Here is a 57671-nt window from a genome sequence, read left to right on the forward strand (position 1 = left end):
AGGTTGGGCTTCCAATAACAAATATTCATTATTAGGTGCTATCCGTGCTTCTTCGCAGATGATCTCTTACGAATTGGCGATGGGATTAGCATTGCTTTCTATCATTATGATGACGGGAAGTTTAGATTTAAAAGAAATTACAGAAAGTCAGACAGGCGGGAAATTATGGGGAGTTATTCCTTGGGTTTCCGGTATGAACTGGAATATTTTCTACCAGCCGATAGCGTTCCTTGTCTTCTTCGTAGCTGCTTTGGCAGAAACCAACAGACACCCTTTCGATTTACCGGAATGTGAATCTGAATTGGTAACAGGATATTCTACGGAATATTCTTCGATGAAATTAGGATTGTATATGTTCGGTGAATATGTGAACATGTTTATCTCCAATGCTTTCATGGTCGTTCTTTTCTTCGGTGGTTACAACTATCCGGGAATTGAATGGGTCACTCAGAACTGGGGTGAAAACGCTGCAGGAATTTTGAGCGTTGTAGCATTTTTAACGAAAACGGTAATCGGAATTCTGATCTTTATGTGGATCAGATGGACGCTTCCAAGATTTAGATATGACCAATTGATGCACTTAGGATGGAAAACGCTTATCCCAATGGCATTAGTAAACCTATTGATTACAGGTGCTGTAATTTTAGCATTTGCCAACTAGAATAATTTGAAAATGAGATGATGTGATGATGTGATAATATGGTGATGCGGGAAATAAAACCCACTTCCATCTTCTAACATCTAACGTCTAACATCTAACATCTATAATTAAATGAAACTTACAAACAGATCAAAAGTTGTTTCCAACAAAGAAATGACCCTTGCTGAAAAAATCTACCTTCCTGCTATTTTTACCGGGATGGGGATTACCTTTAAGCATGCTGTAAGAACCGTGATAAAAGGTGCTCCGGCAGTATATTCATATCCGGAAGTACAGAAACCCAGAACTACTATCTGGAGAGGTCAGCACGTTCTGAAAAGAGACGAAGAAGGCAGAGAAAGATGTACAGCCTGTGGACTTTGTGCCGTAGCCTGTCCTGCAGAAGCCATCACCATGACGGCTTCAGAGAGAACGAAGGAGGAAAAAGGTCTTTACAGAGAAGAAAAATATGCATCAGTATACGAAATCAATATGCTGAGATGTATTTTCTGCGGGATGTGTGAAGAAGCCTGTCCTAAATCTGCGATCTATCTTACAGACAGATTGGTAGATGTAGAAACCAACAGAGGATCTTTCATCTATGGAAAAGACAAATTGGTTGAAAAAATAAATGAAAGGATTGACATTACGACAAGACAATCCGAGAAACAAAAAAATGCGGTAAAATAATGGATCAGTTTTTATTTTTCTTGGTGGCGTTTTTAGCAGTAGCTAGTGCAGTGTATTTTGTATTTGCAAGAAATCCGCTCTATGCTATTTTGTCATTAATTGTTACGATGTTTTCAATTGCGGGAATGTACATTCTTCTGAATGCCCAGTTCCTGGCAATCATTCAGATTATAGTGTACGCAGGAGCCATCATGGTATTATTCCTTTATATCCTGATGATGCTTAACCTTAATAAACAAGACGAAAGTAAAAAGAACAATACTTTAAAGTTTGTTGGAGTTTTTACAGCCGGTCTTTTATTAATTGGAGTTTTAGGCGTATTCAGAGGCGTTCAGGACAATCACATTGTTGTTGAAAATGTAGACAAGGGTGTAGGTCTTACGAAAAATCTGGGCAGACTTTTGTTTAATCAATATGTTTTACCGTTTGAGCTTGCATCCATCCTTATTTTGGCAGGTATTGTAGGTGCGGTATTAATCGGTAAAAAAGATTTATAAAATTATGGGAGAAGTAAATACATTTATACAAAGCGTCCCTCTTAACTATTTCATCATGCTTTCTTCAGTATTGTTCTGTCTGGGAGTATTGGGAGTATTGTTGAGAAAAAACGCTATTGTTATTTTGGGCTGTGTAGAGCTTATGCTGAATTCTGTAAACCTTTTATTGGCTGCTTTTTCAGCATATAAAGGAAACGGAGACGGACAGCTTTTAGTTTTCTTCATTATGGTGGTGGCCGCCGCTGAAGTTGCGGTAGGTCTGGCAATTATTGCTATGCTATATAGAAATACCCGTTCTGTGGATGTAAGTATATTTAATAAATTAAGAGGATAAGGAATGGAAAATTTAGTATATGCAATAGTACTTTTACCACTATTAGGGTTTCTTATTAACGGTTTATTCGGGAAAAATCTTCCAAAAATATTTGTAGGCTCTCTGGCTACAGCAATGGTTTTCGGGTCATTCTGTATCGCGGTAAGTCTTTTCTTGAAATTTGATTCTGAAAGTCAGCCTGTCATTGTAAAAGCTTTTGAGTGGTTTACAGTAAACGGGGTTCAGATCAATTTCGGATTCCAGATTGATCAGCTTTCATTAATGATGGTGATGATCATCACAGGTATCGGATCCCTGATCCATTTATATTCTATCGGATATATGAGCCACGACAAAGGTTTCTATAAGTTTTTTACTTATCTGAATCTTTTCATCTTCTCGATGCTGCTTTTAGTAATGGGAAGCAACTACCTGATCCTGTTCATCGGATGGGAAGGTGTAGGTCTTTGTTCTTACCTGTTGATCGGGTTCTGGTATACCAATGAAGAATACGGTAAAGCGGCAAGAAAAGCGTTCATCATGAACAGAATTGGTGACCTTGCCTTACTGATCGGGATCTTCATGATTGCTTCTCAGACCAATGCGGTGGATTTCCTTACCGTAGCACAGAACTCTTCAAAATTTGAATTAGATGGAACCGTAATTATCTTTATTACAGCCAGTTTATTTATCGGAGCTACCGGTAAATCTGCTCAGGTTCCTTTATATACATGGTTACCGGATGCGATGGCCGGTCCTACTCCAGTATCAGCGTTGATCCACGCGGCAACGATGGTAACGGCAGGTATCTATTTAGTGGTAAGATCAAACTTCTTATTTACTTTGGCACCTACGGTTCAGGGAGGAATTTTATTCATCGGATTTTTAACAGCTGCTTTGGCAGGATTCTATGCACTTCGTCAGAACGACATCAAAAAAGTATTGGCCTACTCTACCGTTTCACAGCTTGGATTTATGTTCATAGCTTTAGGATTGGGAGCTTATACTACAGCGATGTTCCACGTAATGACGCACGCATTCTTCAAAGCACTATTATTCCTGGGAGCAGGTTCTGTAATCCACGCCATGAGCAACGAGCAGGATATGCGTTTTATGGGAGGTCTGAAAAAATACATTCCTATCACCCACGCTACTTTCCTTATCGGGACACTGGCGATCTCAGGTTTCCCTTTATTATCAGGGATGATCTCAAAAGACGAAATTTTAGTAGCAGCATTCGCTAAAAACCCAATGTACTGGGTGATCTTATTTGTTTTAGCGGCAATAACTGCAACCTATATGTTCAGACTGTACTATCTGACGTTCCATGGAGAATTCAGAGGTACGGAAGATCAAAAACATCACTTACACGAAAGCCCGTCTAATATGACCCTTCCGTTGATCGTTCTGGCTATCCTTTCTGTGCTTGGAGGTTTTATTAATCTTCCTCACTTCATTGGACACGGTCATTATGCTAAATTAATGGAATGGCTGAAGCCTGTTCTTACCGAGCAAAGCTACAACCAGATGGAAGCTACTCTTTCGGGAGTTCCGTTTGGAACTGAAATGATCTTATTAGGTGCTACAGTGCTGATGTTCTTCTCCGTATGGTTTATCGTAAAAAATACCTACGTGAAAAAGAAAAAAATGGCTCTGGCAGAAGAAAGCTATACCGGATGGGAGAAACTTTCTGCTAAGAAATTATATATAGACGAACTTTACAATGCATTGATTGTAAAAACTGTTGAAGGATTAGGACGCGGAGGAAAGATGTTTGATAAAGGGATCTTAGACCGTTTTGTAGACTTTGTAGGCGAAGGCGCTGAAGACAGCGGAAAAGCGATGAAGCGTATCCAAAACGGAAATGTAGAGACTTATATTCTTATCATGTCTTTAGCAGTGGGAATTATACTGATTGTTAACTTTATATTACAATAATGTCTGGTTTATTATTAACATTATTACTATTACCTCTAGTAGGTTCGGGATTAGTTTTTGCATGGAAAAATAAATCCAGCAAATATTTGGCGCTAGGAATAGCTTTGATCCAAATGCTTATTACATTCTACATCGCAGCGGATTTTGATTTTAATCCAACGGTGGACAGTGTACTGCAGCACGAGATCAACTACCCTTGGTCACAATTTATTAAAAGCTCACTTCATTTCGGGATTGACGGAATGAGTCTGCTGCTTTTACTGTTGACCAATATCTTAACGCCGATCATTATTTTATCTTCGTTTAACGAAAATTTAAACTACAGAAATACATTCTACGGTCTGATTCTGCTGATGCAGTTCGGTCTTGTTGGCGTGTTCACTTCTTTAGACGGGCTGTTGTTCTACATTTTCTGGGAAGTAACCTTGATTCCGATCTGGTTCATTGCCGGACTTTGGGGCCAGGAAAATAAAAGATTCGAATTCACAACGAAATTCTTCGTTTATACATTCGTTGGGTCGTTATTTATGTTAGCCGGATTGATCTATGTGTACAACCACTCTGCATCATTCGCGTTAACAGATTTATACAATGCTCAGCTTAAGGAAACACAGCAGACGGTGGTATTCTGGTTTATTTTCTTTGCATTTGCAGTGAAATTACCGGTATTTCCTTTCCATACGTGGCAGCCGGACACCTATACCTACTCTCCTACTCAGGGATCCATGCTTTTATCAGGGATCATGCTGAAAATGGCGGTCTATGGGGTTATCCGTTATCTTCTTCCGATCACTCCGCTTCCTATTGCAGGAATTTCAGGACAGATCGTTATCATTCTGGCTATTGTAGGAATTGTTCACGGTGCACTCATCGCGATCATTCAGACCGATATGAAGAGAATCATTGCGTATTCTTCTTTCTCTCACGTAGGATTAATGGTAGCAGGGATTTTCTCTTCCGCAGTGATCACTTTAAGAGGAACATTCAATATTGAAGGAGCTGAAGGGGCGTTGGTACAGACTTTTGCTCACGGTATCAACGTAGTGGGATTATTCTACTGCTGTGATATTTTATACAAGAGATTTAAATCAAGAGACATCAGACAAATGGGAGGTTTAGCGAAAGTGGCTCCTAAATTTGCCGTATTGTTCCTGATCATTATATTAGGTTCAATGGGAGTTCCATTAACCAATGGATTCATCGGAGAATTTATTTTGCTGAAATCGGTATATGATTTCAACGGACTGGCAGCAGTGATTGCAGGTCTTACTGTAATTCTTTGCGCGGTTTACCTGTTGAGATTCTACGGAAAAGCAATGTTCGGTGAAGGAGACGAAGCCGTTCTAAGTACAGCTAAAGATTTATCCGCTGTTGAATTTTCTGTATTGGCAAGTTTAGCAGTTTTCGTGATCCTGTTGGGGATTTTCCCACAGCCGGTGATCGATATGGTGAGCAGTTCGCTGAAGTTTATCTACACAGCAATGGCTAATTAGAAGATTAAAAGATTTAAAAATTAAAAAATTAAGAGATTAGGAAATGAGGAATCAGAAATTGTGTCTCAGCTCTCATGTCTCACATCTCAAATCTATATTATGAGTGTTTTAATTATTGTTTTCCTAACGGCAGTTATTGCGTTATTTTCAGGAGTTTTTGAACAAGGAAAATTCGCAAGATACATTGGGATTTTAGGATTGATCATCGCATTATATGTAAGCTTCTTACCTGAATGTGCTTTCTTTGAAAAGTACAGACACATGTATGAGTATACTGCTAATACGGCGTTATTCACCAAAATTTCTATTGTAACAACCTTATTGTTATTCTTCCTGGGAGGTTTTGCGTTCAGCAATCACAGAAGCCACCAGTCGGAATTATATGCACTGATGCTTTTTGCATTATGCGGAGGGATCGTCCTTTTCGGATTCCAGAATCTGGTTACTCTTTTCTTAGGAGTAGAAATTCTTTCCATTCCGTTATATGTAATGGCCGGTGCCAACAAAACTGATTTAAGATCAAACGAAGCTTCGATCAAATATTTCTTAATGGGTGCATTCGCTACAGGTTTCTTACTGTTTGGGATCGCATTTATCTACGGAAGTACCGGAAGCTTTGACTTGTATAAAATACAGGATTTCGGAGTTAAAAATCCGCAGGACGGTATGTTCATTTTAGGTGTTCTGCTTATTCTTTGTGCTCTGGCATTCAAGGTAGCACTAGCGCCTTTCCACATGTGGAGCCCGGATGTATATGCAGGTTCGCCTTCACTTATCACAGCATTCATGGCGAGTGTGGTAAAGATCTCAGGATTCTTTGCTTTATTCAGACTGATGACCATCGGATTTGGAGGAGTTACTGAACATTGGATTAATGTCTTCGGAGTATTCTTAATTATTACATTACTGTTAGCGAACGTTATGGGTCTTGCCCAAACCAACGCCAAGAGAATGTTAGCTTACTCTTCCGTATCACACGCAGGATACATCGGATTGGTTTTCTTTGGAATGACAAGCCTTTCTACTTATAATCTGGCATTTTATTTATTCGCTTACGCATTATCTACAGTAGGGGTTTTTATGTGCTTGATTTATGTAGAGAAATTAAAGAGAGAAACTTCTTTCGGAGCTTTCAAAGGATTGGCTAAAACCGAACCTTTACTGGCTACAGTAGCAGCGATCTCAATGCTTTCAATGGCGGGAGTTCCATTAACTGCAGGTTTCATGGGGAAATTTGCTTTATTCTCCCAGGCAATGAATTCTAAACACGGAGTTTTCTTAGTATTGGTAGCCGTACTGGGTTCTGCAGTATCTATTGCTTATTATCTGAGACTGATTATTTCAATGTTCTTCTTTAAAGATTCTACATTTAAATCTTCAGAAAAAGTAACCCTTACCTATAATATCGTAGCCATATTTATTATCGCATCTATTATTGCATTGGGTGTTTTCCCTGACCTGTTCGCAAGACAGTTCGGATTGTAAAATTCCAATATAAAAATATACGAAGCACAACTTTTCAGTTGTGCTTTTTTTGTCACAGATCATGGAGAGAACTTATAAATAAAACTTTTATCAACATAAGATGATTCCGAAATACAGAATTATTATTTTAAATCTCCCTGAAAACAGTTAAATTTGAATACCTATTAATCACCATGAAAAAAATCCTTATCACCATATTCACTGCTCTGGCCATTGCTGCTCTGGTTTTTTATGTCAGCAAAGACAGAACAGATCTGAAGAATTACAGTATGCTTATCGCAGCTTTAGCCGTTATATTCACAGTTCCGCTTATGAAATTTCTATTTCCGGTGACCAAAAAATTAAAGATCGGAACATCGGAATTTTATCCAAATCTTTTTCACAAATCTGTAGAATTTTTCAAAAAGAAAAGCGGCAACAGATAATGTTTTATCTATTTCTGTCTATTGTTTAAGAAAAACAAACAAAATACTTACAAAAGATCATTTTCACCAATCCGAAGCCCATTCGGAAGTTGTGTTTTTTTCATAACTTTACTTTAAATTTCAGCTCTTGGCCAATCTTTACAAAAAAGACGCTCCATTTCAGGTTCTTATATCATTCAAAAAATACTTGGATGTGCTTGAATATATACGCTACAATGACCGTTTGGAGTACAGGGTCAATTATGCTGAATCTTTAATTGAAAAGACAAAAAAATTTCCTGAGCTAAGGGACGGATTCCTGGACGAAGCACTTCTCGAAAAACATGAAGACCTCATCACGCTGCTGCTTGCAGACCTCTTTCCTACCGGTCTTACACGCAATGAGATCAAGGCGGCCAGTTTTCCGCTTTCCAAAACCACTTTCAACTATACCGAAAGGTTTAAAGATATCCTTAAAGACGCCGGAAAGGACTTTGAAATAGAACTGAGGAATATCGGGGACGATGAATTTTATGTCTTCTGCTGCTGCCTCATTCTTCAGAGTTATTTCAAAAGAGATATCAAAAGTACCATGCCTCTTTATTATGATATTCCCAACAGACTGGGAATCATGAAACATTATAAAATTACGGTCAATTCAGATTTCACAGAGATTTATCCTACCGAAGAGGCCAAAATCCCGACGGATGATGTGCTGGATATGCTATTGGAAAATCTGGATGATTTCAAGCTGTGGAAAAAATATTTCCCATCAAAATCATGGGTTCTGAAAGGTTTCACCATCATTTCTCTGGTAGATTGTACATCGGAGGTCGCCTTGTCTGATCTTAAATCGAGTATGATAGAAATTGATCCGGAAGATCTGAGCCCGGATGAAAATCTGGTTGAAATTTTTAAGTCTTATTTTGATGTCGCGGAACTCAATTTCGGATTGATGCTGTTCGATAAAAAAGACCAGAAACTGGGCAGATTGCCGATTTACGAAAATGTGTTCACCCATCACGTTCTGGATTTCTGGATCAATGCATTTGATGAAGAAACGCGAAAGAATACATTCACTAATTTAAACCACAACTCCAAACCGATTGTCATTTCCAATGTCAGCAATCTGGATGATGAAATCAAATCACTTCCCTCTTTCAGCATTTTAAGGGATAACAATATCAACAGCTTTATGGTGATTCCCATCATGAAGGATAATGAATTGTTGGCTATCATGGAATTCACCTCTCCGCAAGCCAATAGTTTCAACGGATTAAAGCTAAAAAAAATGGAGTTTTTCACCGATATGATTCTGTTCTCCCTGAACAGGTTCAGTTTTGAGAAAAACTATCAGATAGAAGCGATTATCCAGCGTGAATACACTTCTATCCACGACAGTGTGGTATGGAAATTCAGGAATGAGGCTGAGAAATATTTCAATGCTTCGCTCGGAAAGAAAATGTACACGCTGAAGCAAATTTCTTTTAAAAATCTGACACCATTATTTGGATTTTCTGACATCCGTTCTTCTTCTGAAAAACGTTTCAATCTGATGTTGGAAGACCTCAACCAGCAGCTGGAGAGCCTTCATGATATTTTCACGATGATCAATTCTGATTCGGAGAAGTATCTTTTGGCACTGGATGTTTTCGAGAATGAGCTGAACAACGAAATCAAAGCTGATACGGAACAACGCTTTCAAAGATTTTTAAGAGAAGAGGTTCACCTTTATCTGCAGGGAAAACTGGAACTGAAAACAGATGCAGAAATTAAGAATAAGATCAAAGATTATTTTGTGCAGATTTTCACTCAAACTGATCTGTTTTATGCCAACAGAAAAAGTCTGGATGACTCAATTACCCTGGTGAACAGAAAGCTTGCTGATATGCTGGATGAAGGTCAGGTAAAGGCGCAGCAGATCTTTCCACATTATTTTGAACGGTTTAAATCTGACGGTGTGGAGCATAATCTGTATATCGGACACAATATTGCCCCGGAACTTACTTATACCTCAAAAGAAGTCCATAAATTAAGATACTGGCAGCTGAAGACCATCTGCAATATGGAACGCGAATTCCACAACTTCAAGAGAGATCTTCCGATCCAGCTGGATATTGCGTCACTTATTTTTGTTTATAATGAAAAAATAGACATCCGTTTCAGAATGGATGAAAAACGTTTTGATGTAGACGGTGCTTATAATTCTTATTACGAAATTGTAAAAAAACGTCTGGACAAAGCTCATGTAAAAGATTCATCGGAAAGAATTACCTGTCCGGGAAAGATTACCATCGTGTATTTTGGTATGGAAAACCAGAAAGAATATCTGGACTACATCAACAAACTTCAGAAAAAAGGTATTCTGCAAAATGATGTAGAGTTTCTGAAGGTGGAAGATCTTCAGGGAATCACAGGATTATTAGCATTGAGAATTTCTCTGGATAATTCATCAGTAAATATTGAATAAAAATCAATAAAACCGGCTTAAGAACTTCCCTCATCCAGCCTCCATCTTCCCTTCTCAAATTTCACATCAGTCTATAAAGTAAGAATTCTGCTTTTTAAGCTCACCCTGTGGTATTCCGGCCTGCTCGAAAATAGAATATTCAATGGTTCTGCACATGCTGTTCAGGGCAAGGTCATTTTCCTCTTCTCCAAACGGCTCGCCAATCTCCTGAATAATGGCATCGAGTGCAATGAAAGTATAACTGATCAACAGAACGATCAGCGGCATCATCCATCCCAATGAATCCACCAATCCGAAAGGCAGCCAGAAACAGTACAGATAAACCGTACGGTGAAGCAGCACGCTATAAGCAAAAGGCAATGGGGTATTGAAAATCCTCTCGCAACCTCCGGAAATATTGGAAAACTGATTCAACTGGTGATCCATGGAAGTCATGACGATGGTGTCTATATTTCCCTTCCGTTGCTGCTCATTCAGCCAGTCTGCAATAAATCCGAGAATAATGCTTGGAATAAATTTCTTGTCCTTCACCTGTGCTGCCTGTTCCGGAGAAAGAAGTCTTGTCAGATGTTCCATCCCCGATTTCTCTCTTAGCTGATAATTTAAAGACCAACAGAATGCAGATATTAATTTGATGATTTTTTCTTTCTCTTCTTTTCCAGTAACAGAAGGATCATTCACCAGTGAAAGAATCTGTCGCGTAAAAGATCTGGTTTCTATCACGAGCGATCCCCAGAGTTTACGCCCTTCCCAGAAACGGTCGTAGCTCGCCGAATTACAGAAACCCATGAAAATAGCCAGTGAAAGACCAAGCAGTGTAAAAATGGTAGGGTTAAGGTGAATTTTATAATCAAAAACTTTCCCTTTTAAATAATATACAGAAAGTGAAAACAGCAAAATAATACTGAGCTGAACGATTATTTTCTTCAACACCGAACCTCTCCATATAAACAACATTTTCAGCCAATTGGTACGCTGTCTGACAATCATCTGTATTTATTTTTAATTATAGGCTAAGAAACGCATAAGCGAAAGAAAGCACGGAAATAATAATTCCGGCCATAAATATCTGATATGTAACCGATAAAAGTTTGTATTTTCTGTCAAGAACTTTTCCCAAGAAATAAAGGTCTTTTACCATAGAATCATAGATATAATCTCTGTCTTTGATGAGATCTTTCATCGCATCATGATAGTCGTTAAACATCATTTGCTGAAAGTTTCCAAAGAACAGAAGATTCACTTTTCTATCTGAGATATCCTGAGCCGTAAAACTGGTCTTTGTTACATTCGGTTTTGTAGATAAGATCGCAAATATAATGGTCAATACACTTGAAAGCAACAGGACAAAACTTGGAATGATCAAATGCGCATTCTTAGGAGTATCCAGCTTCGGAACCAATACAGAAAGACAAACTGAAATAATGATGGCATTAACGGAAAGAAGAATATTCGCCTTGCTGTCTGCAATATCACTCAGTCTTGTGTGGTTATTCAAAGTTACGCGGAATAGTGTATCTACGCTACGGTCAGATTTTGCTTCCTTAGACTCTTTTTTACTTTCCGAATTGTCTTTTTTGTCTTTGTCCTCCTTTTTATCCTCGTCTTTTTCCAGCTTCTTTTCTATCTTTTTGATATTTTTATTTTTTAGAGGATTCCAGTTTTCCATTGCATAGTCTGTGTAATAATGATGTCTGTTTTTCAGCATATCAAGATTTCCGGCATTCCATTCTTCATTTGAAAAACATCTTACGTTGGTAAGTTCCCATTCTTTTCTCAGTGCATCGGAAATATCATTATAATCGTGACTGGCAAAGTGGCTGCAATCCGCATCTTTTACGATTTTCTCCAAAAGATTCTGTGGTTCGTAAGTGATCTTTGTCGCCAGAATCAACTTAGAAACATCTTCAATATAGGTTTCAGGATAATTTTCCTCCTTTAGAAAATCGGTAAGGATCTGTACTCCTCTTTCCTCATGATTCTGGGCACATTCTATATAGCCTGTGTCATGGAACCATAGTGCCAGCAGAACCTTTTCCTGGTCTTCTTTGGATACAGGCGTATTTCGCAAGATCTCCTCGGCCTTATTGACGGTATAGGTCGTGTGAATAAAATTATGGTAAAAGTATACAGAAGATAACCTATCTTTGAATAAGATTTCGACATAATCTTTAGCTTTGTGTAAAATGCTCATTCCTGAATTTTTGTTAATGTAAATTTATGAATTTATCCTTTAAAAGTCATTTAAAAAATACTTCTATTGCCTTTCGAGCAGTATTGTCTGCAGGAGTTCTGTATTCCTGCGCAACATATAACGTAAAAAAGGGTAAAAACTTATTTGAAGTTAAAAATTCTGATATAAAATCTGAAAATGATTTTAAGGTTTTCCTGATCGGGGATGCCGGAAACTCAGATGAAACTCAGGCACAGAACACTTTAAATTTACTCAAAAACAAACTGGATTCCGCGGACAGCAATTCTATGCTGATCTTTCTTGGTGATAATATCTATCCCAACGGAATGCCGAAGGAATCTGACAAAGACTATGCACAGGCTAAACAGAAACTGGAAAACCAGCTTGCCATCACCAAAAATTTCAAAGGGAAAACACTCGTTATTCCCGGAAATCATGACTGGAACAGTGGCCTGGACGGATTAAAAGCTCAGGAAGATCTGGTGAAAGCCTATCTCAATGATAAAAAAGCGTTCCTTCCTAAAAATTCCTGTGGTATCGACGATATCAATTTATCCAAAGACATTAAACTAATCGTTATAGACACCGAATGGGCATTGATCAACTGGGATCAGTATCCAGGCGTCAATAAAAACTGCACGATCAAAACCCGCGAAGATTTCTTTACAGAGTTTAAAGATCTTGTAACTAAAAACCAGGATAAAAGAATCATTGTGGCCCTTCATCACCCGGTGATCAGCAGTGGCACACATGCAGGATTCAATTCTGCGAAATCACATCTCTATCCTTTGAAAAGCAAGATTCCGGTTCCGGTGGTTGCCAGTGTGATCAACGTTTTGAGAAGTTCTTCAGGAGCAAGTCTTGAAGATATCAACAATCAGCATTATGCAGATCTGGCCAACCGGTTGAAAAGTATCGTTCAGGATAAAGAAAACATTATTTTCGTTTCCGGACATGATCACAACTTACAGTATCATGAAGAAAGAAACATCAGACAAATCATCAGCGGTGCCGGTTCTAAAACAGATCCATCCACCATTGCTGAGAAGACCGATTTTTCTTACGGAGGCAGCGGTTTTGCCGTTCTTAACATCAGAAAAGATCAAAGTACAGATGTAGAGTATTTCTCTACAAAAGATAACAATCTGAAAAAGCTTACCCATATTTCGGTGATCTCAAAACCGGATGTATTTGTCAACAATTATCCAACATCATTTCCGGGAACAGTTCAATCCAGTGTTTATCCTGGAAAACTTACCCAAAAAGGAGGTGTTTACCGTTGGCTTTGGGGAGAACATTACAGAAAATATTATGGAATCCCTATAGATGCTCCTACGGGAGATCTTGCTTCATTGAACGGAGGATTTACGCCTTTCAGAGAAGGTGGCGGAAACCAGTCGAACAGTTTAAGGCTGAAAGCTGCAGACGGACAGGAATTTGTCATGCGTGGTGTAAAAAAGAGTGCCGTGCGTTTCCTGAATAATATGGCTTTCAAAAAAAGCACTTTCGGGAATGAGCTGAATAATACCTTTCCTGAAAAGTTCCTGCTTGATTTTTATACGACCAATCATCCATTCACCCCTTTTTCAGTGGGAAATATGGCGGATAAGCTGAATATTTTCCACAGCAATCCACGATTATATTATATTCCGAAGCAATATGCTTTAGGAGAATACAATGAAAATTACGGGGATGAAATGTATATGATCGAAGAACGTTTTTCTTCTGATCCTAAAACATTGGCTGCACTGGATAATGCCAAAGACATCGTTTCCACGGATGATGTTCTGAAAAATTTCACTAAAAATTATAAATATTCCGTAGACCGTGAATCGTATATCAGAGCAAGGCTTTTTGATATGCTGATCGGCGACTGGGACAGACATTCTGATCAGTGGAAATGGGCAGAGTATCAGGACGGCGATAAAGTGATTTACAAACCTATTCCTAAAGACAGAGACCAGGCTTTCAGTAGGTACGACGGTGCTGCTTTCAAACTTATCATGAATGTTCCGGCCATCCGTCACATGAAGACTTTTAAAGAAGAGATCAAAAATGTGAAGTGGATGAATATGGAGCCCTATCCGATGGATCTTATCTTTTTAAAGGGAGCTACTCAGGAGGAATGGACTGCACAAGCCAAATACATTCAGGAACATCTTACGGATGCTGATATTGACGATGCCTTCACCAATCTTCCGACAGAAGTAAAAGATGAAACCATTGCTGATATTCAGAGAAAATTAAAAATAAGAAAAACAAAATTGCAGGATTATGCGGCTCAGTATTACGATGTGCTGCAGGAAAAAGTTTCTCTGGCAGGAACGGTGAATCCTGATCAATTCGTTATTACCAAAGACCGCCATTCCGTTACGGTAAAACAATACAAATTAGACAAGAACAAAGAAAATCCTGAATTGGTTTTTGAGAAGACTTACGATGATTCGAAAACAAAAGAACTTTGGATCTACGGTCTTGAAGATGATGACATTTATGATGTTTCAGGAGAGGGAAGACCCAAAATGAATATCAGGCTTGTTGGTGGCTATAATCACGATGTATACAATATCGCTGACGGAAAAAGCGTGAAAATTTATGATTTTAAATCTCAGAAAAATACCTACAACGGTTCCGGGACGAAAAATATTTCTGATGATTACGATATCAACACGTACAATTACAAGCATCCGAAATACAATTTCTTTGCCGGCTATCCGAACCTAGATTACAACCCGGATGATGGAGTAATCATAGGGGTTCTGGCTAATTATACAGTGAATAATTTCATCCGCGATCCTTATACACAAAAACATAGTCTGCGGGCTAATTTTTATACATCAACCGGCGGATTTAACGTTGCTTATAAAGGAATTTTCAAAAAAGCGATATCGGGTTGGGATTTCAATCTTGATGCAGCATATACGACACCGAGATTTGCCGAAAACTTCTTCGGACTGTCTAATGAAAGTAAATACGACAAAGAAAATACGGAAAGGGAATACAACAGAGCGAGAATCTCTAAGTTTAATTTCGCGCCGTCTATCTCTAAAAAAAGCTGGATGAATCTTCAACACCAGTTCCAGCTGACGTTTGAGGATAATAAGGTTCAACAGAAAGGAAACCGTTTTGTAGATCAGTCTCCGGACGTACGACCTGAAGTTTTCAAAAGCCAGCAGTTTGCAGGAGCCAACTATACATTCAGCTTTAAAAATCTAGATAATAATGCTTTTCCTACTTTAGGCCTGGAATTCTTAGTGAATGCAGACTGGAGAACGAATCTTGCCCATACGGAAAAAAACTTCTTCACCCTGAATGGAACACTGACGCTGGATCACAGACTTGACAAAAGAGGAAATTTTGTTTTTGCGAACTCCAGCAATGCGATGTGGATCAGCAATAACAATTTTGAATTCTATCAGGCGGCAAGCATCGGTGGAAACAATGGAATGAGAGCTTTCAGAAATGACAGGTTCTCAGGGAAATCCTATTTCACCAACAATTCTGAGATCCGATGGGATTTCGGAAGGGTAAGAAACAATATTATCCCTGCCAATATGGGAATTCTTATCGGCTATGATATTGGCCGTGTATGGAATGACCATGAAGATTCTACGAAGTGGCATCAGTCTGTAGGAGCTGGTTTCTGGATGAGTGTTGTAGACATGTTTTCCGCGAGACTGAATTATTTTCACGGTTCGGATGGAGGCAGAATTTCTGCGGGTGTAGGGATGACTTTTTAAGTTGGTCTATTTTCCATTTTTTACTCCAAATTCTGCGTTTCATGATGCAGAACGATGTATTTCATTTATTAATTTTAAATTAAAAGAAATTTAAAAATCACCTCTATTCATTTGTAAATAACTACAAATAAATCAAATACGCTTAAGAAAGCCGGTTCATATTTTCTGGAGCTTTCAACAAACACACCGATAGCCCAATATGTTTGTGCATCTTTTAAAAATTCAATGTTTTAAAAAGAATCTATATTTGTTTTAAATTATTTCAACAAAAACAACTATTGGATGAAAAAAACGCTATTATACATGGCATTATTTGTCATGTCTTTAAATGTACACGCACAAGTGGGTATAGAAACCCCAACACCACAAAGTACCTTACACGTCAACGGAAGCCTTCAAGTGGTCAAAGACTTTAATGTAGGTGGAAATGGAAAGACAAGGGGAAACTCTGGAAACCGCGGTGAAGTCTTGATGTCAAACGGAGCCGGAACTGCACCCACCTGGGGCACTATTGAATCTCAAAATTTTTTAAAAGTAGTATTTGTCGGTAATAAGACCGATACCAACCCAAGTTCCGGAAGTTATACTGGAACGGGAAGTAACCCTATAAGCACACACGACAGCTATGCGAAAAGCTATGTTTATAATGTGAGCAATAAAGTAGACAACACCTACCTGAAGTACAATACCACTACAGGAATATTTACAGTGGTGAAGCCTGGATATTATAACATTGTGCCATATATTACGTATGATCTGAGCTTAAACGGAAACGGATATACAGCAGGAACGGCAAAATCGTCTATCCAGAAAGTTTCTCCAGCAACAGAAACACTGGCTTCCATCTCTACAGGACATGGCGAGCGTACCCTTGCGGTGAACCATAACCTGTCGTCTATCACGTATTTTAATAAGGATGATACCTTCAGAGTACGTTGTGTGTATACCCAGAGTTTCAGATTATCTGCCGGGAATATTCACATTTCTTATCTTACGCCGTAGGTAAAATTGAATGGTATAGCTTACAAATAAGAAGACTCAGGATATTTCCTGAGTCTTCTGTTTTATATAATCCTAATCATTTTTCATGATGTCATGGATCTTATTATTTTTTAATGAATTTAATACTCTCTGAGATTTTTTCATTATTAATTGTAATAACATAAGTTCCTTTTGCTAGATCAGCTACACGAACCTGATTATTATCGACATCACCTTTCTTAACAATCTGACCTACGGCGTTATGGATTTCAAAAGTTGTTTTTCCGGAAAGATTTGAAATATTCAGAACATCATTGGCAGGGTTAGGATATATCCCAAAATTATTTTTTTTGTTAACTTCGCTAGTTCCTAAAGTGTTTTGAGTAGTGAATAATTTGGATGCATAAAAGCCAAAATCATCACTTGCATGGTAGATCACCGTTCCTGTACTTGTAGATAGATCTACATATCCTCCGTCACTTAAGCCATCTCCATAATTATCAGAAATGGTAAATACGTAGCAGTCCGCAGGTAAAGTCCATGTCTGAGTAATTAGAGTTGGATCCGGTTGTCCGGTTTGTGTATTGCTATAAGCTCCTGATTTAACGATCTGTCCGGCACTGTTTTTCAGATTCCATCTTGTTTCTTCACCATAACGGTCTCTAAGCAGCTTAAACGTTACCGTAGTTGTTGCAAAATATTGTGGCACTACCGGCTTAATATAATTTCCATTAGAAACATTATTTGTAGTTCTCTGGTCTGTCCCTCCATTTACAGAGGTAATAGAAGCAGAAACAGGAGATGAAGCCACAGCAGCTGCAACAGGAACCGTAATAACAGTAGATTTATCCTGAGCCAAATTACCGGTCCAGTTATAATTCTGAGCAACACCTCCACCGAATGAATAGGAGATCACGGCTGACGTTAAGTTACCTGTTCCTCTGTTAGCAAGCATAAGTCTTATATTTCCAGAACCGCAATTACTTACTCCTATAGAGCAGGCTCCATCAAGTTTTAATTCCGCATCATTTTCGAACAGAGCAATAGGTTGGTCTGCCGTTGATGTTTTCAACTCCATTCTTCTTGGAGAGTTATCCATTACCGCTCTGATTCTTGTTTTCTGATCATTGGTATAAATGTTCATACAAGTATCGTTCGTATAATCCATATAATTTTGAACCATTTCAAAAACTGCAGGATTATCACAACTCGGAATTGCAGGATTACATGTATAATTTGCAGTATGCGCTGTTGGTGTATCTGCACAAAAATCTGAAGCACAAGCACCATCTCCCCAGATATGCTTCAGCCCGACAAAATGGCCCACTTCATGGGTCATTGTTCTTCCTCTATCATAACCCGCTTGCATCAGAAACGTTCCATCATTGTAATCCATACTTCCAAATGTACTGAAACCAGCGACAACACCATCGGTATTTGCTAATCCTCCATTTACCGGCATTCCCTGTAAATTTGAACCTGAAGGAAACTGAGCATAACCCAACAGTCCATTACGGGCAAAATCTACACTCCACATATTCATATATTTGGTAGGATCCCAGATCGTCTGTGGTTTTACAACACTGTTAATATGAGTCTGGCTCCAGTAATCCTGACAAAGGTTCAGTCTATCCACCCCATTGGTAGGATTTCCGTTGGGATCCACTTTTGCAAGGGCAAACTGGATCTCAGTATCTGCACCCACCAAACTTGAATTAAAGCCCGGAGTAGCTGCCATTCTTCTAAAGTCATTATTCATGACCGTAATCTGAGAGAGTACCTGAGCATCTGTAATATTAGGGGCAACTCCCACATTTTGCCCGCTATGGATCACATGTACTACTACCGGAATAGTAATAATATTTCCGTTTTGCGATTTGTTCATCTTCGCCTTTTCCACTAAAGGAGCCAGCCATGCTTCAAATTGTTCCGTGGTCATTCTTTCAGGGAACTTTGCTCTTAAATAGTCTTCATACTCATTAGCTGAGCACCTTTCAAACCCATTGGATTCCTTATGCACTTCTGTGGATTTCTTTCCATACCTTGGTTCTTCTTTGCCCCCTTTATTCTGGGCACTGAATAAACCAAAACCAAAAACGATTGGCAGTATTAAAAGATTTTTCGAAATAGTAAATCTTGTCATTAGTATATATTTTATTAATTTAGCAAAAATATAAAATTAAACCACTTAAAATAATGAATAACTAATAAAAAACAAAAAAAAATAAATAAAAAACAATGAAACACTATATAATATTAATTAATACAATTCTAATCATTTCAAATATAAGCTGTTTTCCTCAACAGAAAGAAGTAAAAACAGGAAATAAATCAATAGAAAAAGCAAAAACAGAGAAAATTGAAAAGGTAGAATTAGCAGAAAATACCAGGGGGATCAATCGACACACCACTTTTACTCCCAACTCTAAAATACTTGTAGACAATGGAGTAACAACCACTTATCCCACTACTTCTTCCGAATGGTCCAATATAGCTCGTGAAGCAGAGCTGATTGATTTATCCAAAATAGCTGACCTTGAATCTCCAACAACCGAAAGATACTCTGATCAGGCTTTATCTGTTGTTATTACAATCACCTCCAACGGAAAGATATATATTTCCGGGACTTTTGATGATGGCAGACCACCAAAACAATTGGAAGCTTTATATAAGCAGATGACCAACCCTAAAGGAAGCCCGAAGAAAAAACCCTAAAAATTCTTCCTTAAAATAAAAACAGATCTTTATTGTTGATAGAGATCTGTTTTTATAAGTCAATACACCCTTAAGAATGGATTCTAATTTAAAATTTAGAAAGAAAATCTATATACATTTCCACCTGTCTCTTTATCCTTTTCATCGGCAATCAGTAAGGTTTTATCATCAAGAAAAACAACCGCCTCTTTTTGGGAATTGTGATTTAAAGATATTTTTTCAATTTTGGAAGTATTGAAGTTGTCTGCCGTAAATCCTGAAAGAACATGGATATTTCTATGGGTAAGCAGAACGATTTTATCCTGAGTGCTGTTCAGAGCCGCTGAAGTAATGGCAGCATCACTGTACTTCCCTTCAAGCTTTAATTTCCCTACCAGTTTTGCTTCAAAATCCCCTTCTTTATTAGGAATCTTGAATACCAGGAAAGTTCCGTCAAAACCTTTGCTTCTGTTCTTGGTGAAAAGGTAGAAGTTTCCATTCATTTCTACGAACGCTTCACAGTCATACAGAAGGTTTGATTTCTTGGGAGGAAATTCAGTCTGTCCTTCGTAATGAAATTTTGTGGTCTGAACGGCCTTTGTTGTTTTTTGGGTTGCCTCTTTTAAATCCAGTTTTAAAATAGCGAGGTTCTGTCTGCTATTGTCATTGTTTCCGAAATCACCAAGGTAAATATTTCCCTGAGCGTCTTTTGTAATATCTTCCCAGTCGTTGTTTTCAGCATTTTCTACCAGAACATCCGTTACCAGTTTGCCCTGTTTGTCCAAACCGTACACGACATTTTTATTTCCTTGGTCTTCTATAGCCCAAATGGTATTTTTATCCTGAGACAGAACAATTCCTGAAACTTCTTTCAGTTTTTTAGGCAAAGTAAACTCCACTGTCAATTCATCAGTTTTAGGGGTATCCTGAGCTTTCGGATTACAGCTCCACAATAAAAAAGCGGATAGGGTAAGAATACGCAACATAGCTATTTTTTTAATTTTTTAAACTGAAAATACGAATACCGTATATTTTTCTCTAAGTTATTAATAATCTACTGATGGTAAAGAAAAAACCGGGCCGAATACACAGACCATCAGATATATCATCCGCTAAATAGGCTTGACAAGGCTAAGCAACAAAACTGTTATTTAATTTTCATTTTTTGAACTCCGGCAAATATTGGAATCTGTTGTGTACGGGCATGTTATGACATCAGTTTCGCTTTCTCCCACAGCACATCCATTTCCTCCAGAGAGAGGTCCGCAAGCTTCACATCGGATTCTTCTGCCAATACTTCCATTTTCTGGAATCTTGAGATGAATTTTAAATTGGTTCTTTCCAGTGCAGAATCCGGGTTCAGTCCTGATATTCTGGCATAGTTGATCAGAGAGAAAAATACATCTCCTAACTCCAGTTCTTTTTTATTCAGATCAGTTTCTTCGTGAAATTCCTGAATCTCTTCATCCACTTTTTTCCAGGCATCTTCCGCATCGTGAAACTCAAACCCTATTCCTTTTACTTTATCCTGAATTCTGTAGGCTTTTACCAAACTTGGAAGACTCTTTGGAACACCGCCTAAAATAGATTTGTTACCTTCCTTAAGTTTTAGTTTTTCCCAGTTCTGCTTCACTTCTTCTTCATCTTTCACTTCTGTATCACCATAAATATGAGGATGGCGGAAGATCAGTTTTTCATTCAAAGAATTGATGACATCTGCGATATCAAAACTTTCTTTCTCCGATCCTATTTTAGAATAGAAAACAAGATGCAGCAAAACATCTCCCAGCTCTTTTTTGATTTCCTGTAAATCTTCCTGCAAAATAGCATCCGAAAGTTCATAGGTTTCTTCCAGCGTTAAATGACGAAGGGACTGCAGGGTCTGCTTCTGATCCCACGGACATTTTTCACGCAAATCATCCATGATGTCTAATAATCTTCCGAAAGCTTCTAGTTTTTCTTGTCTGGTATTCATAATTTGAGGATTCAAAGTGATGCAAATTTAGGGTAAATCTTTAAGTAAGCTGTTTTAAATTGGTGATAAAAAATCCCTATCAGAAATTTCTGACAGGGATTTATATTTTAAAGTACATCATTTCGAACCGTTAGGTGAAGCAATCTGGAAATTTATGAAACAAAAGACTTTATTTTGAGATTGCTTTGTCACTTCGTTCCTCGCAATGACAAGCTTTACAAACTATTACTGAAATAATTTTGTGTCTTTGTGAATACCAACTCTTAATAACAAAAAACCTCATCATTTCTGACAAGGTTTTATATTTTAAATTCGGGATAGATTATCCTTTTTTAGTATGTGTACTTTTTGGAGCTGCTTTTGCTGCAGAAGTAGCTTTTACTTTTGGAGCGGCAGGCTTTTCAGCTTTTGGAGCTGCTTTTTTAGGAGCATCTTTGTCAATGCTTATTTCTTCCTGTACACCATCCAATGTTTCAGGTTCTGCTTTTACGAAGCTTTCAGGAGTAATGTATCCTGCTTTGTGAAGAAGGTTATACCATTGAGCCAATTTCTTGATATCTGAAGCATAAACTCTTTCTGTATCGTAGTTAGGAAGAGAAGCCGTCATAAAATCTTTCAGAACTTCGTCAGAAGATTTGTGAGAAATGGTTTCTTTATACTCGTAATTTTTAGCAATATTTTCAAAAACTTCGAACAAAGGAACTTCTTTATCAAATGTAAACATGGCAATATTATCAAGTAAACTCACCTGACTTGAGTTTCCAATGCTTACTTTTTTCTTGGAAGTAACATCTTCAATGATGAAACCGTTTCTTAATTGAGAAACTAATTTGAAAAGTCCTGGCTTTCCGGAAATTGAAATTATTTTTTCTAACAGCATAATTTTATTTTTTGTAAATTCTGCAATCGGCGCGGGGCTTTTTGCTTTTTATTATTTTGTTTTTAATCCTTGTTTAAATTACTTTGGAAATCTCATTTTGTAACTGATACTTACCTCGCCCTGGGAGATTTTCGTCAGTTTACCTTTTACGAGTTTTTTCTTCAATATGCTCAAATGGTCTGTAAACAGCACGCCTTCAATGTGATCATATTCATGCTGAATTACGCGGGCTCTAATATCGGAAAAAGTTTCTGTATGTTTCACAAAATTTTCGTCATAATATTCAATAACGATTGTTTCTTTTCTCTTCACATCTTCTCTTACATCCGGAATAGAAAGACATCCTTCATTGAATTTCCATTCTTCACCTGATTCTTCAAGAATGGTTGCATTAATGAAAACCTTCTTAAAATCAGCCAGTTCGTCTTTGATATCCTCATAATCTTCGTCGTCCGCAAGAGGAGTCACATCGATTATGAACAGGCGTAGATCCAGCCCGATCTGCGGGGCAGCAAGGCCAATGCCGTTTGCACTGTACATCGTTTCAAACATATTATCTATAAGTTCCTGTAAACCGGGATAATCTTTGTCTATATCTTTCCCTACTTTTCTCAAAACAGGATCCCCAAAAGCTCTTATCGGTAAAATCATCTTATTCTTTGTTCTAAAAAATTCTGCAGTATGATAGTTGCACTTACTTTATCTATTAACCCCTTCTCCTGTCTCTTTTTTTTGCTTTTTCCACTTTGGGAAATAAAAAAAGAAGCCATTTTAGAAGTAAATCGTTCATCTAACCGGTGGACCGTGATACCGGAAAATTCTTTCTGAAATCCTTCAATGAATTTTAAGATATCCGTTTCCACTTCGGAAACATTTCCTTTTAAATCTGTAGGAAGTCCTACGACCACTTCATCCACTTTGTTTTCGGTGAAATATTTCTTCAAAAACTCCATCAAAACACGTGTTTCCACAGTATTCAGGCCGCTTGCAATAATCTGCATATCGTCTGTTGCAGCGATACCGCAGCGTGCCTTTCCGTAGTCTATTGCAAGGATCTGTCCCATAAGTGTGCAAATTTAGTAAAATTTAATGATTTTATTCATAACGCAGCTTTTTTATAAAAATCATGTTTTATTCCATTATTTTTTTTATAATTTTAATCTTCCAAAAAACGATAATATGAAGAAACTCATCCTCGTAAGACATGCAAAAAGCGACTGGCCGGAAGAAACGGAGGACTTCGACAGACCTTTGGCAGACAAAGGATTGAAAGACGCGATGAACATGTCCAGATTCATGAAAAGCAATAATATTTCTATTGATCATTTTGTTTCAAGCCCGGCGGTGCGCGCACTGAATACGTGTAAGATCTTTAATCAAACCTATCAGCTTAAGGTTGATACGGAAGATAAACTTTACAATCCATCGGAAAGAAATTTTGAATCTGTAATCTATGACTTGGATGATAATGTGAGTTCTGTGGCTCTTTTTTCTCACAACAACGGAATATCTAATTTTGCGAATTCTATCTCTGAAGATATTTTTCACTTCCCGACCTGTGGAGTAGCCGGTTTTGAAATAGACTGCAATTCATGGTCTGAATTTGACGGTGCCAAAAAGAAACTCCTGTTTTTTTATGAGCCGGGGAAAATATAATTTTATCTTTTTTTATCTGCTTATACTCCTACTCTTTTTTTCATGTCACAAAAAGAAGAAGACTTATATTGAAACCATTGCTCTAAACGATGTTCAGCTCCCTAAAGCAAAACCCGGCGACTGGAGATATTCCCGGGATGAAAAGTTTCAGACTTTCGACGATTTTCAGAAGCTGAAGAAAATAAAACCGGAACCGGGGAAAAATACCATTTATCTACAGCCCATCGGAGAATTCAATGAATTACAGAAAAAGGAAATAGAGCTTACCCGCGATTATTTAAGTACCTATTTTCAGCTGCAAACAAAGGTTCTTCCCGTTTTATCTAATACTATTTTTCCAAAAACGGCGAGAAGAATTTTTAAAGACGGTCAGGAACAGATTCTGGCAGGCTATGTTTTGGACAGTATCCTCATCAAACGAAAACCTAAAGACGCTGTAGTTTTGATGGGAATCACAGAAAAAGATCTCTATCCAAGACCTGAATGGAATTATGTTTTCGGTATCGCATCATATCAGGACGGTGTAGGGGTAACTTCGATGTACAGATTTGCCAACGGAGGCCTGACGGATTCTAATTTTAATGAAAGTCTCGAGAGATTAATCAAAATAAGTTCTCACGAAATTGGACATATGTTTGGACTCAATCATTGTCTGAACGCGAACTGTGTGATGAACGGAACCAATACACTTCCCGAAACCGATTTCCACTTTGCAAGAGCGTGTTCACTCTGCCAGCAAAAATTAAATTCAAGCATTCCGTATGATCCTAAGAAAAGACTTCTGGATCTGAAACATTTCTTTGAAAAGCAGCATTTAAATTCTGAACTTTCCCGTGCAGAGCAGGATCTTCATCTTTTGAAATAATATTTTACCAAAATACCGTAAATAGGTTTTGGCTAAAGCCGGATTCTACAAACTGTTTATGTGTAAACGGGCTAAAGCCCGTTTCTATTGAATAAGTTTCTATTGAATAACAAGGCATTTCGATTAAAAATCATTTACGAATTACAAATTTGCATTCATAATCATTGGGCTAAATTCCAGAACGGGCTAAAGTCCGTTCCTATTGAATAGGAAGTTTTTCAATAAAAAATATTCAAAAATTATATATTTTGTAAAGATAATAATTGGCCCAAAGTTGATTTATTTTTCTTCATTCTAGCATATAGAACTCTGTTTTTCTTTGTTCATGATATTTGTCAGACCCTTGTAGATTTTATTTTTAATAAAGTATTTTTGTTTAAAATTTAATTATTCTAAATAAAAATAAAATGAAAAAACAACTTTATCTCTTAGTATTAGTTCTGCTTTTAGCGGGAAACAAATTGTACTCACAAGCTGCAGCCAATGTACTCATCGACAATCTTGGAACTCCCAATCCGATGGTTATTGATGGTAGTACTATGTATATTGGTATTTATTATCTGGACAAGGTTGTTAAAGTAAATATTGATGATCCCAGCGCTGCGCCGGTTGATGTGGTAACGGGAGTGAACCGTCCTTATGGTCTCGCCCTAAAGGATAATATTTTATACGTTTCAGAATTCGGAGCGGGTAGACTTTCTAAAGTTGATCTCGCTGTTGCTCATCCAAGTCCGCAAGTTATACTTGGAGGAATAAACAGTCCGCTTGGTCTCGAATTCGTAGGAGATGAGCTGTATATGGCTCTTGAAGGAGATAATAAAATTGCTAAAATAGATGTAAGCCAGCCCAATCCTCAACTGATTGATGTGGTATCTGCACAATCTCCATTTGAAATTGAGATTATAAATAATGTCATTTATTTTACAGAACGATTTGAAGGAAGACTTTCAAAATTCGATATGACTACATCAACCGGTCCTACTACAATAGCACAAGGATTAAGCTATCCATCAGGCCTTGCTTTCCATGGAAAAGATCTGTTTATCTGTGAAGCGGGTGCTTCCAAGGTGTCTAAAATTAACGTCACTCAACCCAATTCAACTGTTTCCACAGGTCTTGTTTCCAGTGGATTTGGTTATCCTTCCGGATTAGCTGTAAAAGACAATATTATTTATATTACTGACTTTTTTGCGGGTTCTGTGTTAAAAGCAGATTTGGCGGCTTTATCAGTTTCAGATCAAAAAAACCGTGATCACAAAACATCAATTTATCCAAATCCGGCTAAGGAAACATTAAAAGTTCTGAACGCTCCGTCACAGGATTATAAGATCTTTGGGATGGTTGGAAATCTTGTGCTTTCAGGAAAACTGGAGCGTGATTCTATTGATGTAAGCAGGTTAATCAAAGGTGCTTATATTATTCAAATCGGGGACGTTATTAAGAAATTTATTAAGAATTAAAATGTTGGAAGCTGAAAGAGAGAGGTTTGAAGTTATTATCTGATTAATTATTTCCAGTAGCATTCTTTAAATATTTAATGACTTCTCTTTTCCACTTTTTAATCACATATCATCTATACACCAAAAGAGCTCCAACGAATATTGGAGCTTTTTTTACGATTTGGCTAAAGCAATTTGCAGATGGTCAATAAAAAAACGGGCTAAAGCCCGTTTCTATTGAATGTTTTTAAGTTATTTAATTAACTATGCATCCTTATTTATCTTCTCAGATCCAGATCATCAAAGTCGAAGCTGAAATCGGTGACATCTGAAATAGGTTTTAATTTGGCGGATTCTGCTTTTCCGGTTTCATCATAATTAAAAATAATGTAGGCATCGGCATCATAGCTTCTGTCGTCCCATTTAATGATGAATGAATTGTTGGAATAGGGAAGCAGTTCCCCTTTCAGACGCGGAGAATTTTTACATGAAATCCTGTATGCATTTCCCTGTTGCGAAATTTCTACATCTCCAAACCACTGGTCATTGTATTTTCCTATGAACTGTTCTGCTTTCGGCTGAAGATTTTTTTCTTTTTTGAAGGCTTCAGATTTAGCAAAAGCCGCTTTTTTCTGTTTATCATACTCAGCATTGACTTTCGTCATTCTTTCCCCGTAAGTTTTCAGCCAGTTTCTGTCTGCCACTCCAAGGTAAGAATCTTTCACAGTATTTGTAATCGAGTTGAACGCGGCTCCGGACTGTTGATTGGTAAGCACAACAATTCCTAATTTCAGATCAGGAATTAAGGTAAACTGGGTAACCGTTCCTATAAGACCTCCTGTATGCTGAATCTGTTTATGTCCTTTAACATCACTCAGGAACCATCCTAATCCATACCCGTAAAAACTGGTATCATATGGATTTTTCATCGCTACTCTGTCTGGAATCTGTAAACTCCACAACTGCTGTACATTTTTATCGGAAACAAGCTTTTTGCCGTCTTTTGTTGTAAAATTATTTAAAAGAAAATCTGCCCAGGTGGTCATATCTTTAATGTTACTCATAATTCCACCCGCTGCATTACCGGTTTCATTCCAGTCGTGAGGAACGGCAATGGCTTTTCCATCTACAGGAGCATGAGCATCGATCTTATTGGCTACCGATTTGGCTCTGTTGTAACTTCCAAAACTTGAAATCATTCCGACCGGTTTCATAATTCTCTGTTCAATAAATTCCGCCCAGCTTAGTCCGGAAATCCTGTGGATCACTTCTCCGGCAACAATGAACATGACATTATTATAATCTAATTTAGTTCTGAAAGGATTTTCAGGCTTCAGATATCTAACGTTATGAACAATATCATTAACGGTCATATTTCCTCCTTCAGGAAAAAACATCAGATCACCCTGTCCCAAACCTAATCCGGCTCTGTGTGTAATAAGATCTTTTATGGTTACATTTTGGGATACATATGGATCGTACATCTGAAATTCAGGGATGTATTTTGAAACTTTATCGTCCCAGTTCAATTTTCCTTCGTCCGCTAAAATAGCCAGTGCAGTACACGTAAAGCCTTTTGAATTAGAAGCGATTCCTACCAATGTATTATCATCCATCGGCTGTTTGGTGGCTAAAGAACGTTGTCCGAAACCTTTGGAATAGATCACTTTTCCATCTTTTATGATCCCAACGGACATTCCCGGAACGTCGAAAGTTTTTAAGGTATTCTGGATCAGTTCATCCAATTTTTTTTCTTCAACCTGAGCATTGAAGAGCCCTACCGCTGCGAGAAAAAGTAAAAAAGAAAATTTCTGCTTCATTTTTTTTAATTTTCTCAAATTTAGTAAATATTCAGCGACCCAAATTTTGTAACAGAGAAAAATTTATCTATTTTCCCTACTTTCAATTTTACCTGAATGAAAAAATCAGTTTATACTCTTCTATTCGTATGCTTCACAGTTCTTTTCTTTAAAAGTCAGAATAAGATTGATGCTTCATTTCTTTTCCACACATGGAAGCTGGTAAAATTAGATAGATTGACTTACATCTATAAAAGTCAGAAAACTTTTGATCAAAAATGGGGTGGAATCCGGTTTAAAAAGAACGGAACAATTGTATCACTTAATGCGAAACCAGCATGTGCCACGGAAATAGTAGAGATGATGAAAGCGAACAAATTAAAGCTGTATCGAAACCGTGGAATCTGGAAAATGGATTCTGACTCCACAATCATCATAACCAACCCAAAATTTCCAGCACTTAATGGTAAATTTATAGTATCAAAACTTCCGGACAATAGCTTGGTGTTAAAAAGATTTATTAAAATAGCTGAGAAATAAATCTTTCCTAACTTTGCACAAATTTCAGATCTTCATGACAAAAATCCTTCTGCTTTCCGATTCCCATTCCTACATAGATGACCGTATCTTAGAATATGCGTCTCAGTCTGATGAAATCTGGCATTGCGGAGATTTTGGAAGCATAGAGGTTATCGAGGAACTGGAAAAAATAAAACCTTTAAAAGGAGTTTACGGAAATATAGACAACGCGAAAATCAGGGCTGAGTTTCCTGAAGTGAACCGTTTTTTCTGTGAAGATCTTGAAGTTCTGATGATCCATATCGGAGGTTATCCCGGAAAATATACGCCACTCACCCATAAAGAAATCTCTGAAAAGGCCCCGAAATTATTTATTTCAGGACATTCTCATATTCTGAAGGCTATGTTTGACAAAAAAAATAATCTCCTGCATCTGAATCCGGGAGCCTGCGGAAAACAGGGATGGCATAAAGTGAGAACCATGATGCGCTTTGTGGTGGAAGGCCAAGAAATCAAAGATCTTGAGATCATTGAACTGGGACCTAAAAATTAATTTTGAAAACAATAAAAGAAGAGGCATAATACATGAAAATTGGCGACAAAGTTTCTGTGGTAGATGAAGATTTAAGCGGGGTAATCACTTCCGTGAAAGGCAATATCGTTGTTTTTAAAGATGAGTATGGATTTACCTATCAGTATCCAAAAGAAAAGCTGGTTCCAAAAGACGCCGATCTTTATGAAAACATTCGCATAATCAAGAAAGCAGAACCGAAGAAAGTAGTTTCAAAAAAGCACCAGAAAAACCATATGGTTCTCGACCTGCATTTTCATCATCTGGTTAAAAATCCCAGTGATTATGACAGTTTCGAGAGGCTCTTCATTCAAAAAACAAAACTGATAGAAGTTCTTAACTTCTGTAGAAAACATAATCTGAAAAGATTAGAGATCGTTCATGGTATTGGTGACGGAACCCTGCAGAGAATGGTTATGGATGTTTTGGAAAGCCAGTCGGATATTGATTTTTACAATAAGGAAATACTTCACCATCAATCAGGTGCCGTTATGATAGAATTTCACTAAATTTGCATCAATTGAAATATGAACGTACTTAATTTACTTTTTACCAAAGACGGATTAATCTGCCAGATTGCCAAGAACAAAAGCATTCTGGAGGAAAAGTCTTATTTCGTTACCGAAGAAACACCGGAAAATCTCATCGAAGATAAACTTGATGAAATTCTTTTAAAGCAAAGGTTTGAAGAGATCCACGTGATCTCTGCACTGAATCATTTTACACTGATGCCGGAAGGGTTTTCAGAGCATGATGCAGGGTTTGAACTGATTGCCTTCAATGCTCCGGCAGATAAGGAAAAAGAAGAACTGATGCTTTCTGTGAACAAAAGATTCGGAGTACAGTTTTATTATACGTTCCCAAAAAACTTTTATAAGAAAATAAAAGAACTGGCGGTTCCGGTTCATTTTAATTTTTCGGGAGAGAAGTTTTTAAATTCTATCAATAATAAAAACAACAAGGAGATTCATATCAATTTATACCACAACCAATGTGAGTTTTTTGCCATCGATAGCAAGAAAGTGATTTTATACAATAACCTGGATGTGAATTCGGAAGTAGATTTTCTTTATTTCGTGATGTTTACCCTGAGCAAAATAGGTTTTGGTATCAATGAAACCAACTTTTACGCTTATGGTGAGACTACGGAAAATGAAACCTTTATCTCTGAACTTCAGAAGTTCGTCAAGAATATGAGAATAGTTTTTGACAACGTTCCCAACAAGAATTTTATACTGAACTAACAAAATAAAAAAGGTACTGTCTGAGACAGTACCTTTTTCATGGTATTTTATATTATTTAGAATAATGTATAACCAAATATGATAGAGAAGTTTTTATAATCTGAGTTGCGGACATCGCTCTCACCTTCTAATAAGCTTCTTTTCGTGTGCATATTTAATTCAACACTGTACCTGTCTTTGTACTTATAACCTACTCCAAATCCGAAGTTGGTGGCTGATTTTATCTTTACTTTTTCAGTAGCAAACTGATATCTTTCGAACACGGCTTCTGATTCTCCTACCGGTACATCAAATATAAATGAGGCATTGAAGAAAAGCTTAGAGGTTTTATTTAAAAATGCATAGTATCTAACCCCTATTGGAACTTCGATTGAAGAATATTTTACAGTTGCTTTGTTGGGTACGGTTTCACCCAGAATAGTGGTTGTAGGAACATCTTTTTCCGTTTTTTTGAAATACTGATAAGTCGGTTCTATCATAATTGCCCATTTGTTGTTGTTAAATGGCATTACATATTCAACCTCTACCCCGATTCTGAAATTCGTCTGACTGCCGAAATCAGATCCGAAAATCTCTGTTCCTCTCCCATTGGTAAGGTCTAAAGATGAAAAGTTCACCCCAGGTCTTACTGATACATGGAAAAAGCTGTTCAATGATTTTTTCTCGAAACTCTTATAATCTGCATTTTTACAGCTGTTGAATTTGACAAAAATATCTCTCAGGTCACTTTCTCTGTATTCAAGACCTGATATTTGTGATGCTTTAATATTTTCACAGTTTGACAAAGCTTGCAACTGCTTAATATAGGTATTGTTTTTAGCAATACTTGATCCTGAAATCATATACCTTTTAAAAACCAACGGTTCTTTTTTATCATCTTTCTGATAGAAAAAACGTTTTATATTTTCATTATTGTATCCGTACAAAGTATATTCTCCTTCAACAATAACCCTAAGAAGGGCTGTCTTTTTAGTAAATGAAGGCTTTTCCTCATCATCCAAAGAGCTAGTATCGTCACTGGACATATCAATATCCACTTCAGATCTTACATACTTTGCCTTTCCATCTACTTCAAATTCCTTGATAGCATCAATACTCAACAGTTTTGAAGACGCACTGTTGTCCTGCTTAAATTCTATTTGTGAAGGAGACCTGTTCCAGTCCATGTTTTTTATCAATCCTTCTACTCTGCTGCCGTCATTGTTAATGATATAACCTTTTTCAAAGTTGTTTTGCGCAGATAATTGCACGCATAAAATGACACCAAGTAAAAATGTCAATAAATGTTTGTTCATAATCGTTATTTTTTCAACCGCAAAATTAACCATTATCATCCGACTACAGAATATTTTATGACTAAATTCTTTTTATTAGCCAACATTTAGTAATTTCGTTGCCTAATAATTTTTCAGTATGTACAGAATAATCTCAGGCAAGTGGAAAGCCAAAAAAATAGCCGCTCCTAAAAATTTTGACGTAAGACCTACAACAGATTTTGCTAAGGAAGCGCTATTCAGCATCCTGGAAAACAAATATGATATGCAGTCTATTTCGGTGCTTGATCTTTTTGCAGGCATTGGTTCTATCACTTTCGAATTTGCATCCAGAGGATGTCAGGATGTCATTTCGGTAGAACTGAATCCGAAGCACACAAGTTTTATCAATTCTACAGCTTCAGAGCTGGATATGTCTAAGCAGGTGAATGTTCAGAGAGGTGATGTTTTCGACTGGCTTAAAAAATTCAGAAACAAGAAAAGCTTTGAGATCGTATTTTCAGATGCTCCTTTTGAAATGGAAGAAAAGAAATATTACGAACTGCTATCTTTAGTTTTAAACAATAAATATGTGAAGGACAACGGTGTTCTGATCATAGAACATCAGAGCAGGATGAAACTCGAGCATCCCAATTTAGTAGACACCCGAAAATACGGAAATGTAAGTTTCAGTTTTTTCGAAGCGAATAAAGAAGCGAATAAAGATGATAATCAGGAAATTTAATTCCTGATTATTTTTTTTACGGAAAGATCCGGTGCCGCAATTCCCCAGTTGGTAATAGCTTCGATTACAGGAAGTAATGTCTTCCCGAAATCCGTCAATGTATATTCTACCATTAAAGGTGGTTTTTCCGTATATACTTTCCTATTGACAATATGATCTTCCTCCAGTTGTTTCAGCTGCAAACTTAACGTCCTTTCTGTAATCGTAGGAATTAATTTTCTTAATTCATTATATCTTTTGGCCCCATTTGTCAGATGAAATAAAATTACAGCTTTCCATTTTCCACCAATAAACTTCATGGTAACGCTGGTGCAGCACGGATATTCTTTGTTATCTATTGTATACATTTTTATACTATCATTTTTTACCGTTATTGCAAAGGTAATAAACTTAAATTACTTTTGTAACTATAAAAATGATAGTACAATAATTTATGAATTTTTTAGAACAAATGAAAAAGAGGTATACGGTAAAAAAGTATAATCCTCAGGGAAAAATAAGTGCGGAACAGATTGCAGAATTGAAAGAGATTCTTAATTTAAGTCCTTCTTCTATCAACAGTCAGCCATGGAATTTTATTTTCGTGAATACGCCTGAACTGAAGGAACAATTGGCAGAAGCATCTTATTTTAATAAAGAAAAAGTATTGGAAAGCAGTCATGTCATTGTATTCCAAATGATGAAAAATCCGGAAGAATTTGAAAAACAGATCGAAGAAAACCTTCCTGAAGGTTCCGTGAATTACTACAGAACCATGGTAAAACCAAACGGTGAAGAGGCCATCCGATCATGGTTTGGTCATCAGGTTTATCTTTCGTTGGGTGTTCTTCTATCCGCATGTGCGACAATGGGAATTGATTCTACTCCGATGGAAGGAATTGAAACTAAAAAATATGACGACATCCTGAAAAATGACTCTTACGAAACACTTTTTGCCGTAGCGATTGGAGAAAGAGCTTACAATGACAGTAATCATCCGGAAACAACTCCGAAAAGAAGACTGAAGCGCGAAATGGTGATCTTAGAATCTTAATATTTTCAGCAAAAAATAAAAGCTGTTTCGTCTGAAACAGCTTTTTTGTATTATAATACTTTCAATTCTAAATCGATGGTCTTTCCGAAGAATTTCTTAGAGATTTTCTCAAAGTTTTTCGTCAGATCCGAAAGATAGAAGTGATAGTTCGGTTTGGGATTATTATCATTCAGAAGATGGTATTTATCCAAAATGATCTTCAGATGATTAGCTACAATATTAGGAGAATCTATCACGCGGACTCTATTTCCGTAATATTGTTTGATCTCATCAATTAATAATGGATAATGCGTACACCCAAGGATCAGGGTTTCAATATTTTTCAGCTTTTTATTGCTCAGATAATTATAAATGATGGCATGCGTGATCGGGTGATTCTTGAATCCTTCTTCTATGGCAGGAACCAGTAAAGGTGTGGCAAGTTCATCTACTTTAATCCACTTATTCTGCTTCCTGATGCTTTTCTTGTACAGCCCTGAATTCACCGTTGCTTTCGTTGCAATCACCCCTACATTATTATGGATCTCATACGCTACTTTTTCAGCAACCGGATTAATAACGTCTATGACGGGAACTTTTCCGTTTACTGACTGTAACACTTCGTTCAAAGCATTGGCTGTAGCCGTATTGCAGGCAATGACGATAGCTTTACAGTTCTGCTGAAGCAGGAAATTGGTGATCTTGGTAGAATATTCAATGATCGCATCTTTCGACTTTTCACCGTACGGAAGGTGCTTGGTATCTCCGAAATAAATCAGATCTTCATGAGGAAGAAGTCTTTTGATCTCTTTGGCTACGGTAAGTCCTCCCACCCCACTATCGAAAATACCGATAGGCTGGCTTGGTGAAAGATGTGAATAATCTTGTTTTTTAGTTTTCAAGTGAGCTGAAATTTTACACAAAAATACGAAGATTTTTAGATTTCTGTATTCCCGATTCTGGACTTTATTTGTACGGGACTATTTATTGTACTTAGATACTATGCTTCGACTTCGCTCAGCATGACATCGCTAATATTTATTGTTTTAAAAAGTATTCAATATGTACTTAAACCATAAACAGATCAGAAGCGATTCCATCTGCCATAAACCAGTGTTTTTCGGGGATTTTAAGATGATTATTTTCAATCACCAGAATACCTTCTTCTAATTTTGATTTTATTTCATGGCGGAAATGATCGAGGGTCTGTTCGCTAAATTTGCTGTTCAGGCTTTCAATATCTACACCCCAGATTGTTCTCAGCCCGATCATGATCATTTCATTAAATTGGTCGTTTTGGGACAGGATTTCCTCTTCTTTGGCAAGAATTTTACCATCAAGCTTTTTAATATACTGCTGATTGTTGGCCACATTCCAGCTTCTGACATCAAATCCGTTGTAAGAATGCGCGGATGGACCAATTCCAAGATACTCTTTGTACTTCCAATAGGAAGAATTATGTCTTGAATGGAAGCCGGGTTTCGCAAAATTAGAGACTTCATAATGCTCAAATCCGTTGTCTTTTAAGAAATCCGACAGATAATAGAACTCTCTATTCTGTTCTTCTTCTCTCGGACTGGCAATTTTTCCTTTCGCGATCCAGTTTTCCAAAGCGGTTTTCGGTTCAACAGTCAGTGCATAAGATGAAATATGAGGAACTTCAAGGGCTATGGTTTTGTTTAAATTCTCTTTCCAGATCTCCAGATTGGAGGTTGGTGAGCCATAAATCAAATCGATACTTAGGTTTTCAAACCCGAAATCCTGTGCTCTTTTGATGGAACCTTCTGCTTCGGAAGCATTATGGGCGCGGTTCATTAGTCTCAAATCTTCATCAAAGAAACTTTGGGTACCGATAGAAAGCCTGTTAACCGGAGATTTTGCAAGCTGTTGAAGGAAATTTTTATCCAGATCATCGGGATTAGCCTCCAAAGTAACTTCAATATCGCTGTCAAAACTGAAATATTTTAATACTTCATCGATCATTGAATTGATCTCATCTGCTGAAAGAATAGACGGTGTTCCGCCTCCAAAGTACAATGACTTTAAGTTTTTATTCTGCAGTTCGTCTTTTCTGAGCCGGATTTCGGTCTTCATGGCACTGATCATTTCATCTTTAAAGTTCAAAGATGTGGAAAAGTGAAAATTACAGTAGCTGCATTTCTGTCTGCAAAACGGGATGTGAATGTATATCATAAAAAAAAGCTCTGAAAATTTCAGAGCTCAAATTTATTTAAATTAAATCAGATTAATATCTATATCCTCTATGATTAATAAAGTTATCGAAGTTATAACCTAAGCTCAACATAAAGCTGTTTCCACCATAAGTCTGGATATCAGACATTCCGATGTTGTAAGTTGCTCCAATCATTAATTTATTAATTCTTACTTTAACAATCGGTGCCACCTGTAACTGCTGGCTGTCAAATCTGTTCTGTACCGTTCTGTAGCTTACACCGGCAGAGAATGAATTGATGTCGTTAAAGAAAGTCGCCATTAAGTTGTAGTCAATCATTCTTGTTGAATTTGTATTCAGGTTGATCAACGCTGATGGCGTTACGTAGATATTGTCAGCAAAATGCCAGTCATATCCTAAGTTTAAGAAGAATTTAATTGGTGAAGGCTCGATTCCGTTTACGATTGCCTTGTCATTGCTTAACGCGATATCATTTACAGAGATTCCTGCAAAGATGTTTCTATACGTTGCTGCTGCACCAAAGTTGGCATAAGCCATAAAAATATTCCCTTCTTTCCCGATCAACAATGGATCGTAACCATCTTCAACATTCACTGAAGTATAGTCGAAGTTCATATTATAAAATGAAACACTAGTACCGAAAGAGAATTGGTCTTTTCTTTCTCCTTCACTGCTTAGTGGAATAAAGTATGAAGCTCCCGCTGTAATACCGCCTGCAGAAATAGGTCCATTGCTGTCTCTGAAAATAGAGAGCCCTGCTCCCACTCTGTCGAAGATGTTCCCGTTGATTCCTATAGACTGCGTATTTGGAGAATCGCTAAACTTGTCAAATTGTTTGTGGTAATTAGCATTGAGCTGCACGTAATCGGTCTTTCCGTACTGAGCTGGGTTGAACAGAAAATCACCATCCAAAAGATATTGCTGATAGTATGGTAGTGATTCCTGTGCTTTGTATGCATTTGACAAAAGAGCTAAACATACGATAGCATATAGTTTTCTCATAACAAATCTTGATTTCAATTCAACAAATATAAAAAAATTCTCAATATATTTTTAGTTTTCTAAATAATTTCTCCATTTTTTTACAGCATCCGCCATATCTTTGGGCATTGGGCTCTCAAAATATAATTCCTTTTTCGTGGTTGGGTGTATAAACCCTAAAGTATGGGCATGGAGTGCATGTCTCGGAAGAATTTCAAAAACATTTTTTATAAACTGCTTATACTTAGGTAGATTCACTCCTCTGAGAGGCGTATGACCTTCATATCTTTCGTCATTAAACAAAGTATGACCAATATGTTTGAAATGAGCACGAATCTGATGCGTTCTTCCTGTTTCAAGCTTGCATTCTACCCAAGTCATATACTTGAATCGCTCCAACACCTTGTAATGCGTCACCGCATGCTTCCCGTGGCTTCCGTCTTCATAAACGGACATCTGCATTCTGTTTTTAGGATGCCTGCCGATATGGCCCTTAATCGTTCCTTCATCTTCCTTAGGATTTCCCCAGACAAAAGCCCAGTATAATCTTTTTGTCGTTCTGTTAAAAAACTGTTTCGCCAAAAAGCTCAGTGCATATTCATTTTTTGCAATCACCAGAAGTCCGGAAGTGTCTTTATCAATTCTGTGAACAAGTCCTACTCTGTCCAGATCTGATTTTTTTCCACTCTTTTCAAAATGGAAAGCCAGCGCATTCACTAAAGTCTTATCCCAGTTTCCATGACCCGGATGTACTACCATTCCCGGTTCTTTATCCACCACAACCAAATCATCATCTTCGTAGATGATATTCACAGGGATATCCTGAGGGATGATCACATTTTCCCTCGGCGGATGGGTGAGCAGTACAGAAACCTGATCGCCGGGCTTCACACGGTAGTTCTGTTTTACCGGAGCTCCGTTTACAATAACGTTTCCGGCTCTGCAGGTCTGTGAAATTTTATTCCGTGAAGAGTTTTGTCTGTATATTAATAAGAATTTATCAATCCTTAACGGCTCTTGTTTTTTATCAACTGTGATATTTACATGCTCGTACAATCCTTTATTTTCCTCATCAATATCGATATTCTCGAGACTGTCGGATTCTAATAATTCTTCATCTAAAAAATCTTCGTTATCTTCTGCCATTGTTTTATCTTTTTTACGCAAAAGGCCCCAACATTTTGCAGTTGAAGCCTATATTTTATATAATAAATCGTTGTTATTCCACGACTACTTTTTTAGCCTTTGGCTTCTGAGCCGGTTGCTGAGTGGTTCCGGTGGTAGCCGGCTTATTTCCTGAACCCTGGCTGCTTGCTGCAGTGGATTTAGGTTTTTCAGCTGTGGTTCCCGCAGGTTTAGCTCCTGTCGCTGCACTGGTTCTGGCAGGTTCAGTTTTTGCAGGTTCAATTTTAGGAACTTCTTTTCTAGGTACTGGGACTGCTGTAGGCGGATCATAATTTGGCTCCGAATGGTTTGGAACTTCGTCATAATGCACCGGAGGCAATGAAGTGTCTACTTTCAGACGATAAATAGCATTCAGCTGATCAACTTTAGCCCTAAGCTCAGCAGGTGTTTTCTTACTGGCCCAAAGGTCGATCTGCATTCCCTGATCTCGTACATCTCCTGAAGCCGGATCCTGATAATAGATAATATCAGATTCATCCTTGCTTCCATCTTCATGCTCTACGAGTCCTATCTCAAACATGCTTTTCAAAATAACGGCTCTGGCTTCTTTTACAGAAAGCCCTACTACGCTAGGAATAGAAATGTTTCTCATAGGTCCGGATCCCACTACAACATCGATTACGGAGAATCTCGGAAGACGTGATCCCGGATTTACAGCATTACCTTTATATATTACTCTTAAAAGAGCATCTTTCTGAATACTCGGTTCGTAGATGGTATCACCAATCTTCAGACCTACCTGATCCAATCTCTGGAAAGCAAGTCCTGAATATTTATTGATCACATCCGGAACGGTAATTGGAGCCCAGGTTCTTGGGTTAACAACAATTCTTACCAGAGATCCCGGCTTTACGCGGGAACTGGATAATGGGTGCATCTTTAAAACCTGAAAAGGCTTATATTTAGGGTTATACTCTGCACTGTCTACTTCATATTCAAGGCCTGTATCCTCTAATATTTTTACGGCATCGTATACCGATTTATTAATAACATTAGGCACAGGAATTTCCTGACCGTGCTTGGTATGATATTCCAACCAGCGGAAAGTAAGCCACACCAACCCCACAAAAACACCGATGGCGACTACTAAATTCAGTAAAACTTTCCAATTGAAAAGTGATTTAAGCATACTTAAAAATACTTTAATTATAACGGCAAATATAGCTAATAATTTTAAATGTCCTTTTATTTAACACAATTCATTTTGAATTTTAAAATTTCTGAATTTCCCTTATTGCATTACATAAAATGATTAAATTTGCCTTAATTGATACTATAATGGTTATGAGCAAAAAAAGTGTTGCCGTTGTCATGGGAGGCTATTCAGACGAATATGTGGTTTCCTTAAAAAGCGGTCAGTTGATCTATGATTCTCTGGACAGAAATCTATATGACGTCTATAAAGTAGTCATTCTAAAAGATGAATGGTATTTTTTAGGGGAAAATGATAAAAAATATGAAATCAACCGAGGAGATTTTTCAGTGATATTAGACAATAACGAAAAACTGAAATTCGATGCGTGTTTCAACATTATCCACGGAACTCCGGGTGAAAACGGAATTCTTCAGGCCTATTGGGATGCCATCGGGCAGAAATATACCGGCTGTGATTTCTACCAAAGCGCTTTGACCTTCAATAAAAAAGATACTTTGGCAGTTTTGTCTAAATATGGAATTCCTTCCGCTAAAAGCATTTATTTAAGAAAAGGAGAAGAGATCAATACGGATGAAATCGTTGAAAGTCTTGGGCTTCCGGTTTTCGTTAAACCCAATCAATCCGGATCCTCTCTGGGAATTTCAAAAGTAAAAGAGAAATCAGAATTAATTGCGGCCACAGAAATCGCTTTCAAAGAAGATAATGAAATCCTGATAGAAAGTTTCCTTGATGGGATGGAAGTTTCTGTAGGTGTTATAGATTTCAAGGGTGAAACCATTGTTTTGGGAATCACTGAAATTGTACCTACCAATGAATTCTTTGACTACGAAGCTAAATATGAAGGTGCTTCAGAGGAAATTACCCCTGCAAGAATTGATGATGCTACCAGAATCAGAGTGGAAGAAATTTCAAAAAGAGCTTACAATTCCCTTGGTATGAGCGGTTTTTCAAGAAGTGAATTCATCCTTATGGACGGCATTCCTTATATGCTTGAAATGAATACCAATCCGGGATTCTCCCCAGCCAGCATCTTACCACAACAGGCAAGACATTATGGAATCTCTGTCACAGATTTGTGTGGAAATGAAGTAGAAAAAGCATTGAATAAATAATAGAAGTTAGAAATCAGAGGTTAGATGTTAGTGGATGGAAATTTGAAAAGAGGATACAGGCAACAACCCGAAACCCGTATCACGAAACTCACCACTTAACTCACACCCCATAACTCATCATAACACGTAAAACATGAAAATTGCTGTTTTCCCCGGATCATTTGATCCTATCACCCTGGGACATTATGATATTATTGAAAGAGCGGCTCCGCTTTTTGACAAACTGATTATTGCGATCGGGCAGAATTCCCAAAAAAAATATATGTTTCCCCTGGAAAAAAGAATGGAATTTATCCAGAATTCCGTCTCCGAATTTCCCAATGTGGAAGTTGACTTTTTTGAAGGATTAACGGTAGACTATTGCTTTGAAAAGGATGCACAATACATTCTCAGAGGCTTAAGAAATCCTGCCGACTTTGAATTTGAAAAAGCAATCGCCCACACCAACAGAACACTGGCCCACAAAAAACTGGAAACCGTATTCCTGTTAACCTCATCCGGAAAATCTTTCATCAGCAGCAGCATTGTACGGGAGATCATCAACCACGATGGGGAATATGAATTGCTGGTTCCTGATTCCGTTAGGGTAAAAAAATAAGTAATAGGTAATGAGTAATTTGGGAAATATGGATTACAATCAGATTTTTCGGGAAAGAACCAAAAATTTTTCTATCCTTGTGATTAAATCCCTCTCATCATTACCATATTCAGATGATATTTCGGTCATAAGAAAGCAAATCATAAGATCTTCCACTTCAGTGGCAGCAAATTACAGAGCTGTTTCAAGAGCAAGATCTGAAAAGGAAAAATTTGCTAAACTCTGCATTGTTGTAGAAGAAATTGATGAGACTCAACTCTGGCTTGAAATCATTGAAGAACTGGAATATCTAAGTCCTGAAAAATTGATACATTTAAAATCAGAATGTGAAGAACTTGTGAAGGTGATGACTAAGTATAAGTTTAAATTATCCCAAGTTTAAATGGCATAATTTTTATTACTCATTGCCCATTACCTATTACTCATAAAAATATGCATGAACAGTTCAATTTTGCCATAGAGGTACTCGGAACCATTTCCTTTGCGATGTCCGGGAGTTTTGCAGCGATGCAGAAACGCCTGGATCCGTTCGGGGTACTGATTATTGCGTTCGTCACTTCTGTAGGCGGAGGAACTGTAAGAGATCTCTTGCTAGACATTCCCGTTTTCTGGATGCATGATCTTTTAACCTGTGCACTGATCCTTGGAACAAGTATTTTTGCCATGATCTTCAAATCCATTGAAAAGAATTTCAAGGTAACTTTATTTATTTTTGACAGCTTCGGATTGGGATTATTTACCATTATCGGAGTTCAGAAAGGGCTCAACGCGGACATTCATCCATTGATATGTATCGCACTGGGAACCATTACCGGCTGTTTCGGAGGAATTATCCGGGACATCTTGTTGAACAGGATCCCACTCATCTTCAGGAAAGAAATCTATGCAACGGCTTGTATCGTCGGGGGATCTGCATTTCTTCTGATGACGAAGTTTATCCCGCTTTCTTATACACTTATACAGATCTTCACCATTTTACTGATTGTAGCCATCAGAACACTTGCCGTGAAATACCACTGGCAGATGCCTAAATTTTATGGGTATGATCATAATTCAGAGATGTGATGACTACATTGAGTTTAAAATAAAAAAAGCACCTGGATCAGGTGCTTTTTTCGTTTCGTATAGTGTTCTTAGAAGAATTTTCCTCTCTGTCTCATATTCGGGTTGTGCATGTGTTTCTGCATGGAAGGCATTTTCAGCTGATCTTTCATCATTTTGATCTGATCCGCCATCATTCCTGCCGTGTCTAATCTTTTAGCCTCATCCAGAAGCTTCTGCCCTTCCTGTTTTCTTCCTTTAGAAATGGCTGCTGCGGCAAGATTCAATGTTGCCATTGCTCTGTCGTGCTTCATATTCAGACCGTATTCCAAAGCTTTTTTCATCAGCGGTTCCACTTTCGCAGGATGTTCCTGAGCTTGGGTCAGTCCTTGTAAATAGTGGAAATATCCATACTGGGATTTATGAAGCTGCGCCTTATAATTGGTGATTCCGTTTAACCATTTTGAGGCTTTTTCCATATTTTGTTTTCTCAGCTGCCAGAAGGCAAGAAGGATATATTCATTTTTGATGAAAAGTATAATAGGCAGTGCTGCAAGAAGGAATACGACAATCCCCCAGCCCAGACTTCTTGTGAAAATCATCATATAAAGTCCTAAAAGGATAAGAACTGCTGCAATTACAATTTTTATGTACTTATTCATTGTTCAATTTTAAGAGTGCAAAGATAGAAAATTTAGAGGTTAGAAGCTAGAGGTTACGAATTAGAATTTTCATAACTATTCCGTCTTGATTCGCTCATATGTCTGAAAGGAGAAATCATATTCATTCTTTTCGTCTTTTTCATGAAAAACTTCTTCAGTTTTTTTCCAGACATTAGGATTGATCTTTGGAAAGAAAGTATCTGCCTGAAGATCAGCTTTCACTAAAGTCACTTCCAGTTTATCCACGATCTCCATGGTCTGTTCATAGATATTTCCACCGCCGATGATGAACACATTTTCATCAATTTTTTTGGCAAATTTTACGGCTTCCTTAATGCTTCCCACGATCAGAATACCTTCCTCAAACCAGTTTTTCTTTCTGGAAATAACAATATTCGTACGGTTTGGTAACGGTTTCCCTATACTTTCATAGGTCTTTCTTCCCATGATAATAGGATGTCCGGAAGTCATATCTTTAAAGTGTTTCAGGTCTTTCGGAAGATGCCACAGCAGTTTGTTTTCAAAACCGATCTCGTTCTTCTCACCCATAGCCACCACTATTGTTGTCATTCTAATAATTTTTTACAAAATTAGCACATAATTTGTATATTTGATTAGCACAAAAAATTAAAAAAAATAAACTATGAAAAATAAAGGCTGCCTGAGCGCAGGAACTATCGGTATTGCTCTGCTAATCATTGTAGGTGTACTATTCTTCTGGGGGAAAAACGGGTATAATAATTTTGTTTCGAAAGAACAGAACGTGAATTCCAAATGGTCTAATATTGAAACAGTATATCAGAAAAGGGCCAATCTTATTCCGAATCTTGAAAGAACCGTGAAATCCTATTCAAAATTTGAACAGGAAACATTAACGAAAGTGGTTGAAGCACGTTCTAAAGCGACTTCCATCCAAATCGATCCTTCGAATATGACAGAAGCTGATCTGGCGAAATTCCAGGCTGCACAGGGAGAACTTTCCGGAGCATTAAGCAGATTAATGGCTGTGGTAGAATCTTATCCGAATTTAAAAGCGGACCAGCAGTATATCAACTTCCAGAGAGAGTTTACAGCGATCGAAAACAGTATCAGAACCGAAACGGTTTATTATAACGACGCTGCCAAAGATTACAATACAACGATCAAAACGTTCCCGAACAATATTCTGGCGAACTTTACCAACTTTAAAGAAAAACCATTCTTCAAGGCTGAAGCCGGTGCAGAAAAAGCACCTGAAGTATTTAAATAATGAGCCGTTTTCTGACAAATCAGCAAATCACTTCTCTTGTGGAAGCGGTACAGTCGGCAGAAGAACATTCTACAGGCGAGATCCGTATCCATATTGACTCGAACACCGAGGCCCAAAATGCACAGACCGCATTTGAAGTTTTCAAAGAACTCTGTATGAATAAAACTGCCGACAGAAATGCTGTGCTTTTTCATGTGAATTTCGAACAGAAATATCTGACCATCATTGGCGATATCGGAATCCATGACAAAGTACACCAGTCGTATTGGGATCATCTCCACGACTATATTGCCGCTGAATTTGCCAAAGGAAATTATTATAAAGCTTTAAAAAGTGGCATCCTGGAAACCGGTCTTGAATTAAAAAAATATTTTCCTGTTCAGGGAAAAAATCCCAATCAGCTCTCTAATGAAATTACGTTCTCTTAAACTTGTATTTTCATTTTTACTCTTCTGCTTTTACACTTTTGTATCAGCACAATACACGATTCCGCAAAAACCTGCGGTTCTGTATCCTGTGTTTGATGAAGCAGGACTGTTGACGCAGCAGCAAAAAGATGAGCTAAACAATAAACTGATCAAGTTTGCAGATTCTACTTCTACGGAAATTGAAGTGATTATCATCCGTTCCACAAAAGGGGAAGATGTCAATTTTCTGGCAACCATGTTCGGTCAGCAATGGAAAATTGGAAAAAAAGATGTAGATAACGGGGTCGTTTTCCTTATTGCGACAGAAGACAAAACCATGTCTATCCAGCAGGGACGCGCTGTAGAACAGTATCTTACTGCTTCTGTGGCGGGACAGATCCTCGATTATATCGTCACGCCTAATTTCAGGCAGGGACAATGGTACGAAGGTATCAACCGCGGTACCTCAGCCATTATGGAGGCTGTTCAGGGGAAATTCAAACCTACGGAAACCTCAGCACCTTCAGGCAATGGAAGTGCTTTTAAAATTATTCTGATCGCCTTTGTCATTTTTATCATTCTCGCCTTTCTCTTCGGAGGTAAAGGCGGAGGACGTGGCGGCGGCAATAATGATGATGACGACGTGATTATCACCAGAAGAGGACGCAGAAATTATCCAGGTGGATTCTTCCCATTCCCGGGCAGCTTCGGAGGAGGTTTTGGTGGTGGAAGTTCCGGTGGCGGCGGAGGTGGATTCGGCGGCTTTGGCGGCGGAGGAAGCTTTGGTGGCGGTGGTGCTTCGGGTGGATGGTAAACAGAAATAACAAAATTCAATATAATCGGGCTGATAGCCCGATTTTTTATTTAATACGCTAAAATACCATCGTTTCTTTGCCTTATCTTAATGTTAAATTCAACTTTACATATTAAAAAATTAACAAAACCACTCAAAATCCGTCTTTTATCCAATTTTTTTTCGTTATATTTACTGAAAACAGGTTTATGAAGAAGACGCTGGTAGTTTTTGCACATCCCTATTTAGAGCACTCCAATTCCAACGTAGAGCTTTTTAATTTCTATGTCCGCCACCAGCATTTTACCCTCAGAGATCTTTACGAAGAATATCCGGATTTTCATATCGCGGCATTCAGGGAGAGAAAAAGGTTAAGAAATTATGACCGTTTTATTTTCCAATTCCCGCTGATCTGGTTCGGAATGCCTCCTTTATTAAGATTATGGATCGATGAAGTTTTCGACAGAGACTGGCTCAGAGAAGGCGAAACCAATCCTCTTGAAGGGAAAGAAATCTACATCCTGATCACCACCGGCGGAAAAGAAAGATCGTTCACTAAAACCGGGACATACCAATACACCGTGGAAGAACTGGTCAGCGGACTGATCGTATCCTTAAAGGTTTTCAAGGCGGATATCAAGCATATCAAGATCGTTTACGAAGCCAATAAACTGAGCAAAAAAGACATTATTTTACATAAAAAAGAATTTACAGAACTTCTCAATCAATAGCGTATGGAATCCAGCTTAGCGATGAATACATTACTTTTCTTAGGTGTAGCCATTATTATGGTTCCGCTGGCGAGAAAATTTGGACTAAGCTCAGTGATCGGGTATATTTTAGGAGGTATTATCATTGGTCCTTATGTTCTGCGTCTTACCGGAAAAGATGTCAATGATATTATGCATGCCAGTGAATTTGGAGTGATTATGCTTCTATTTTTAGTGGGACTAGAGCTCGAACCGCGGAAATTCTGGGAAATGCGGAAGAAAATTATGGGCCTCGGGCTGACGCAGATGTTGCTTTCTATTTCATTGCTGTTTCTCGTTTTCATTAGTGCCGGATGGAGAATAGACAAAGCTATTGCCATTGCGATGTGTTTTGCGCTTTCTTCTACCGCAATTGTACTGCAGACCCTTCAGGAAAAAAATAATTTTAAAACGATGGCTGGAGAAGCTTCGTTCTCTACCCTTCTTTTTCAAGATATTGCGGTGATCCCTATTCTGGCTATCCTCCCACTTATTGCTAATTACAAAGCCAGTCATCACGATAACGAAATTCAGATCATCATCCAGAAACTTCCGGAATGGCTGCAGGCCGGAACTGTAATTTTAGGAGTTGCCATTTTGATTCTTTTGGGAAGGTATGTATTTGTCCCTTTCTTACGATACGTTTCAAAATCCGGAATGACGGAATTGTTGACCGCTTCTTCCCTATTCCTCGTGATTGGGGTTTCAGAACTTATGGCTGCAATTGGTCTTTCTCCTGCTTTGGGAGCTTTCCTCGCCGGTGTCATGCTTGCCAACAGTGAATTCCGGCATGAGCTGGAAGCACAGATTAATCCTTTTAAAGGACTGCTTTTAGCGGTATTCTTTGTAAGCGTTGGGTCTACCATTAATTTTAATATCATTCAGCAGGATCCACTGTTTATTTTCTCTACTGTTTTTGCAGTATTGGCCGTGAAATTTTTGGTTCTGTATGGCATCGGAAAGTTTTTCAAAATCGATACCCCGCAGAGTTTGTTTTACGCTTTTGCTCTTTCTCAGGTGGGTGAATTTGCTTTTGTACTGATCAATTATGCTTCGGATCTTTATCTGTTAAGCCCTGAACTCAATGCACAAATGATGGCCGTTACAGCAATTACCATGTGCATCACTCCTATTCTTCTGATCATTAACGATCGGTTTATTACGCCTAAATTTATCAAAGAGATTCCTGATGAAGAGAACGATTTCAATATTCTGGACAATGATGTAAGCCAGAAGAAAATTATTATTGTTGGTTTCGGACACTTTGGAAGCACGGTAGGCCGTCTTTTAAAGGCAAATAAAATATCAGCAACCGTTCTGGACAGAGACTCAGATCGGGTGAAATTATTGAGAAGCCACGGTTTTAAAGTGTATTATGGAGATGCTACAAGAATTCCCACTTTAAGGGCGGCGGGTATTGAAGATGCTGAAATTTTAGTTTTGTGTCTCGATGACCGGGATGACAATAAATTCATTGCAGATCTCGTACGTGAACATTATCCAACGGTTAAAATTTTTGTACGGGCTAAGAACAGAATCGATGCCTATGATTACCTCAACAATGGTATTGAAAACATTTACCGTGAAACATTGGGAACCGCCGTGGATATGGCTGTAGATCTTCTTCATGAGACCGGGATGAGGAAATATGCGGCAAGACGTCTGGGACAAAGATTTATGGCTATAGACAAGGCATCTATCCGAAGGCTGTCCAAGGCAAAGGATGATGATGAAATCTTAACATTCACCACAAAAGAAATCCTCCAGCGTGAGGAGGAATTATTAGCTTATGATAATCTTAATTTTGATAATAGAAACTGGGAAGGCTCCTCGTCAGTAGATGACGATAATGACGAGGAAACTCCCAATTGATTTATTGAATACTGACGCTTCCGCCACTACTTTCCTGCTTGGTTATGTTTTTAAGCTCTCCTTTTTTGGAAACATCTACACTTCCTCCTGAAGAAGCTTCGGCATTCAGTGAATTCACAGCACTTACCTGAAGGCTTCCTCCGCTGGATGCATCAGCTTTTACATTGTCTGCAATAAGATCTTTGGCTGAAACACTACTGCCTGATGAAGAACTGATCTCGGTATTTTTGCTTTTCCCTGAAATATCAAGGCTTGCTGCTGAGGAAGCTTCAATATCAAGATCCACTGCCCATACTTTTCCTTTATAACTGCTGCTGCTTCCCGCTGAGATATCGAAATCATTGGCTTCAAGATCTCCAGAAACACTGGCTGCACTGGATATATCAATGCTTACTTTTTCCTGTGTGAATTTATCTTTTATACTGATGCTTGCTGCGGAATTGGCCGTAAGTTTTGAGAAATCTTTCGTGTAGATATTAGCCTTTACATTATGGCTGTTCATCACTCTGATACCTTTTTTGTAATGGATATGAAGCTTTCCGCCATCGTTGTCCACTAGGATCTCATTGATGATATTATCCGGTGCGGAAATCACCACTTTCTCTACGTCAGATTTGATCACCTCAGCATCGATAGCCTGAGATACTTCTATTTCGTCGAAATCTCCGTTAAATGTTTTCTCTTTAACCGGACCGCTGTCTTTGTCGATTACCTTGTCTACCCACCCGTTATCATTATTGTCATTATCATTGCTTCTTTTATTATGATTTTCATTGCATGAGGCCATCAGCGCGAAGGCTGATACCATAAAAAGAGTTGTTGATTTCATGTTTACTGCGTTTATAAATTAAGTTTTTAATATCTTTATACTTTAATAACAACTAATTTATGAAAAATATTTCATCGGTATTGTTAATTTCTGCGCTGGCACTTAACCAATCTTGTACTACAATGAAGAAAACCGATACTCAACAGGAAACTCCTGTTACCGATCCATCCTTATCTTCAAACCCTTTTATGAAGAAAAGCAAGCTTCAGTACGAAGCCCCGGAATTCGATAAAATTAAAAATGAACATTTCAAACCTGCTTTCGATTTTGGACTGAAACAGCATGATGCTGAGATCCTGAAAATCGCCAACAATCCGGAAGCTCCTACTTTTGAAAACACAATTGTAGCCCTTGAAAAAAGCGGCGAAGTTTTAAAAAGAGCCACTATTGTATTTTCCAATCTTACAAGCGCGAATACCAACCCTACCCTTCAGGCTTTAGATGAAGAATTTGCTCCTATTTTTGCAGCGCATTCCGATAAAATGTACCTGAATGAAAATTTATATAAAAGAATCAAGTCCATTAAAGAAGATGGTTTAGACTCTGAAGGAAAAAGACTTGTCCAGTTTTACAAACAAAATTTTGAGATTGCAGGGGCTAATCTTTCTGCAGCGGATAAAGAAAAATTAAAGCAGATCAACCAGGAACTGGCTTCACTTTCTACGCAATACGCCAATAAATTATTGGAAGCCAGAAAACAGGGCGGTGTATTTTTCTCTGATGCCAAAGAACTCGACGGACTTTCTGCCGATGAAATCGAAGCGGCAGCCACTGATGCTAAAACAGCAGGGCAACCGGGAAAATATCTTCTTGCCCTTCAAAATACAACGCAACAGCCACTTCTTCAGAATCTGAAAAACAGAACTACAAGAGAAAAGCTATTCAAAGCATCATGGCTAAGAGCTGAAAAAGGCGACGGAAATGATACCCGCGAAACCATTGAAAAACTGGCTAAGTTAAGACTTAAAAAAGCTCAGACTCTTGGAAAGAAAAGCTTCGCTGAATGGAAACTTCAGGACCAGATGGCTAAAACACCTGAGGCAGCTACGAATCTAATGAACCAGATCGCGACTCCTGCTGTGGAAACGGCAAGACGTGAAGCAAAAGATATTCAGGACCTCATCGATCAGCAGAAAGGTGGTTTCAAAGTAGAACCATGGGACTGGAATTTCTACGCAGAGCAGGTAAGAAAAGCAAAATATGACCTTGATGAAAACCAGATCAAACCCTATTTTGAAGTGACTACTGTTTTGGAGAAAGGCGTTTTCTATGCCGCTGAAAAGTTCTACGGACTTACCTTTAAAAAGAGAACCGATCTTCCGGTTTATCACCCAGATGTAGTAACATACGAGGTTTTTGACCACGATGGAAAATCTATCGCGATCTATTATCTTGATTTCTATACCAGAGATTCTAAGAATGGTGGTGCATGGATGAGTAATTTCGTTGAGCAGTCTTATCTTTTAGGAACAAAACCTGTGATTGTCAACTGTTATAATTACCAGAAACCGGCTCCAGGAAAACCTTCTTTAATTAGCTATGACGATGTTTCTACGATGTTCCATGAATTTGGACACTCTATCCACGGAATGTTTGCAAGCCAGAAATATCCATCACTTTCCGGAACAAGTGTTCCGAGAGATTTTGTGGAATTCCCATCGCAGATCAATGAGCACTGGGCTTTAGATCCTGTGGTTCTTAAAAATTATGCGATTCACTACGAAACAAAACAGCCGATTCCTCAGACTTTAGTTGAAAAAATTAAAAAGGCAGCTACATTCAACCAAGGATATATGACGACAGAACTTGTTTCTGCAGCAGCTTTGGATATGGATTGGCACACTGTAACAACTGAAAGTCAACTTATTCCTGTTCTTGACTTTGAAAAACAGTCATTGGCAAGCCATGGATTTACTTTAGCTACCGTACCTCCAAGATATCATACTCCTTATTTTGCACACATCTGGGGCGGAGGATACTCAGCTGGATATTATGCTTATTTATGGTCTGAAACGCTTGACAACGATGCATGGGAATGGATTAAAAGCAATGGCGGTCTGACCAGAGAAAACGGTGACCGTTTCAGAAAATACATTCTTTCTGTAGGAAATTCTGTAGACCTTAACCAGGCATTCAGAGATTTTACGGGACATGATCCGGATATCAAACCTTTATTGAGAAACAGAGGTTTTATAAAATAAATTTTACAGAGAAGCATCCGATTGGGTGCTTCTTTTTTTTATACGTTTTGGCTAAAGCCGGGGATATGATTGGATATTTCCTTTAAATGGGTTAAAACCCATTCCTATTGAATAAAAGATATGATGATTTTTGAGATGTTTCTTATGCCACGGGCTAAAGCCCGTTCCTATTCAACAAAGGATATTTCATATTCATTCTTTGTGAAGCATTCGTTTTTGGATGTTTTTTTTATTTAACGACAACTCACAAGAATATTTTCAATAAGAACACCATTATTCTCACGCAAATTTTGCGGATCATACAGATGTTTACGTTATAATTTTTCGTGTTATTTTAAATCTGTGTGATCTGCAAAATCTGCGTGAAGCAAGTAAAAAGTAATAGTTTTAGTGTTTTAATGAAATAAAAAATCACGTAAATTTGTGCTTTAAAATGTATAACATGAATTGTCCCTGCTGTTCTGGAAAATCTTATGAGGAATGCTGCAAGCCGTACCACACCGGAGAAAAGCATGCGCCTACTGCGGAAGCTTTGATGCGTTCCCGTTTTTCAGCATTCGCGATTCCGAACGGAAAATACCTGATCGAAACAACGTTTCCTTCAAAAAGGAAATACCACAACACAGAAGATCTGCAGGAATGGGGAGAAATTAATGAGTGGACAAAACTGGAAATTGTAGATAAGCCTTCCGTCAGTAAAGTTGAATTTAAAGCTTTTTATACGGATGAGGAAGGAAAGAAACAGCTCCATCACGAATTATCAAAATTCAAAATGATTCAAAACCGATGGTTTTATGTGAGTGGAGAATTTTTAGAATAGAGAAAAAAAATGTCCGGAATTTTTTCCGGACATTTTTTATAGTTTAGTGAGCTTCAGTTCCGTCAATTCCATGAGCGTGACCGTGCGTCAATTCTTCTTCTGTTGCAGGACGTGTATTTACAATTTCCACCTGGAAATCTAAAACTTTCCCAGCCATTGGATGGTTAAGGTCAGCGATTACTGCTTCAGGTGTTACCTCTACTACAAATGCCTGGAAATTATTTCCCTGACCATCAGATAAAGGTAAGATAGCTCCTATTGGAGGTACTCCTGATTCCTGAAACATATCGATAGGCAACTGCGTGATAGAGTTCGGATCCTGTTCTCCGTAAGCTTCTTCCGGCTGAATAACGAAAGCTGCTTTATCACCAGCTTTAAGGCCAAGGATATTTTGTTCAAATTTTGGAATCATCATTCCTACACCGTATAAAAATGTAAGTGGGTTTTCTGCTGTCGTTTCTTCTACAAGAATCTTACTTCCATCTTCTTCGATCGTGTGAAGTATGTAGCTTACTGCTACAACATGGTTGGTTTCAATTGTCATATTTTATCTTTTTTTTCGCGATGTTTTTCACGATTAACGGCACAAATATACTATTTTTGAAATGATTGACTGTTTAAAACCTGTTAAAACAAAAATCTCAAAACCGCATCTTTTTTTACTTTCCGTTTTTTGTTTCGTTTCGTTTTTTCTGTCTCAGTACAAAGAGATACAGACTTTCTACTTTCACTCTCGCCCAATCTGTTTTTCTTAAAAATTTCAGAGAAGAGTTGATGCTCGGATTATCTGTAAAGCACTTGATATTAATCTGCTCGCCAAGTTTCTCGAATCCTTCATAATATTCTACGAGTTCTTCAAGAATGGCATCGAGTCTTTTTCCGTGCAAAGGATCTTTTGATTTTTCTTCCATAACGCAGTAAAATTAAAATATTTTATCTGACTTAGCGACTAAAATTGTTTAAACTCCCAATCTTTAGTATTTTTGATGGGTGTATTTTTACCTAAAAACTATTCATTCCGAAAATAAATATGAGCAAAAATAACGAGGCAAACCGTCAAAAACATAAAAAGAAAATTGATCAGAAAAAACGTAAAATACAAAATGCAGAAGTAGAAAGAAAAGCACGTTTAAAACAGATCCGAGAAGATTTTAAAGCAAGAGAAGCCGATAATACGCTTTAATAATCATTACTATTTTAAACCCTGGCGGTCTCAAAACCCGTTAGATCAGAAACTGCCAATTGTCTTTTGCTACAAACATGGTTATTTTCCCAAATGTAATTTCTTGCTAGTTACAATGTAAACCTTATCTTTAAAATTACATTTCATATTTCCTTTAAACAATAATAGAATTTTCATGAAAATCCTCCACACCGCCGATTGGCATTTGGGAAAACGACTGGACCGGTTTTCCCGTCTGGAAGAACAGATTTCAGCAATGGAAGAGATCATCGGTATTGCTGATGAAGAAGACGTTGATCTTATTCTCGTTGCCGGCGATCTCTTTGATAATTTCATGCCTGGTGTAGAGGCTGCTGAACTGTTTTATAAAACCCTGAAACGTTTATCTCAAAATGGTAAACGTCCTGTTATCGCTATTTCCGGGAATCACGATTCCCCGAACATGATTAATGCCCCTGATCCTCTGGCACGGGAATGCGGAATTATTTTAATCGGTCATCCGAAAGCAGAAATTCTCCCTTTCGGGACCGAACATTTCAAGATTGTCAATTCAAAAGAGGGTTTTATAGAACTTGCATTTATAAATATTGATTTTCCGGTTCGGATTTTACATACTCCTTTTGCCAATGAAGTCCGTCTGAAAGAATATTTCGGTGAGAATAAAGAAGAAGAGATCAATAAGGTTCTTTCTGAAACCTGGAAAGAACTCGCAGATCAGTTTTGTGATACTTCCGGAGTCAACCTTCTGACCGCTCATTTGTACATGAATAAAAGAGGGGCTGAAATTTTAGAAGAACCGGAAGGTGAAAAACCTATTAAGATCGGAAATGCAGACCTCATCTTTTCGGATAGTATTCCGGATCAGATTCAATATACAGCATTGGGGCATTTACACGCCTTTCAAAATATCGGAACTCAGGAAAAGCCGGTTGTTTATTCATCTTCGCCACTCTGCTACAGTTTTAGTGAAGCAGGACAGACCAAGTATGTTTCAATCATTGAGGCGGAACCGGGCCAACCTGTCTCATTTGTAAAGAAACCTCTTAAAAGTGGAAGAAAATTGGTAAGAAAGACCTTTACTTCCGTTGAAGATACTGTTCAGTGGCTGACTGAAAACCCTTATACATTTATTGAGCTTACCCTGGAAAGCGAAACCTTTTTAACCGCTGATGAACGGAGAATGATCCATCAATCCCACAATGGTATCGTTCATCTAATTCCTAAGGTTAAAAGCAAAGGACTTACCGAGCAGGAAAATATAGAAATTAATCTGAATCAAGATATAGAACCTTTATTCAGAGATTATTTTAAGTCTAAAAATGGCGGTCAGGAAGCCAATGAAGAACTGATGAATTTGTTTAACGAAATTTTAAATGCCTAAGCCATGATACCTGTTCAATTAACGATCGAAGGTTTATATTCCTATCAGGAGCGCCAGACCATAGATTTTAAAAACCTTACCGATGCGGGGTTATTTGGTATTTTCGGGGCTGTAGGTTCCGGAAAATCATCAATACTTGAAGCTATTTCGTTTGCCCTGTATGGGGAGACAGAGCGTCTGAATATGCGTGATAAAAGGGCATATAATATGATGAACTTAAAGTCCAGCAGTTCTTATATTGAATTTGATTTTATCAATTATGAAAATAAACTGTTCCGGGCAACCCGGGATTTCAGACGAAATTCAAAAAAGTTCGAAGATGTAAAACCTTATTCTGTTACATTTTATGAAAACGTAGATAACAAATGGATTCCTCTGGATCATTCCAATGCGGAAGCCATTATTGGCCTGACCTATTCGTATTTCAAACGAACCATCATTATTCCGCAGGGCCAGTTCAAAGAGTTTCTGGAATTGGGTGCTGCAGAACGAACCAATATGATGAAGGATATTTTTAATCTTCAGCGCTATGATCTTCAGAATAATGCTTCTGCTCTGTACGGGAAAAACAGGTCCGAACTGGATCAGCTGGAAGGGCAGTTAAAAGGTTTTGAAGAAATTAATGAAGAAAATATTCAGCTTCAGAAAAACTATCTGGTGGAAGAGCAGAAAAAGTTCGAAGAATCCAATAAAAACTTTGAAGAGATTTCAACGACCTATCAACAGCTGAAAAATTTAAAAACAGATTTTGAAGGTTTAAAACAGAACAGAGAGAACTTTAACAAGCTATCTGAACACAAACCCCGAATGGATGCTTTGGAGATACAAACAGAGCTTTATGACAAAGTGTTCAGGATATTCAATCCTTTAATTACTGAAAAAAATAAGCTTTCCAAAGAAATGGAAGCCAAACAGATTGAAAAGGAGCACCAGATTAAAACTCTGCAGGAAACTGAAAAGGATTTTAAAACCATTACAGAACAGCTTGCCATTCTTGAGCCCCAGTTTAAAGCGTTGGAACAATCCAGAGCTCAGGAAAACGACCTGAATCTTATCGTAAAAATCCTGACCTTTTCCAATGAAATCAAAGCACTGAAAGACAGAACAAAAATAGGTTCTGAAAAAGTAAAGGAGGTAGAAGAAAACAGAAACAGTATTCAGAAAAAGATCGATACCCTTTCCAAAGATGCAGACATTCTGAAGGAACAAAAACTGGATTCGGTTGTACTTTCAGCTGTTGGAAACTGGTTTATTCAGCAGAAAAACTTCAAAAAATCGCAGCTGGAGCAGATCAGTAAGATTGAAAACCAACAGAAACAGATCACAGAAATTTCTGAGGAACTGAAGCATTTTTCTTTCCACGAAAACTTTAAGGAAGATTTCAGAAGTAAAAAGGAAGCGTTGGAAAAAAAGAAAAAGGAGCTTTCGCAAAAACAGGATCACTTAAAAATCCAAAAGGAATTATCGCGTTTTGCCAGTGAACTTCATAACGGTGAAGCATGCCCGCTTTGTGGATCATCTGAACATCCGCATATCGTGGAAATTCACGATGTCCATACTGAGCTGCAGGAAATCCAGGAGAATATTCATGCTGCAGAACAGGAGATCTTAAAAAATCAGACACAGGAAACTGAAATTGAAAAAATATTAGCCCGAAAAAAAATATTTGAAGAGCAGCTGGCCAACGAGCAGAAAGCATTGCTTGAGGTTCAGAAAGATATTGAGAATCACCTTCAGCATTTCGTCTGGACATCATTCAGTCCGGATCGTGAGGAAGAATTTGAGAAAAAACGCTCGGATTCTTTTGCTCTGGAAAAAAAGATTGAGGAAAACAGTCAGCAAGTTGCTTTGGAAAGGGAAACTCTTGAGAGAGAAACTAAGACCTTAGAAAAATACAGAAGTGCTCTGGAAACTTTCAGACTGGAAGAAGCTGCAAAACAGGAACAGATCAATATCAGCCTTTCCAATCTAAAGACGCTGGACTGGAACAGCTACGAGCAAAAAACCGTAGCAGAGGTTGAAGATGCTTATCACAAGCTATTACAGTTTAATACGGAAACGGAACAGAATTACCAGAAAGCATCACAACAGGAAAAAATACTTGCTCCTAAACTGGCAGAACAAAAAACAATCGTCACTCAATCTGAAAAACAGATTATTGAACTTGAAAAAGAGATATCAGAGAATAAGGAAGCGATCACTTTAGCACTAACGGAACAGAATTTTGCAGATTTTAAAGAAGCTGAACATATTTTAAGCCAGGAGATCAATGTACAGGAAGCCAGAGCTGAAATTCAAAAATTTAAAATCGATTATGAAACTTTAAAGAAGGTCATTGAAGGTCTGGAATTAAAGCTAAAAGGGCTTTCCTTCGATGATGAGCAGTTTTCTCTGGCTGAAAAACAGTTCACTGAAGCTCAGCATGATCTGAAACAGATGAATGATGCTGTTGTAAAAATCAGGTCCGAAATTGAACGACTGGAAAAGGAATTCCGGAAGAAAGAAGATCTGCTGAAGAACCTTGCCGGCCTTCAAAAGCGTTCTGAAAATTTAAAGCTGATGATGAACCTGTTCAAAGGAGCTGGTTTTGTACAGTACGTTTCCTCTATTTACTTAAGACAGTTGTGTGATCACGCGAATGTCCGTTTCCACAGGATGACAAGAAATCAGCTCAGTCTTCAATTGAATGAAAGCAATGATTTTGAAATCATCGATTATCTGAATGAAGGCAGAAGCAGAAGTGTAAAAACCCTTTCCGGCGGACAGGCGTTTCAGGTTTCACTGAGTCTGGCTCTTGCTTTGGCGGAAAGTGTTCAGTCCCATGCGAAAGCTGATAAGAATTTCTTTTTTATCGATGAAGGCTTTGGAACCCAGGATACGGAATCAGTCAATATTGTATTTGAAACCCTGACGAATCTGATGAAAGAAAACAGAATTGTAGGAATTATCTCTCATGTGGAAGAGCTTAAAGAAAAGATTCCGACGGCCCTTAATATTGTGAAGGATGAGGAAAGAGGAAGCCTGATTGAAATTGTATAAACTTTGAAAACCATAAAATAAACCTCTGCCGAATCACAGCAGAGGTTTATTTTTTATAGATCCTGAATAGCGGGTTTTACTTCATCCCCGAACAGTTCAATAGATTTCATCATGATATCGTGAGCAGGATCACCGATGTCCATATGTCCAATGAATCTTGTGATTCCAAAAATCTCTTTCATGTAGCTAATTTTATCAGCTACTTCTGCCGGACTTCCGATGAACAATGCTCCTTCTCTTGCTCTTCCGCCGTCATACTGCATTTTCGTGTATGGAGCCCAGCCTCTGGTTGCACCGATCCTGTCCATCTGAGATTTATAGTTATTGAAATATCCGTCCACTACAGCCTGATCATTGCTTACAAAAGTATGTGAATGAATTGCGATCTGCATTTTGGATATGTCATGTCCCGCTTTCTGATATTCCTGCTTGTAAAATTCTACCAGATTTTTAAACTGTACCGGCATTCCACCGATGATAGCTACCACCAATGGCATTCCTAATTTTGCTGCACTTAAAACAGATTGCGGAGTTCCACCTACTGCTCTCCAGATCGATAGTTTCCCATCGTTTTTGGCTCTCGGATAAACCGTTTGGTTCTGCATCGGTGCACGAAGTTTCCCTGACCACGTTACATTTTCTTCTGAATTGATCTTTAAAAGCAATTCTAATTTTTCATCAAAAAGTTCTTCATAATCATTCAGTGAATATCCATACAACGG

General features: G+C 37.9%; 57 protein-coding genes (2 of these 57 cut by a window edge). 35 read left to right on the top strand and 22 right to left on the bottom strand.

Translation table 11 applies throughout. The annotated features are described in order from the left end of the window. The 9 genes from nuoH to N0B48_RS05840 all read left to right on the top strand — a co-directional run. Positions 1 to 661 carry the 3' portion of an NADH-quinone oxidoreductase subunit NuoH gene (gene nuoH, locus N0B48_RS05800; protein ID WP_034742385.1) on the top strand. 404 nt of this gene lie to the left of the window's left edge, so the window shows 661 of its 1065 coding nt (coding positions 405-1065); its start codon lies beyond the left edge, outside the window; it ends in the stop codon at positions 659 to 661. A 111-nt stretch (positions 662 to 772) separates the two neighbouring features. Next, positions 773 to 1330, top strand: a complete 558-nt coding sequence (locus N0B48_RS05805; RefSeq protein ID WP_034703566.1) for a NuoI/complex I 23 kDa subunit family protein — start codon at positions 773 to 775, stop codon at positions 1328 to 1330. After that, positions 1330 to 1827, top strand: coding sequence for an NADH-quinone oxidoreductase subunit J family protein (locus N0B48_RS05810; protein ID WP_034703568.1), 498 nt, complete (start codon positions 1330 to 1332; stop codon positions 1825 to 1827). The genes N0B48_RS05805 and N0B48_RS05810 overlap by 1 nt, the downstream gene beginning before the upstream one ends. Positions 1828 to 1831: 4 nt before the next feature. After that, entirely contained in the window at positions 1832 to 2161 is a 330-nt protein-coding gene (gene nuoK, locus N0B48_RS05815; protein WP_034730724.1) for an NADH-quinone oxidoreductase subunit NuoK, read from the top strand. Positions 2162 to 2164: 3 nt separating this feature from the next. After that, on the top strand, positions 2165 to 4078 hold the full coding sequence (gene nuoL, locus N0B48_RS05820) for an NADH-quinone oxidoreductase subunit L (RefSeq protein WP_259837406.1): 1914 nt from the start codon (positions 2165 to 2167) through the stop codon (positions 4076 to 4078). Next, positions 4078 to 5571 carry a complex I subunit 4 family protein gene (locus tag N0B48_RS05825; protein WP_259837407.1) on the top strand — a complete coding sequence of 498 codons (1494 nt, stop codon included), beginning with the start codon at positions 4078 to 4080 and terminating at the stop codon, positions 5569 to 5571. Before nuoL ends, N0B48_RS05825 begins: the two co-directional genes overlap by 1 nt. A 99-nt stretch (positions 5572 to 5670) precedes the next feature. Then, the gene (locus N0B48_RS05830; protein ID WP_259837408.1) at positions 5671 to 7056 is read left to right on the top strand and encodes an NADH-quinone oxidoreductase subunit N; all 1386 of its coding nucleotides are present in this window, start codon (positions 5671 to 5673) and stop codon (positions 7054 to 7056) included. A gap of 173 nt (positions 7057 to 7229) precedes the next feature. Continuing rightward, positions 7230 to 7481 carry a hypothetical protein gene (locus tag N0B48_RS05835; RefSeq protein ID WP_259837409.1) on the top strand — a complete coding sequence of 84 codons (252 nt, stop codon included), beginning with the start codon at positions 7230 to 7232 and terminating at the stop codon, positions 7479 to 7481. 193 nt (positions 7482 to 7674) lie between these two features. Beyond that, positions 7675 to 9930, top strand: coding sequence for a GAF domain-containing protein (locus N0B48_RS05840; protein ID WP_259837410.1), 2256 nt, complete (start codon positions 7675 to 7677; stop codon positions 9928 to 9930). Between the two features lie 66 nt (positions 9931 to 9996). On the opposite strand, the gene N0B48_RS05845 is transcribed toward N0B48_RS05840, so the two are convergent. Continuing rightward, a complete protein-coding gene (locus tag N0B48_RS05845) occupies positions 9997 to 10920 on the bottom strand; it encodes a bestrophin family protein (protein WP_259837412.1) in 924 nt (307 codons plus the stop codon). Positions 10921 to 10936: 16 nt separating this feature from the next. Then, positions 10937 to 12124, bottom strand: a complete 1188-nt coding sequence (locus N0B48_RS05850) for a Pycsar system effector family protein (RefSeq protein ID WP_259837414.1) — start codon at positions 12122 to 12124, stop codon at positions 10937 to 10939. 26 nt (positions 12125 to 12150) lie between these two features. Here N0B48_RS05850 and N0B48_RS05855 point away from each other — a divergent pair, with 26 nt between their 5' ends. Together N0B48_RS05855 and N0B48_RS05860 are read left to right on the top strand one after the other, a co-directional pair. Next, entirely contained in the window at positions 12151 to 15864 is a 3714-nt protein-coding gene (locus N0B48_RS05855) for a bifunctional metallophosphoesterase/BamA family protein (protein WP_259837415.1), read from the top strand. A 282-nt stretch (positions 15865 to 16146) separates the two neighbouring features. Beyond that, complete coding sequence (locus tag N0B48_RS05860; RefSeq protein WP_259837417.1) at positions 16147 to 16866, top strand: hypothetical protein; 720 nt, start codon at positions 16147 to 16149, stop codon at positions 16864 to 16866. 103 nt (positions 16867 to 16969) lie between these two features. Here N0B48_RS05860 and N0B48_RS05865 read toward each other — a convergent pair whose 3' ends face one another. Continuing rightward, positions 16970 to 18988 (bottom strand): M43 family zinc metalloprotease, encoded by a 2019-nt coding sequence (locus tag N0B48_RS05865; protein ID WP_259837419.1) that lies wholly within the window; start codon positions 18986 to 18988, stop codon positions 16970 to 16972. Positions 18989 to 19083: 95 nt separating this feature from the next. On the opposite strand from N0B48_RS05865, the gene N0B48_RS05870 reads away from it, so the two are divergent. Then, positions 19084 to 19560 carry a hypothetical protein gene (locus N0B48_RS05870; RefSeq protein ID WP_259837420.1) on the top strand — a complete coding sequence of 159 codons (477 nt, stop codon included), beginning with the start codon at positions 19084 to 19086 and terminating at the stop codon, positions 19558 to 19560. Positions 19561 to 19655: 95 nt separating this feature from the next. Here the strand turns inward: N0B48_RS05870 and N0B48_RS05875 are convergent, their stop codons facing one another. From N0B48_RS05875 to ruvX, 5 genes are all read right to left on the bottom strand, one after another. Beyond that, entirely contained in the window at positions 19656 to 20525 is an 870-nt protein-coding gene (locus N0B48_RS05875) for a hypothetical protein (protein WP_259837421.1), read from the bottom strand. A gap of 221 nt (positions 20526 to 20746) precedes the next feature. Beyond that, complete coding sequence (gene mazG, locus N0B48_RS05880; protein WP_259837424.1) at positions 20747 to 21514, bottom strand: nucleoside triphosphate pyrophosphohydrolase; 768 nt, start codon at positions 21512 to 21514, stop codon at positions 20747 to 20749. 322 nt (positions 21515 to 21836) lie between these two features. Further along, positions 21837 to 22394, bottom strand: coding sequence for a DUF5606 family protein (locus N0B48_RS05885; RefSeq protein WP_259837427.1), 558 nt, complete (start codon positions 22392 to 22394; stop codon positions 21837 to 21839). A 78-nt stretch (positions 22395 to 22472) separates the two neighbouring features. After that, positions 22473 to 23045 carry a peptide deformylase gene (gene def, locus N0B48_RS05890; protein WP_259837428.1) on the bottom strand — a complete coding sequence of 191 codons (573 nt, stop codon included), beginning with the start codon at positions 23043 to 23045 and terminating at the stop codon, positions 22473 to 22475. After that, a complete protein-coding gene (gene ruvX / locus N0B48_RS05895) occupies positions 23042 to 23458 on the bottom strand; it encodes a Holliday junction resolvase RuvX (protein ID WP_259837432.1) in 417 nt (138 codons plus the stop codon). The genes def and ruvX overlap by 4 nt, the downstream gene beginning before the upstream one ends. Before the next feature lie 115 nt (positions 23459 to 23573). Between ruvX and N0B48_RS05900 the strand changes: the two genes are divergently transcribed. The 3 genes from N0B48_RS05900 to N0B48_RS05910 all read left to right on the top strand — a co-directional run bounded on the left by N0B48_RS05900 (position 23574) and on the right by N0B48_RS05910 (position 26375). Beyond that, positions 23574 to 24050 carry a SixA phosphatase family protein gene (locus tag N0B48_RS05900; RefSeq protein ID WP_259837434.1) on the top strand — a complete coding sequence of 159 codons (477 nt, stop codon included), beginning with the start codon at positions 23574 to 23576 and terminating at the stop codon, positions 24048 to 24050. Continuing rightward, the gene (locus N0B48_RS05905; RefSeq protein WP_259837436.1) at positions 24031 to 24915 is read left to right on the top strand and encodes an archaemetzincin; all 885 of its coding nucleotides are present in this window, start codon (positions 24031 to 24033) and stop codon (positions 24913 to 24915) included. Before N0B48_RS05900 ends, N0B48_RS05905 begins: the two co-directional genes overlap by 20 nt. 407 nt (positions 24916 to 25322) lie before the next feature. Beyond that, positions 25323 to 26375, top strand: a complete 1053-nt coding sequence (locus N0B48_RS05910; protein ID WP_259837437.1) for a T9SS type A sorting domain-containing protein — start codon at positions 25323 to 25325, stop codon at positions 26373 to 26375. 257 nt (positions 26376 to 26632) lie between these two features. Here N0B48_RS05910 and N0B48_RS05915 read toward each other — a convergent pair whose 3' ends face one another. Beyond that, positions 26633 to 28174 carry a serine hydrolase gene (locus N0B48_RS05915; protein WP_259837438.1) on the bottom strand — a complete coding sequence of 514 codons (1542 nt, stop codon included), beginning with the start codon at positions 28172 to 28174 and terminating at the stop codon, positions 26633 to 26635. Between the two features lie 96 nt (positions 28175 to 28270). Between N0B48_RS05915 and N0B48_RS05920 the strand changes: the two genes are divergently transcribed. The 4 genes from N0B48_RS05920 to N0B48_RS05935 are packed head-to-tail and all read left to right on the top strand — an operon-like array spanning position 28271 to position 30487. Then, positions 28271 to 28693 (top strand): hypothetical protein, encoded by a 423-nt coding sequence (locus N0B48_RS05920; RefSeq protein ID WP_259837440.1) that lies wholly within the window; start codon positions 28271 to 28273, stop codon positions 28691 to 28693. 34 nt (positions 28694 to 28727) lie between these two features. After that, on the top strand, positions 28728 to 29225 hold the full coding sequence (locus N0B48_RS05925) for a metallophosphoesterase family protein (protein WP_259837442.1): 498 nt from the start codon (positions 28728 to 28730) through the stop codon (positions 29223 to 29225). Positions 29226 to 29257: 32 nt separating this feature from the next. Further along, complete coding sequence (locus tag N0B48_RS05930) at positions 29258 to 29752, top strand: DUF8465 domain-containing protein (protein WP_259837443.1); 495 nt, start codon at positions 29258 to 29260, stop codon at positions 29750 to 29752. Between the two features lie 18 nt (positions 29753 to 29770). Further along, positions 29771 to 30487, top strand: a complete 717-nt coding sequence (locus tag N0B48_RS05935) for a DUF3822 family protein (RefSeq protein WP_259837445.1) — start codon at positions 29771 to 29773, stop codon at positions 30485 to 30487. A 56-nt stretch (positions 30488 to 30543) separates the two neighbouring features. Here N0B48_RS05935 and N0B48_RS05940 read toward each other — a convergent pair whose 3' ends face one another. Then, complete coding sequence (locus tag N0B48_RS05940) at positions 30544 to 31782, bottom strand: porin family protein (RefSeq protein WP_259837447.1); 1239 nt, start codon at positions 31780 to 31782, stop codon at positions 30544 to 30546. Between the two features lie 118 nt (positions 31783 to 31900). On the opposite strand from N0B48_RS05940, the gene N0B48_RS05945 reads away from it, so the two are divergent. Then, positions 31901 to 32485: an RsmD family RNA methyltransferase gene (locus tag N0B48_RS05945; protein ID WP_259837449.1), complete on the top strand. Its 585-nt coding sequence runs from the start codon at positions 31901 to 31903 to the stop codon at positions 32483 to 32485. Here the strand turns inward: N0B48_RS05945 and N0B48_RS05950 are convergent. Then, entirely contained in the window at positions 32482 to 32832 is a 351-nt protein-coding gene (locus tag N0B48_RS05950; protein ID WP_259837451.1) for a winged helix-turn-helix transcriptional regulator, read from the bottom strand. The two genes, N0B48_RS05945 and N0B48_RS05950, sit on opposite strands and share 4 nt — an antisense overlap. An 86-nt stretch (positions 32833 to 32918) precedes the next feature. Between N0B48_RS05950 and N0B48_RS05955 the strand changes: the two genes are divergently transcribed. Continuing rightward, positions 32919 to 33518: a nitroreductase family protein gene (locus N0B48_RS05955; RefSeq protein WP_259837453.1), complete on the top strand. Its 600-nt coding sequence runs from the start codon at positions 32919 to 32921 to the stop codon at positions 33516 to 33518. Positions 33519 to 33568: 50 nt separating this feature from the next. Here N0B48_RS05955 and murI read toward each other — a convergent pair whose 3' ends face one another. From murI to N0B48_RS05980, 5 genes are all read right to left on the bottom strand, one after another. Then, a complete protein-coding gene (murI, locus tag N0B48_RS05960; RefSeq protein WP_259837455.1) occupies positions 33569 to 34399 on the bottom strand; it encodes a glutamate racemase in 831 nt (276 codons plus the stop codon). A 166-nt stretch (positions 34400 to 34565) separates the two neighbouring features. Further along, positions 34566 to 35690, bottom strand: coding sequence for a radical SAM family heme chaperone HemW (hemW, locus tag N0B48_RS05965; protein ID WP_259837456.1), 1125 nt, complete (start codon positions 35688 to 35690; stop codon positions 34566 to 34568). A gap of 52 nt (positions 35691 to 35742) precedes the next feature. After that, entirely contained in the window at positions 35743 to 36693 is a 951-nt protein-coding gene (locus tag N0B48_RS05970) for a PorP/SprF family type IX secretion system membrane protein (RefSeq protein WP_259837458.1), read from the bottom strand. 51 nt (positions 36694 to 36744) lie between these two features. Then, positions 36745 to 37818: an RluA family pseudouridine synthase gene (locus N0B48_RS05975; protein WP_259837459.1), complete on the bottom strand. Its 1074-nt coding sequence runs from the start codon at positions 37816 to 37818 to the stop codon at positions 36745 to 36747. A gap of 73 nt (positions 37819 to 37891) precedes the next feature. Next, on the bottom strand, positions 37892 to 38986 hold the full coding sequence (locus N0B48_RS05980) for a PASTA domain-containing protein (protein ID WP_259837460.1): 1095 nt from the start codon (positions 38984 to 38986) through the stop codon (positions 37892 to 37894). A gap of 155 nt (positions 38987 to 39141) precedes the next feature. Here N0B48_RS05980 and N0B48_RS05985 point away from each other — a divergent pair, with 155 nt between their 5' ends. The 4 genes from N0B48_RS05985 (at position 39142) to N0B48_RS06000 (ending at position 41788) form a co-directional block, all read left to right on the top strand. Then, on the top strand, positions 39142 to 40125 hold the full coding sequence (locus N0B48_RS05985; RefSeq protein WP_259837461.1) for a D-alanine--D-alanine ligase: 984 nt from the start codon (positions 39142 to 39144) through the stop codon (positions 40123 to 40125). Positions 40126 to 40258: 133 nt separating this feature from the next. Further along, positions 40259 to 40723: a pantetheine-phosphate adenylyltransferase gene (gene coaD / locus N0B48_RS05990; RefSeq protein WP_223606769.1), complete on the top strand. Its 465-nt coding sequence runs from the start codon at positions 40259 to 40261 to the stop codon at positions 40721 to 40723. A 28-nt stretch (positions 40724 to 40751) separates the two neighbouring features. Continuing rightward, on the top strand, positions 40752 to 41105 hold the full coding sequence (locus tag N0B48_RS05995; protein WP_259837462.1) for a four helix bundle protein: 354 nt from the start codon (positions 40752 to 40754) through the stop codon (positions 41103 to 41105). 50 nt (positions 41106 to 41155) lie between these two features. Then, on the top strand, positions 41156 to 41788 hold the full coding sequence (locus N0B48_RS06000) for a trimeric intracellular cation channel family protein (protein WP_034729928.1): 633 nt from the start codon (positions 41156 to 41158) through the stop codon (positions 41786 to 41788). A gap of 68 nt (positions 41789 to 41856) precedes the next feature. On the opposite strand, the gene N0B48_RS06005 is transcribed toward N0B48_RS06000, so the two are convergent. Both N0B48_RS06005 and N0B48_RS06010 read right to left on the bottom strand, forming a co-directional pair. Continuing rightward, the gene (locus tag N0B48_RS06005; RefSeq protein ID WP_047454661.1) at positions 41857 to 42426 is read right to left on the bottom strand and encodes a hypothetical protein; all 570 of its coding nucleotides are present in this window, start codon (positions 42424 to 42426) and stop codon (positions 41857 to 41859) included. A gap of 75 nt (positions 42427 to 42501) precedes the next feature. Beyond that, positions 42502 to 42996, bottom strand: coding sequence for a dihydrofolate reductase (locus N0B48_RS06010; protein ID WP_259837465.1), 495 nt, complete (start codon positions 42994 to 42996; stop codon positions 42502 to 42504). Positions 42997 to 43069: 73 nt separating this feature from the next. On the opposite strand from N0B48_RS06010, the gene N0B48_RS06015 reads away from it, so the two are divergent. The 5 genes from N0B48_RS06015 to N0B48_RS06035 all read left to right on the top strand — a co-directional run bounded on the left by N0B48_RS06015 (position 43070) and on the right by N0B48_RS06035 (position 47496). After that, the gene (locus N0B48_RS06015; RefSeq protein ID WP_034729922.1) at positions 43070 to 43675 is read left to right on the top strand and encodes a LemA family protein; all 606 of its coding nucleotides are present in this window, start codon (positions 43070 to 43072) and stop codon (positions 43673 to 43675) included. Continuing rightward, entirely contained in the window at positions 43675 to 44103 is a 429-nt protein-coding gene (locus N0B48_RS06020; RefSeq protein WP_259837467.1) for a TPM domain-containing protein, read from the top strand. The genes N0B48_RS06015 and N0B48_RS06020 overlap by 1 nt, the downstream gene beginning before the upstream one ends. Further along, positions 44084 to 44896, top strand: coding sequence for a TPM domain-containing protein (locus tag N0B48_RS06025; RefSeq protein ID WP_259837469.1), 813 nt, complete (start codon positions 44084 to 44086; stop codon positions 44894 to 44896). The genes N0B48_RS06020 and N0B48_RS06025 overlap by 20 nt, the downstream gene beginning before the upstream one ends. A gap of 188 nt (positions 44897 to 45084) precedes the next feature. After that, positions 45085 to 45606 (top strand): NAD(P)H-dependent oxidoreductase, encoded by a 522-nt coding sequence (locus N0B48_RS06030; RefSeq protein WP_034729916.1) that lies wholly within the window; start codon positions 45085 to 45087, stop codon positions 45604 to 45606. A 3-nt stretch (positions 45607 to 45609) separates the two neighbouring features. Continuing rightward, the gene (locus N0B48_RS06035) at positions 45610 to 47496 is read left to right on the top strand and encodes a monovalent cation:proton antiporter-2 (CPA2) family protein (protein ID WP_259837470.1); all 1887 of its coding nucleotides are present in this window, start codon (positions 45610 to 45612) and stop codon (positions 47494 to 47496) included. A 1-nt stretch (position 47497) separates the two neighbouring features. Here the strand turns inward: N0B48_RS06035 and N0B48_RS06040 are convergent, their stop codons facing one another. Further along, on the bottom strand, positions 47498 to 48325 hold the full coding sequence (locus N0B48_RS06040) for a head GIN domain-containing protein (RefSeq protein ID WP_259837471.1): 828 nt from the start codon (positions 48323 to 48325) through the stop codon (positions 47498 to 47500). Between the two features lie 59 nt (positions 48326 to 48384). Here N0B48_RS06040 and N0B48_RS06045 point away from each other — a divergent pair, with 59 nt between their 5' ends. Then, positions 48385 to 50526: a M3 family metallopeptidase gene (locus N0B48_RS06045; protein ID WP_259837472.1), complete on the top strand. Its 2142-nt coding sequence runs from the start codon at positions 48385 to 48387 to the stop codon at positions 50524 to 50526. A gap of 442 nt (positions 50527 to 50968) precedes the next feature. After that, on the top strand, positions 50969 to 51346 hold the full coding sequence (locus tag N0B48_RS06050; protein ID WP_259837473.1) for a YchJ family protein: 378 nt from the start codon (positions 50969 to 50971) through the stop codon (positions 51344 to 51346). 43 nt (positions 51347 to 51389) lie between these two features. Here N0B48_RS06050 and N0B48_RS06055 read toward each other — a convergent pair whose 3' ends face one another. Both N0B48_RS06055 and N0B48_RS06060 read right to left on the bottom strand, forming a co-directional pair. Then, on the bottom strand, positions 51390 to 51890 hold the full coding sequence (locus tag N0B48_RS06055) for an FKBP-type peptidyl-prolyl cis-trans isomerase (protein ID WP_259837474.1): 501 nt from the start codon (positions 51888 to 51890) through the stop codon (positions 51390 to 51392). 115 nt (positions 51891 to 52005) lie between these two features. Next, positions 52006 to 52257 (bottom strand): VF530 family protein, encoded by a 252-nt coding sequence (locus N0B48_RS06060; protein WP_259837475.1) that lies wholly within the window; start codon positions 52255 to 52257, stop codon positions 52006 to 52008. A gap of 119 nt (positions 52258 to 52376) precedes the next feature. On the opposite strand from N0B48_RS06060, the gene N0B48_RS06065 reads away from it, so the two are divergent. The 3 genes from N0B48_RS06065 (at position 52377) to N0B48_RS06075 (ending at position 56949) form a co-directional block, all read left to right on the top strand. Further along, positions 52377 to 52529, top strand: a complete 153-nt coding sequence (locus N0B48_RS06065) for a hypothetical protein (RefSeq protein ID WP_175548922.1) — start codon at positions 52377 to 52379, stop codon at positions 52527 to 52529. A 175-nt stretch (positions 52530 to 52704) separates the two neighbouring features. Beyond that, positions 52705 to 53910: a metallophosphoesterase family protein gene (locus N0B48_RS06070; protein WP_259837478.1), complete on the top strand. Its 1206-nt coding sequence runs from the start codon at positions 52705 to 52707 to the stop codon at positions 53908 to 53910. Between the two features lie 3 nt (positions 53911 to 53913). Further along, the gene (locus N0B48_RS06075) at positions 53914 to 56949 is read left to right on the top strand and encodes an AAA family ATPase (RefSeq protein ID WP_259837480.1); all 3036 of its coding nucleotides are present in this window, start codon (positions 53914 to 53916) and stop codon (positions 56947 to 56949) included. Positions 56950 to 57002: 53 nt separating this feature from the next. Here N0B48_RS06075 and N0B48_RS06080 read toward each other — a convergent pair whose 3' ends face one another. Then, positions 57003 to 57671, bottom strand: partial view of an LLM class flavin-dependent oxidoreductase gene (locus tag N0B48_RS06080; RefSeq protein WP_259837482.1) — the 3' portion only. It continues 357 nt past the right edge of the window; only the last 669 of its 1026 coding nucleotides appear in the window; the start codon falls outside the window, past its right edge; the stop codon is at positions 57003 to 57005.

The sequence above is a fragment of the Chryseobacterium herbae genome (assembly GCF_025154075.1).
Taxonomy (GTDB): domain Bacteria; phylum Bacteroidota; class Bacteroidia; order Flavobacteriales; family Weeksellaceae; genus Chryseobacterium; species Chryseobacterium herbae.

Excerpts from the sequence above, each read along its gene's own strand:
- N0B48_RS05805 (WP_034703566.1), top strand. The coding sequence starts at position 773 with ATGAAACTTACAAACAGATCAAAAGTTGTTTCCAACAAAGAAATGACC.
- N0B48_RS05810 (WP_034703568.1), top strand. The coding sequence starts at position 1,330 with ATGGATCAGTTTTTATTTTTCTTGGTGGCGTTTTTAGCAGTAGCTAGT.
- nuoK (WP_034730724.1), top strand. The coding sequence starts at position 1,832 with ATGGGAGAAGTAAATACATTTATACAAAGCGTCCCTCTTAACTATTTC.
- nuoL (WP_259837406.1), top strand. The coding sequence starts at position 2,165 with ATGGAAAATTTAGTATATGCAATAGTACTTTTACCACTATTAGGGTTT.
- N0B48_RS05825 (WP_259837407.1), top strand. The coding sequence starts at position 4,078 with ATGTCTGGTTTATTATTAACATTATTACTATTACCTCTAGTAGGTTCG.
- N0B48_RS05830 (WP_259837408.1), top strand. The coding sequence starts at position 5,671 with ATGAGTGTTTTAATTATTGTTTTCCTAACGGCAGTTATTGCGTTATTT.
- N0B48_RS05835 (WP_259837409.1), top strand. The coding sequence starts at position 7,230 with ATGAAAAAAATCCTTATCACCATATTCACTGCTCTGGCCATTGCTGCT.
- N0B48_RS05845 (WP_259837412.1), bottom strand. The coding sequence starts at position 10,920 with ATGATTGTCAGACAGCGTACCAATTGGCTGAAAATGTTGTTTATATGG.
- N0B48_RS05850 (WP_259837414.1), bottom strand. The coding sequence starts at position 12,124 with ATGAGCATTTTACACAAAGCTAAAGATTATGTCGAAATCTTATTCAAA.
- N0B48_RS05855 (WP_259837415.1), top strand. The coding sequence starts at position 12,151 with ATGAATTTATCCTTTAAAAGTCATTTAAAAAATACTTCTATTGCCTTT.
- N0B48_RS05860 (WP_259837417.1), top strand. The coding sequence starts at position 16,147 with ATGAAAAAAACGCTATTATACATGGCATTATTTGTCATGTCTTTAAAT.
- N0B48_RS05865 (WP_259837419.1), bottom strand. The coding sequence starts at position 18,988 with ATGACAAGATTTACTATTTCGAAAAATCTTTTAATACTGCCAATCGTT.
- N0B48_RS05870 (WP_259837420.1), top strand. The coding sequence starts at position 19,084 with ATGAAACACTATATAATATTAATTAATACAATTCTAATCATTTCAAAT.
- N0B48_RS05875 (WP_259837421.1), bottom strand. The coding sequence starts at position 20,525 with ATGTTGCGTATTCTTACCCTATCCGCTTTTTTATTGTGGAGCTGTAAT.
- mazG (WP_259837424.1), bottom strand. The coding sequence starts at position 21,514 with ATGAATACCAGACAAGAAAAACTAGAAGCTTTCGGAAGATTATTAGAC.
- N0B48_RS05885 (WP_259837427.1), bottom strand. The coding sequence starts at position 22,394 with ATGCTGTTAGAAAAAATAATTTCAATTTCCGGAAAGCCAGGACTTTTC.
- def (WP_259837428.1), bottom strand. The coding sequence starts at position 23,045 with ATGATTTTACCGATAAGAGCTTTTGGGGATCCTGTTTTGAGAAAAGTA.
- ruvX (WP_259837432.1), bottom strand. The coding sequence starts at position 23,458 with ATGGGACAGATCCTTGCAATAGACTACGGAAAGGCACGCTGCGGTATC.
- N0B48_RS05900 (WP_259837434.1), top strand. The coding sequence starts at position 23,574 with ATGAAGAAACTCATCCTCGTAAGACATGCAAAAAGCGACTGGCCGGAA.
- N0B48_RS05905 (WP_259837436.1), top strand. The coding sequence starts at position 24,031 with ATGAGCCGGGGAAAATATAATTTTATCTTTTTTTATCTGCTTATACTC.
- N0B48_RS05910 (WP_259837437.1), top strand. The coding sequence starts at position 25,323 with ATGAAAAAACAACTTTATCTCTTAGTATTAGTTCTGCTTTTAGCGGGA.
- N0B48_RS05915 (WP_259837438.1), bottom strand. The coding sequence starts at position 28,174 with ATGAAGCAGAAATTTTCTTTTTTACTTTTTCTCGCAGCGGTAGGGCTC.
- N0B48_RS05920 (WP_259837440.1), top strand. The coding sequence starts at position 28,271 with ATGAAAAAATCAGTTTATACTCTTCTATTCGTATGCTTCACAGTTCTT.
- N0B48_RS05925 (WP_259837442.1), top strand. The coding sequence starts at position 28,728 with ATGACAAAAATCCTTCTGCTTTCCGATTCCCATTCCTACATAGATGAC.
- N0B48_RS05930 (WP_259837443.1), top strand. The coding sequence starts at position 29,258 with ATGAAAATTGGCGACAAAGTTTCTGTGGTAGATGAAGATTTAAGCGGG.
- N0B48_RS05935 (WP_259837445.1), top strand. The coding sequence starts at position 29,771 with ATGAACGTACTTAATTTACTTTTTACCAAAGACGGATTAATCTGCCAG.
- N0B48_RS05940 (WP_259837447.1), bottom strand. The coding sequence starts at position 31,782 with ATGAACAAACATTTATTGACATTTTTACTTGGTGTCATTTTATGCGTG.
- N0B48_RS05945 (WP_259837449.1), top strand. The coding sequence starts at position 31,901 with ATGTACAGAATAATCTCAGGCAAGTGGAAAGCCAAAAAAATAGCCGCT.
- N0B48_RS05950 (WP_259837451.1), bottom strand. The coding sequence starts at position 32,832 with ATGTATACAATAGATAACAAAGAATATCCGTGCTGCACCAGCGTTACC.
- N0B48_RS05955 (WP_259837453.1), top strand. The coding sequence starts at position 32,919 with ATGAATTTTTTAGAACAAATGAAAAAGAGGTATACGGTAAAAAAGTAT.
- hemW (WP_259837456.1), bottom strand. The coding sequence starts at position 35,690 with ATGATATACATTCACATCCCGTTTTGCAGACAGAAATGCAGCTACTGT.
- N0B48_RS05970 (WP_259837458.1), bottom strand. The coding sequence starts at position 36,693 with ATGAGAAAACTATATGCTATCGTATGTTTAGCTCTTTTGTCAAATGCA.
- N0B48_RS05975 (WP_259837459.1), bottom strand. The coding sequence starts at position 37,818 with ATGGCAGAAGATAACGAAGATTTTTTAGATGAAGAATTATTAGAATCC.
- N0B48_RS05980 (WP_259837460.1), bottom strand. The coding sequence starts at position 38,986 with ATGCTTAAATCACTTTTCAATTGGAAAGTTTTACTGAATTTAGTAGTC.
- N0B48_RS05985 (WP_259837461.1), top strand. The coding sequence starts at position 39,142 with ATGAGCAAAAAAAGTGTTGCCGTTGTCATGGGAGGCTATTCAGACGAA.
- coaD (WP_223606769.1), top strand. The coding sequence starts at position 40,259 with ATGAAAATTGCTGTTTTCCCCGGATCATTTGATCCTATCACCCTGGGA.
- N0B48_RS05995 (WP_259837462.1), top strand. The coding sequence starts at position 40,752 with ATGGATTACAATCAGATTTTTCGGGAAAGAACCAAAAATTTTTCTATC.
- N0B48_RS06000 (WP_034729928.1), top strand. The coding sequence starts at position 41,156 with ATGCATGAACAGTTCAATTTTGCCATAGAGGTACTCGGAACCATTTCC.
- N0B48_RS06005 (WP_047454661.1), bottom strand. The coding sequence starts at position 42,426 with ATGAATAAGTACATAAAAATTGTAATTGCAGCAGTTCTTATCCTTTTA.
- N0B48_RS06010 (WP_259837465.1), bottom strand. The coding sequence starts at position 42,996 with ATGACAACAATAGTGGTGGCTATGGGTGAGAAGAACGAGATCGGTTTT.
- N0B48_RS06015 (WP_034729922.1), top strand. The coding sequence starts at position 43,070 with ATGAAAAATAAAGGCTGCCTGAGCGCAGGAACTATCGGTATTGCTCTG.
- N0B48_RS06020 (WP_259837467.1), top strand. The coding sequence starts at position 43,675 with ATGAGCCGTTTTCTGACAAATCAGCAAATCACTTCTCTTGTGGAAGCG.
- N0B48_RS06025 (WP_259837469.1), top strand. The coding sequence starts at position 44,084 with ATGAAATTACGTTCTCTTAAACTTGTATTTTCATTTTTACTCTTCTGC.
- N0B48_RS06030 (WP_034729916.1), top strand. The coding sequence starts at position 45,085 with ATGAAGAAGACGCTGGTAGTTTTTGCACATCCCTATTTAGAGCACTCC.
- N0B48_RS06035 (WP_259837470.1), top strand. The coding sequence starts at position 45,610 with ATGGAATCCAGCTTAGCGATGAATACATTACTTTTCTTAGGTGTAGCC.
- N0B48_RS06040 (WP_259837471.1), bottom strand. The coding sequence starts at position 48,325 with ATGAAATCAACAACTCTTTTTATGGTATCAGCCTTCGCGCTGATGGCC.
- N0B48_RS06045 (WP_259837472.1), top strand. The coding sequence starts at position 48,385 with ATGAAAAATATTTCATCGGTATTGTTAATTTCTGCGCTGGCACTTAAC.
- N0B48_RS06050 (WP_259837473.1), top strand. The coding sequence starts at position 50,969 with ATGAATTGTCCCTGCTGTTCTGGAAAATCTTATGAGGAATGCTGCAAG.
- N0B48_RS06055 (WP_259837474.1), bottom strand. The coding sequence starts at position 51,890 with ATGACAATTGAAACCAACCATGTTGTAGCAGTAAGCTACATACTTCAC.
- N0B48_RS06060 (WP_259837475.1), bottom strand. The coding sequence starts at position 52,257 with ATGGAAGAAAAATCAAAAGATCCTTTGCACGGAAAAAGACTCGATGCC.
- N0B48_RS06065 (WP_175548922.1), top strand. The coding sequence starts at position 52,377 with ATGAGCAAAAATAACGAGGCAAACCGTCAAAAACATAAAAAGAAAATT.
- N0B48_RS06070 (WP_259837478.1), top strand. The coding sequence starts at position 52,705 with ATGAAAATCCTCCACACCGCCGATTGGCATTTGGGAAAACGACTGGAC.
- N0B48_RS06075 (WP_259837480.1), top strand. The coding sequence starts at position 53,914 with ATGATACCTGTTCAATTAACGATCGAAGGTTTATATTCCTATCAGGAG.